At 72.4% G+C, this 57671-nt stretch carries 50 protein-coding genes, 1 pseudogene and 1 riboswitch (2 of these 52 cut by a window edge); of the genes and pseudogenes, 34 read left to right on the forward strand and 17 right to left on the reverse strand.

Annotation, left to right across the window (positions count from 1 at the left end; translation table 11 throughout):
- Positions 1-1080, forward strand: the 3' portion of a protein-coding gene (locus DI272_RS40835) for an ROK family transcriptional regulator (protein ID WP_109500195.1). The gene continues 108 nt to the left of window position 1, outside the view; the window shows 1080 of its 1188 coding nt (coding positions 109-1188); the start codon falls outside the window, past its left edge; the stop codon is at positions 1078-1080.
- A gap of 70 nt (positions 1081-1150) precedes the next feature.
- Here DI272_RS40835 and DI272_RS40840 read toward each other — a convergent pair whose 3' ends face one another.
- Complete coding sequence (locus DI272_RS40840) at positions 1151-1903, reverse strand: SDR family oxidoreductase (protein WP_109500196.1); 753 nt, start codon at positions 1901-1903, stop codon at positions 1151-1153.
- A gap of 284 nt (positions 1904-2187) precedes the next feature.
- Positions 2188-2318: riboswitch (FMN riboswitch) on the forward strand.
- Between the two features lie 146 nt (positions 2319-2464).
- On the opposite strand from DI272_RS40840, the gene DI272_RS40845 reads away from it, so the two are divergent.
- The 9 genes from DI272_RS40845 (at position 2465) to DI272_RS40885 (ending at position 9828) form a co-directional block, all read left to right on the forward strand.
- Positions 2465-3070 (forward strand): riboflavin synthase, encoded by a 606-nt coding sequence (locus tag DI272_RS40845; protein ID WP_109500197.1) that lies wholly within the window; start codon positions 2465-2467, stop codon positions 3068-3070.
- Positions 3067-3708, forward strand: a complete 642-nt coding sequence (locus DI272_RS40850) for a nicotinamide mononucleotide transporter family protein (RefSeq protein WP_109500198.1) — start codon at positions 3067-3069, stop codon at positions 3706-3708. The genes DI272_RS40845 and DI272_RS40850 overlap by 4 nt, the downstream gene beginning before the upstream one ends.
- Positions 3705-5030: a bifunctional 3,4-dihydroxy-2-butanone-4-phosphate synthase/GTP cyclohydrolase II gene (locus tag DI272_RS40855; protein ID WP_109500199.1), complete on the forward strand. Its 1326-nt coding sequence runs from the start codon at positions 3705-3707 to the stop codon at positions 5028-5030. Before DI272_RS40850 ends, DI272_RS40855 begins: the two co-directional genes overlap by 4 nt.
- Positions 5031-5084: 54 nt before the next feature.
- On the forward strand, positions 5085-5570 hold the full coding sequence (gene ribH / locus DI272_RS40860) for a 6,7-dimethyl-8-ribityllumazine synthase (RefSeq protein ID WP_109500200.1): 486 nt from the start codon (positions 5085-5087) through the stop codon (positions 5568-5570).
- 34 nt (positions 5571-5604) lie between these two features.
- Positions 5605-5877: a phosphoribosyl-ATP diphosphatase gene (locus tag DI272_RS40865; protein WP_030946750.1), complete on the forward strand. Its 273-nt coding sequence runs from the start codon at positions 5605-5607 to the stop codon at positions 5875-5877.
- A 46-nt stretch (positions 5878-5923) separates the two neighbouring features.
- Entirely contained in the window at positions 5924-6781 is an 858-nt protein-coding gene (gene hisG, locus DI272_RS40870) for an ATP phosphoribosyltransferase (RefSeq protein ID WP_109500201.1), read from the forward strand.
- Positions 6782-6795: 14 nt separating this feature from the next.
- Positions 6796-7239 carry a PH domain-containing protein gene (locus tag DI272_RS40875; protein WP_109500202.1) on the forward strand — a complete coding sequence of 148 codons (444 nt, stop codon included), beginning with the start codon at positions 6796-6798 and terminating at the stop codon, positions 7237-7239.
- A 181-nt stretch (positions 7240-7420) separates the two neighbouring features.
- A complete protein-coding gene (locus tag DI272_RS40880; protein WP_109500203.1) occupies positions 7421-8746 on the forward strand; it encodes a hemolysin family protein in 1326 nt (441 codons plus the stop codon).
- Positions 8743-9828 carry a hemolysin family protein gene (locus tag DI272_RS40885; RefSeq protein ID WP_109500204.1) on the forward strand — a complete coding sequence of 362 codons (1086 nt, stop codon included), beginning with the start codon at positions 8743-8745 and terminating at the stop codon, positions 9826-9828. Before DI272_RS40880 ends, DI272_RS40885 begins: the two co-directional genes overlap by 4 nt.
- Before the next feature lie 13 nt (positions 9829-9841).
- Here the strand turns inward: DI272_RS40885 and DI272_RS40890 are convergent, their stop codons facing one another.
- Together DI272_RS40890 and DI272_RS40895 are read right to left on the reverse strand one after the other, a co-directional pair.
- Entirely contained in the window at positions 9842-11698 is a 1857-nt protein-coding gene (locus DI272_RS40890) for an AAA family ATPase (RefSeq protein WP_109500205.1), read from the reverse strand.
- Positions 11699-12130: 432 nt separating this feature from the next.
- Complete coding sequence (locus tag DI272_RS40895; protein WP_375138126.1) at positions 12131-12781, reverse strand: uridine kinase; 651 nt, start codon at positions 12779-12781, stop codon at positions 12131-12133.
- Between the two features lie 171 nt (positions 12782-12952).
- On the opposite strand from DI272_RS40895, the gene DI272_RS40900 reads away from it, so the two are divergent.
- The 3 genes from DI272_RS40900 (at position 12953) to DI272_RS40910 (ending at position 15328) form a co-directional block, all read left to right on the forward strand.
- Positions 12953-14308 (forward strand): peptidase C39 family protein, encoded by a 1356-nt coding sequence (locus DI272_RS40900; protein WP_109500207.1) that lies wholly within the window; start codon positions 12953-12955, stop codon positions 14306-14308.
- A 148-nt stretch (positions 14309-14456) separates the two neighbouring features.
- The gene (locus tag DI272_RS40905; protein ID WP_109500208.1) at positions 14457-14603 is read left to right on the forward strand and encodes an SCO1431 family membrane protein; all 147 of its coding nucleotides are present in this window, start codon (positions 14457-14459) and stop codon (positions 14601-14603) included.
- Between the two features lie 65 nt (positions 14604-14668).
- Positions 14669-15328 carry a TetR/AcrR family transcriptional regulator gene (locus tag DI272_RS40910; protein WP_109500209.1) on the forward strand — a complete coding sequence of 220 codons (660 nt, stop codon included), beginning with the start codon at positions 14669-14671 and terminating at the stop codon, positions 15326-15328.
- A 66-nt stretch (positions 15329-15394) separates the two neighbouring features.
- Here DI272_RS40910 and DI272_RS40915 read toward each other — a convergent pair whose 3' ends face one another.
- Positions 15395-16633: a glycoside hydrolase family 18 protein gene (locus DI272_RS40915; protein WP_109500210.1), complete on the reverse strand. Its 1239-nt coding sequence runs from the start codon at positions 16631-16633 to the stop codon at positions 15395-15397.
- A gap of 336 nt (positions 16634-16969) precedes the next feature.
- Between DI272_RS40915 and DI272_RS40920 the strand changes: the two genes are divergently transcribed.
- The 3 genes from DI272_RS40920 (at position 16970) to DI272_RS40935 (ending at position 20897) form a co-directional block, all read left to right on the forward strand.
- Positions 16970-18142: an acyl-CoA dehydrogenase family protein gene (locus DI272_RS40920; RefSeq protein ID WP_109500211.1), complete on the forward strand. Its 1173-nt coding sequence runs from the start codon at positions 16970-16972 to the stop codon at positions 18140-18142.
- A gap of 511 nt (positions 18143-18653) precedes the next feature.
- A complete protein-coding gene (locus tag DI272_RS40930; protein ID WP_109500213.1) occupies positions 18654-19754 on the forward strand; it encodes a hypothetical protein in 1101 nt (366 codons plus the stop codon).
- Positions 19755-19802: 48 nt separating this feature from the next.
- Positions 19803-20897, forward strand: coding sequence for a phosphotransferase family protein (locus DI272_RS40935; protein ID WP_109500214.1), 1095 nt, complete (start codon positions 19803-19805; stop codon positions 20895-20897).
- A gap of 22 nt (positions 20898-20919) precedes the next feature.
- Here DI272_RS40935 and DI272_RS40940 read toward each other — a convergent pair whose 3' ends face one another.
- Positions 20920-21354, reverse strand: a complete 435-nt coding sequence (locus DI272_RS40940) for a hypothetical protein (protein WP_109500215.1) — start codon at positions 21352-21354, stop codon at positions 20920-20922.
- A gap of 268 nt (positions 21355-21622) precedes the next feature.
- Between DI272_RS40940 and DI272_RS40945 the strand changes: the two genes are divergently transcribed.
- The 4 genes from DI272_RS40945 to fxsA all read left to right on the forward strand — a co-directional run bounded on the left by DI272_RS40945 (position 21623) and on the right by fxsA (position 25677).
- Positions 21623-22063 (forward strand): Lrp/AsnC family transcriptional regulator, encoded by a 441-nt coding sequence (locus DI272_RS40945; RefSeq protein ID WP_004002750.1) that lies wholly within the window; start codon positions 21623-21625, stop codon positions 22061-22063.
- Between the two features lie 48 nt (positions 22064-22111).
- Positions 22112-23710 carry an amidohydrolase gene (locus tag DI272_RS40950; protein ID WP_109500216.1) on the forward strand — a complete coding sequence of 533 codons (1599 nt, stop codon included), beginning with the start codon at positions 22112-22114 and terminating at the stop codon, positions 23708-23710.
- Between the two features lie 536 nt (positions 23711-24246).
- A complete protein-coding gene (locus DI272_RS40955) occupies positions 24247-25041 on the forward strand; it encodes a polyprenol monophosphomannose synthase (RefSeq protein ID WP_109500217.1) in 795 nt (264 codons plus the stop codon).
- An 81-nt stretch (positions 25042-25122) separates the two neighbouring features.
- Entirely contained in the window at positions 25123-25677 is a 555-nt protein-coding gene (gene fxsA, locus DI272_RS40960; protein WP_109500218.1) for an FxsA family membrane protein, read from the forward strand.
- Positions 25678-25891: 214 nt separating this feature from the next.
- Here the strand turns inward: fxsA and DI272_RS40965 are convergent, their stop codons facing one another.
- The 4 genes from DI272_RS40965 to DI272_RS40980 all read right to left on the reverse strand — a co-directional run bounded on the left by DI272_RS40965 (position 25892) and on the right by DI272_RS40980 (position 29328).
- Positions 25892-26266, reverse strand: coding sequence for an RNA polymerase-binding protein RbpA (locus DI272_RS40965; RefSeq protein WP_003977404.1), 375 nt, complete (start codon positions 26264-26266; stop codon positions 25892-25894).
- Between the two features lie 255 nt (positions 26267-26521).
- Positions 26522-27856: an MFS transporter gene (locus tag DI272_RS40970; RefSeq protein ID WP_109500219.1), complete on the reverse strand. Its 1335-nt coding sequence runs from the start codon at positions 27854-27856 to the stop codon at positions 26522-26524.
- Positions 27857-27910: 54 nt separating this feature from the next.
- On the reverse strand, positions 27911-28678 hold the full coding sequence (locus DI272_RS40975) for a glycerophosphodiester phosphodiesterase (protein WP_109500220.1): 768 nt from the start codon (positions 28676-28678) through the stop codon (positions 27911-27913).
- On the reverse strand, positions 28675-29328 hold the full coding sequence (locus DI272_RS40980; protein ID WP_109500221.1) for a YitT family protein: 654 nt from the start codon (positions 29326-29328) through the stop codon (positions 28675-28677). Before DI272_RS40980 ends, DI272_RS40975 begins: the two co-directional genes overlap by 4 nt.
- Positions 29329-29427: 99 nt before the next feature.
- On the opposite strand from DI272_RS40980, the gene DI272_RS40985 reads away from it, so the two are divergent.
- A complete protein-coding gene (locus DI272_RS40985; RefSeq protein WP_109500222.1) occupies positions 29428-30927 on the forward strand; it encodes a PLP-dependent aminotransferase family protein in 1500 nt (499 codons plus the stop codon).
- An 82-nt stretch (positions 30928-31009) separates the two neighbouring features.
- On the opposite strand, the gene DI272_RS40990 is transcribed toward DI272_RS40985, so the two are convergent.
- Positions 31010-32578 (reverse strand): ABC transporter ATP-binding protein, encoded by a 1569-nt coding sequence (locus tag DI272_RS40990; RefSeq protein WP_109500223.1) that lies wholly within the window; start codon positions 32576-32578, stop codon positions 31010-31012.
- Between the two features lie 64 nt (positions 32579-32642).
- Positions 32643-32837: a hypothetical protein gene (locus tag DI272_RS40995; protein WP_059196315.1), complete on the reverse strand. Its 195-nt coding sequence runs from the start codon at positions 32835-32837 to the stop codon at positions 32643-32645.
- A 260-nt stretch (positions 32838-33097) separates the two neighbouring features.
- On the opposite strand from DI272_RS40995, the gene DI272_RS41000 reads away from it, so the two are divergent.
- The 5 genes and pseudogenes from DI272_RS41000 to DI272_RS45780 form a co-directional block, all read left to right on the forward strand.
- Complete coding sequence (locus DI272_RS41000; RefSeq protein ID WP_109500224.1) at positions 33098-33490, forward strand: ankyrin repeat domain-containing protein; 393 nt, start codon at positions 33098-33100, stop codon at positions 33488-33490.
- Positions 33491-33791: 301 nt separating this feature from the next.
- On the forward strand, positions 33792-35213 hold the full coding sequence (locus DI272_RS41010; RefSeq protein WP_109500225.1) for a hypothetical protein: 1422 nt from the start codon (positions 33792-33794) through the stop codon (positions 35211-35213).
- A 158-nt stretch (positions 35214-35371) separates the two neighbouring features.
- Positions 35372-36499, forward strand: a complete 1128-nt coding sequence (locus DI272_RS41015; protein ID WP_109500226.1) for a glycosyltransferase family 1 protein — start codon at positions 35372-35374, stop codon at positions 36497-36499.
- Positions 36500-36687: 188 nt separating this feature from the next.
- Positions 36688-37893 (forward strand): glycosyltransferase, encoded by a 1206-nt coding sequence (locus tag DI272_RS41020; protein WP_258314819.1) that lies wholly within the window; start codon positions 36688-36690, stop codon positions 37891-37893.
- A pseudogene (locus tag DI272_RS45780) lies at positions 37862-37957 on the forward strand (SGNH/GDSL hydrolase family protein); the annotation flags it as partial. The gene DI272_RS41020 and the pseudogene DI272_RS45780, both read left to right, overlap by 32 nt.
- Before the next feature lie 114 nt (positions 37958-38071).
- On the opposite strand, the gene DI272_RS41030 reads toward DI272_RS45780, so the two are convergent.
- The 5 genes from DI272_RS41030 to DI272_RS41050 all read right to left on the reverse strand — a co-directional run bounded on the left by DI272_RS41030 (position 38072) and on the right by DI272_RS41050 (position 42574).
- On the reverse strand, positions 38072-38941 hold the full coding sequence (locus DI272_RS41030; RefSeq protein WP_109500227.1) for a biotin-dependent carboxyltransferase family protein: 870 nt from the start codon (positions 38939-38941) through the stop codon (positions 38072-38074).
- Complete coding sequence (gene pxpB / locus DI272_RS41035; protein ID WP_109500228.1) at positions 38938-39570, reverse strand: 5-oxoprolinase subunit PxpB; 633 nt, start codon at positions 39568-39570, stop codon at positions 38938-38940. The genes DI272_RS41030 and pxpB overlap by 4 nt, the downstream gene beginning before the upstream one ends.
- Positions 39567-40325, reverse strand: a complete 759-nt coding sequence (locus tag DI272_RS41040) for a LamB/YcsF family protein (protein ID WP_109500229.1) — start codon at positions 40323-40325, stop codon at positions 39567-39569. The genes pxpB and DI272_RS41040 overlap by 4 nt, the downstream gene beginning before the upstream one ends.
- 135 nt (positions 40326-40460) lie before the next feature.
- Positions 40461-41282: a putative hydro-lyase gene (locus tag DI272_RS41045; protein ID WP_109500230.1), complete on the reverse strand. Its 822-nt coding sequence runs from the start codon at positions 41280-41282 to the stop codon at positions 40461-40463.
- Positions 41279-42574: an MFS transporter gene (locus DI272_RS41050; protein WP_109500231.1), complete on the reverse strand. Its 1296-nt coding sequence runs from the start codon at positions 42572-42574 to the stop codon at positions 41279-41281. Before DI272_RS41050 ends, DI272_RS41045 begins: the two co-directional genes overlap by 4 nt.
- 136 nt (positions 42575-42710) lie before the next feature.
- Between DI272_RS41050 and DI272_RS41055 the strand changes: the two genes are divergently transcribed.
- From DI272_RS41055 to DI272_RS41070, 4 genes are all read left to right on the forward strand, one after another.
- Positions 42711-43406 carry a GntR family transcriptional regulator gene (locus DI272_RS41055; RefSeq protein ID WP_109500232.1) on the forward strand — a complete coding sequence of 232 codons (696 nt, stop codon included), beginning with the start codon at positions 42711-42713 and terminating at the stop codon, positions 43404-43406.
- 81 nt (positions 43407-43487) lie between these two features.
- Positions 43488-45014 carry a hypothetical protein gene (locus tag DI272_RS41060; protein WP_109500233.1) on the forward strand — a complete coding sequence of 509 codons (1527 nt, stop codon included), beginning with the start codon at positions 43488-43490 and terminating at the stop codon, positions 45012-45014.
- Between the two features lie 82 nt (positions 45015-45096).
- A complete protein-coding gene (locus DI272_RS41065) occupies positions 45097-45987 on the forward strand; it encodes a hypothetical protein (protein WP_109500234.1) in 891 nt (296 codons plus the stop codon).
- A 37-nt stretch (positions 45988-46024) separates the two neighbouring features.
- A complete protein-coding gene (locus tag DI272_RS41070) occupies positions 46025-50680 on the forward strand; it encodes a hypothetical protein (protein ID WP_109500235.1) in 4656 nt (1551 codons plus the stop codon).
- Between the two features lie 147 nt (positions 50681-50827).
- On the opposite strand, the gene DI272_RS41075 is transcribed toward DI272_RS41070, so the two are convergent.
- On the reverse strand, positions 50828-51382 hold the full coding sequence (locus DI272_RS41075) for a hypothetical protein (protein WP_109500236.1): 555 nt from the start codon (positions 51380-51382) through the stop codon (positions 50828-50830).
- A gap of 420 nt (positions 51383-51802) precedes the next feature.
- Between DI272_RS41075 and DI272_RS41080 the strand changes: the two genes are divergently transcribed.
- The 4 genes from DI272_RS41080 to DI272_RS41095 all read left to right on the forward strand — a co-directional run.
- Positions 51803-54904, forward strand: coding sequence for a nitrate- and nitrite sensing domain-containing protein (locus tag DI272_RS41080; RefSeq protein ID WP_109501301.1), 3102 nt, complete (start codon positions 51803-51805; stop codon positions 54902-54904).
- A complete protein-coding gene (locus tag DI272_RS41085) occupies positions 54901-55338 on the forward strand; it encodes a roadblock/LC7 domain-containing protein (RefSeq protein WP_109500237.1) in 438 nt (145 codons plus the stop codon). The genes DI272_RS41080 and DI272_RS41085 overlap by 4 nt, the downstream gene beginning before the upstream one ends.
- A gap of 9 nt (positions 55339-55347) precedes the next feature.
- Positions 55348-55743, forward strand: a complete 396-nt coding sequence (locus tag DI272_RS41090) for a DUF742 domain-containing protein (RefSeq protein WP_109500238.1) — start codon at positions 55348-55350, stop codon at positions 55741-55743.
- 141 nt (positions 55744-55884) lie between these two features.
- Positions 55885-57671, forward strand: the beginning of a protein-coding gene (locus DI272_RS41095; protein WP_109501302.1) for a hydantoinase B/oxoprolinase family protein. The gene runs 1870 nt beyond the window's last position; 1787 of the gene's 3657 nt are visible here — the first part of the coding sequence; it begins with the start codon at positions 55885-55887; its stop codon lies off the right edge, out of view.

Consider the following 57671-nt stretch of genomic DNA (forward strand, 5'->3'; position numbering starts at 1 on the left):
CTGTCCCGGCCGACGGTCGCCGACCTCGTCGAGCGCCTCACCGCGGCCGGTCTGATCGAGGTCGCCGGGGAGTCGGGCGAGCAGCGCCGCGGGCCCAACGCGAAGCTGTACGGCATCGTCGCCCACCGGGCCCACCTGGCCGCCCTGGACGTCCGCACCGAGGGCGTCTCGGTCGTCGTCTCGGATCTGCTGGGCCGGGTCCTGGCCGAGTCGGCGGCCCCCATCGCGGGGGACATCGGCACCGGACCCGCGGTCGAGCAGGCGGTGGCCCTGGTGGAGCGGGCCGCCAAGGAGGCCGGGGCCGACCGCCTGCACACCGTCGGCATCGGCGCCCCCGGCCTCATCGACCCCGCCACCGGCGAACTCCGCAACTCCACGGGCCTGCCCGAGTGGCACCGCCGCCTGATCGCCGCGCTCCAGGAACGCCTCCCGGAGGCCCGGGTCCACGTCGAGAACGAGACGAACCTGGCGGCCCTGGCCGAACAACGGGACGGCGCGGCACAGGACCGGGACACCTTCGTCCTGCTCTGGCTCGGCCACGGCACGGGCGCGGCGGTGGTCCTGGACGGCGCCCTGCGCCGGGGCGCGTCCGGCGGCACGGGCGAGATCGGCTTCCTGCCGGTGCCGGGGACGGACGGGCTGCCCTCGGCGACGGGGTGCGAGGGCGGGTTCCACTCGCTGGCGGGGTCGGCGGCGATCGCGGAGTTGGCGGGGCAGTACGGCGTGGTGGCGGCGGCGATCGGGGACGAGCCGGTCGCCGCCGCGCTGGTGAGGGCGGCGGCGGCAGCCGCGGCCACACCCTTCCTGGACACCCTCGCCGACCGGCTCGCCGTGGGGGTCTCCTCGGTGGTGGCCGTCCTGGACCCCGGCTGCGTGGTGCTGGGCGGCGAGGTGGGTCAGGCGGGTGGGGCGGAACTGGCAGCGAGCGTCGAGGAACGGGTCCGCCGCATGTCGCCACTGCCGACGGAGGTGCGGTCAAGTGCCCTGGGCGGCGCGGCAGTACTGCGGGGCGCGCTGCTGACGGCACGGGAGCGCGCCCAGGAGGACCTGTTCAGCCCGCCAGGGCGCCAAGGCTCTTGAGGGGCGCGGGGCCGTATCGATGTGCGGCTCCGCCGCGTGGGCGCGACCAGCCCCCGCCGGCCCGCACCATTCACACCACCCGGCCGGCGAACCGCCGAGCCAGATACTCCTCGAACGTCCCCTTCCCGACAGCCCGCTCCGCCGCCAGATGCCCGCCCGCCCGGAACTCCCGATAAGCCTTCCCGGCCAGCCGCACGTTGATCACCCGCCGCCGACGCCCCGTCGCCTTCAGATAGGCCCGCGCCAACTCCTCGAACGACCGCACCTCGGGGCCGCCCATGTCGGCCACCCGCCCCGCGGGCTCCCCGGCCGCCAACTCGGCCAGCCGCCCCGCGACTTCGGCCACCTCGACCGGCTGGTCGGACACCCCGGCCGGCAACACCATCACGGGCACCCGGGACACCGCGTTGAAGAACATCACCAGCAGATCGTGGAACTGCGTCGCGCGCAGCACGGTCCACGGCAGCCCCGACTCCTCGATCTGCTTCTCCACGGCGAGCTTGGCCCGGTAGTAGGGGAACGGCACCCGGTCGACGCCGACGATCGAGATGTAGACGAGGTGGCCCACCCCCGCCCGTCGCGCCGCCGCGACGAGCTGGGCCGCCGCCTTCTCGTCCCCGCCCGTCTGCGTCGTCGCGCAGTGCACGATCGTGTCCACGCCGCTGACCGCCGCGTCCAGCGCTGCGCCCCCCTCGCGAAGATCGACGGCGTACGGCTGGGAGTGCCGGCTGAGCACCCGCACCTCGTGCCCGTCCGCCCGCAACCGCTCGGTGACGAGCCGGCCGAGGGTGCCGGTGCCGCCGGTCACCAGGATCGTGGTCATGCTGTTCAGCCCCTTTGTGCGACCTGGTCGCTCCCGGACGGAACGACCTCTGTCTGCTGGGACGCGGGCACCCCTCGGAAATGTGACATGTGAGGGCCCGGCGGCGGGCAAGGGCCGTCGTCACCGCCGCCGGGCCGGTCCGCGGTGATCCACAAAGGACTAGACCAGAGAGTCCTACAGTGGGGCCGAGTTGAGAAGTCCAGTCACGGCACCTGTGAGCCACTCCACACAGCTCACCCGTATGGACCACGATCGGCCGTGGCACACTGGCTCTGTACCAGAAGCAGCGCACTCCGGGGTCGGTGAAAGTCCGAACCGGCGGTTACAGTCCGCGACCCGACCGCTTCCAGCGGCCGGTTGACCAGGTGAAATTCCTGGACCGACGGTTAAAGTCCGGATGGGAGGCAGTGCGCGGCGGGCGGGCATTCGTGCGCGCCGCCGTAAGTGTTCGTCCTCGTGGACGACTCTGTCCGGCGTCGTTCCCGGTGTCCCTGCTCGCTCTTTCTGTCGTCATCGACAGCCCCGGAGTCCGTGCCCGAATGAGGCAGGAGGACCCGGGAAGTGTTCACCGGAATCGTCGAAGAGCTGGGTGAGGTCACCGCCGTCGAGAATCTCGGCGACGCCTCCCGCTTCCGGCTGCGCGGCCCCGTCGTCACCGACGGCGCGAAGCACGGCGACTCCATCGCCGTGAACGGGGTCTGTCTCACCGTCGTCGAGCACGAGGGCGACGAGTTCACCGCCGACGTCATGGCGGAGACCCTCAACCGTTCCAGCCTCGGCGCCCTCACCGTCGGCTCCCGCGTCAACCTGGAGCGCCCCACCGCCGTGGGCGCCCGGCTCGGCGGCCACATCGTGCAGGGCCACGTGGACGGCACGGGCCAGGTGCTGGAGCGCAAGCCCTCCGAGAACTGGGAGATCGTGAAGGTCTCCCTCCCCGCGGACCTCGCGCGCTATGTCGTGGAGAAGGGCTCCATCACCGTCGACGGCATCAGCCTCACCGTCGTCGACGCCGGCCCCGACTACTTCACGGTCAGCCTCATCCCCACCACCCTCGACCTGACCACGCTCGGCCACAAGCAGCCCGGCGACCCGGTCAACCTCGAGGTGGACGTCGTCGCCAAGTACGTCGAGCGGCTGCTCGCGAGCACGCAGGGAGCGGGGCAGTGAACTCGCTGAACACCGAGGCCTTCACCCTCTTCGACCAGCACATCCTCTGGTCGGACATGATCGGCAACATCTTCGGCCTCATCGCCCTTGCCCTCGGCTGGCGCCGCTCCATCTGGAGCTGGCCCGTCCAGTTCCTGGCCGGCCTGATCCTCTTCGGTGCCTTCTACGGCCATCTGACCGGCAGCGCCGGCAAGCAGGCGATCGTCATGGTCGTCGCGCTGTACGGCTGGTGGCAGTGGAACCGCGACAAGGCGCAGGGCGCCGACGGCCACATCGCCCCCCGCTTCGCCACCTGGCGCGAGCGCGGCGCGATGATCGCCGCCGCGGCCGTCGGCACGGTCGCCGTCGCCCTGCTTTTCAAGGCCTACCCCAGCCTGTCCTGGGACCCCTGGCCCGACGCCTACATCTTCGTCGGCACCGTCGTCGCGATGTACGCCCAGGCCCGCGGCATGGTCGAGTTCTGGATCGCCTGGCTCCTGGTCGACCTCGTCGGCGTCCCCCTCAACTTCGCCAACGGCTACGCCTTCTCCGGCTTCGTCTACGTCATCTACGGCGCGCTCGTCCTGTGGGGCATGCGCGACTGGTGGCTGCGCTCCCGCTCGGCCGCGCGGCCCGCTCTGGAAGGAGCGCCGGCATGAGTACGGCAACGATCCTCTACAGCACGGACGGCATCGAGGACTTCGCGCTCGACCCCGTCGAGCAGGCCATCGCCGACATCGCGGCCGGCCGCCCGATCGTCGTCGTCGACGACGAGGACCGCGAGAACGAGGGCGACCTCGTCGTCGCGGCCGAGAAGGTCACCCCCGAGATCGTGGCCTTCATGATGAGCGAGTGCCGCGGTCTGATCTGCGCCCCCATGGAGGGCGAGGAGCTGGACCGGCTCCGGCTCCCGCAGATGGTCGACGACAACACCGAGCAGATGAAGACGGCGTTCACCGTCTCCGTCGACGCCTCCGGCGCCCACGGCGTGACCACCGGCATCTCCGCCGCCGACCGCGCCACCACGCTCCAGCTGCTGGCGAGCGGCGACGCCGAGCCCACCGACTTCGTCCGCCCCGGCCATGTCTTCCCGCTGCGCGCCCAGCCCGGCGGCGTGCTGGTGCGCAACGGTCACACCGAGGCGGCCGTCGACCTCGCCCGCCTCGCGGGCCTGCGCCCGGCCGGAGCGATCGTCGAGATCGCCGGCGAGGACGGGCGGATGCTGCGCCTGCCCGAGCTGATCCCGTTCGCCCGCAAGCACGGCCTGACGATCATCTCCATCGAGGACCTGATCGCCTACCGCCGCTCCGCCGAGCCCACCGTCCGCCGCGAGGCCGAGGTCCAGCTCCCCACCTCGCACGGCGAGTTCACCGCGTACGGCTACCGCTCCACCGTCGACGGCGTCGAGCACGTCGCCCTCGTCCACGGCGAGATCGGCGACGGCGCGGACGTCCTGGTCCGCGTCCACTCCGAATGCCTCACCGGTGACGTCTTCGGCTCGGCCCGCTGCGACTGCGGCCCCCAGCTCGACGCCTCCCTGGACCGCATCCAGGCCGAGGGCCGGGGCGTGGTGGTCTACCTGCGCGGCCACGAGGGGCGCGGCATCGGCCTGCTGTCCAAGCTGCGGGCGTACGAGCTCCAGGAGCGCGGCCGTGACACCCTCGACGCCAACCTGGAGCTCGGCCTGCCCGCCGACGCCCGGGACTACGGGGCGGGCGCCCAGATCCTCAAGGACCTCGGCGTGCGCAGCGTCCGTCTCATGACCAACAACCCCGACAAGACCGACGCCCTCGTGCGCCACGGCATCGAGGTCACCGGCCGGGAGCCGATGCCCGTGCAGGCCGGCGAGCACAACCTCCGCTACCTGCGCACCAAGCGGGACCGGATGGGCCACGACCTGCCCTGGCTGGACCCGGCCCCCGAGGCCACCGAAGCCCCCGTGGCCCGGGTGTCGGCCGTCTCGGCCTGCAACAACCAGTAGCAGCGTCACCAGCACTTACAGCGTCAGAACACACTTACTAGGAGACCTGAGAACGTGAGCGGCAAGGGTGCACCGGAGCTGTCCGTACGCAATGTGGGTGACCTGCGGGTCGCCGTCATCGCGGCGCAGTGGCACGAGAAGGTGATGGACGGACTGGTCGACGGCGCCCTGCGCGCCCTGCACGACCTGGGCATCGACGAGCCGACCCTGCTCCGGGTCCCCGGCAGCTGGGAGCTCCCGGTCGTCGCCAAGGCGCTGGCCGGGCGGGGCTACGACGCGATCGTCGCCCTCGGTGTCGTGATCCGCGGCGGCACGCCCCACTTCGACTACGTGTGCCAGGGCGTCACCCAGGGCCTCACCCAGGTCTCGGTGGACACCGGCGTCCCCGTCGGCATGGGCGTGCTCACCTGCGACACCGAGGAGCAGGCCCTGGACCGGGCCGGCCTGGAGGGCTCCAACGAGGACAAGGGGCACGAGGCGGTGACGGCGGCGGTGGCGACCGCGGCCATCCTCCGCTCAGTATCTGAACCGTGGCGCTGAGCTGTGCGGGCTGTGGCATAGGCTGAGCGTCACCATGTCCAATAAGACGTTCGAGGAGCTCTTCACCGAGCTCCAGCACAAGGCCGCACACGGCGACCCCGCCACCTCCCGCACCGCGGAACTGGTCGGCAAGGGCGTCCATGCCATCGGCAAGAAGGTCGTCGAGGAAGCCGCCGAAGTCTGGATGGCCGCCGAGTACGAGGGCAAGGAGGCGGCTGCCGAGGAGATCTCGCAGCTGCTGTACCACGTCCAGGTGATGATGGTCGCCCGCGGCATCTCGCTGGACGACGTCTACGCCCACCTCTGAGCCGCACCAGCCCACCCCACACCTCTCACGTAAGGAAGCCGACCTCATGCTGCGCATCGCCGTCCCCAACAAGGGTTCCCTGTCAGGCCCTGCGGCGGAGATGCTGCATGAGGCCGGCTACCAGCAGCGCCGCGAGTCCAAGGAACTGCGGATCGTCGACCCGGAGAACGAGGTGGAGTTCTTCTACCTCCGCCCCCGCGACATCGCGATCTACGTCTCCTCCGGCCGCCTCGACATCGGCATCACCGGCCGCGACCTGCTCATCGACTCCGGCGCCAGGGCCGAGGAGATCCTCCCGCTCGGCTTCGCCCGCTCCACCTTCCGCTTCGCCGCCAAGCCCGGCACCGCGAACAGCGTCCAGGACCTCAAGGGCAAGACGGTCGCCACCTCCTACGAGGGCATCGTCGAGGGCCACCTCGCCGACAACGGCGTCGACGCCTCCGTCGTCCACCTCGACGGCGCCGTCGAGACCGCCATCGAGCTCGGCGTCGCCGAGGTCATCGCGGACGTCGTCGAGACCGGCACCTCGCTGCGCAACGCGGGCCTGGAGGTCTTCGGCGAGCCGATCATGAAGTCCGAGGCGGTCGTGATCCGCCGCACCGACGCGGACACCTCCGCCGAGAACGAGCCCAAGGTGCAGCAGTTCCTGCGCCGCCTCCAGGGCGTCCTCGTGGCCCGGACCTACGTGATGATGGACTACGACTGCCGCGTCGAGCAGCTGGAGAAGGCCGTCGCCCTCACCCCCGGCCTGGAGTCCCCGACCGTCTCCCCGCTGCACAACGAGGGCTGGGTCGCCGTCCGTGCGATGGTCCCCGCCAAGGAGGCGCAGCGGATCATGGACGACCTGTACGACATCGGTGCGCGGGCCATCCTGACGACGGCCATCCACGCCTGCCGCCTCTGAGGGACCGCCCAGCCATGTCCGACGTTCCCGCCCTCCCCGTCACCTTCCGCCCCGGCCGCACCCGGGCCGTGCTGCTCTCCGCAGGCGTCGCGATCTTCGCCACGATCACGGCGATCGCGCTGCTCCTGGAGAAGCTCGGCCCCGGTGAGCGGCTCAGCTTCATCCTCACCGCGGCCCTCATCTTCGGTGTGCTGGCCATGCTCGCCCGCGTGCGGGTGGTCGCCGACGACGCCGGTGTCACCGTGGTGAACATCGCCTCCCGGCGCCGCCTGGAGTGGGCCGAGATCATCCAGGTGAACCTCCGCCCCGGCGACCCGTGGGTGTTCCTCAACCTCAGCGACGGCACCAGCCTGCCCGCCCTGGGCATCCAGCCCGGCATCGCCAAGCAGCAGGCCATCGCCGACGCGCGGGCCCTGCGGGCGCTGGTGGAGGCCCGCGGCACAAGGGATCTGCCGTAGAGGCCCCTGTCTTGATTAATCTGGTGGCGGAGGCGTTTTCGTCGCGCCTCCGCCGCTGACGTCCGAACCGGCCCTCAGCGGCCCGACTGCTACCCGAGGAGTGATTCCCTCCAGCGATGGACGGATCGTCCTGTAGTACCTGCGCCGCCCCCTCCCGACATACCGGTGAGGCGGCGGCATCATGACCATCCCCCTGCTGCTCCTCGCAGCCGCGTTCCTGCTGATCCTCGCCAACGGCTTCTTCGTCGCGGCCGAGTTCGGCCTGGTGACGGTCGAGCGGCCGGACGCCGAGAAAGCCGCCGCCGACGGCGACAAACGTGCCCGTACGGTCGTGGAGTCGCTCAAGGAGCTCTCCTTCCAGCTCTCCGGCACCCAGCTCGGCATCACCATCACCTCCCTCGTCGTCGGCATGCTCGCCGAACCGGCGCTCGCGGAGCTGCTGAACGGCCCGATCACCGCGACCGGCATCCCCGAGGGCGCCGTCTCCGGTGTCGCCGTCGTGATCGGCATGCTGCTGGCGTCCGCCGTGCAGATGGTGATCGGTGAACTCGTGCCGAAGAACTGGGCGGTGTCCAAGCCCTTGCAGGTCGCCCGGTTCGTCGCGGGCCCGCAGCACGTCTTCGCGCGCCTGTTCCGCCCCGTCATCGCCGCGCTCAACGCGGTCGCCAACCGTCTCGTGCGCGCCCTCGGCGTCGAGCCCACCGAGGAGCTGGCCTCCGCCCGCACCCCCGGTGAGCTCGTCTCCCTGGCCCGCCACTCGGCCCAGGCCGGCGCCCTGGAGCAGGACACCGCCGACCTGTTCGTGCGGACCCTGTCGCTCGCCGAACTCACCGCGCAGCACGTCATGACCCCGCGCGTGAAGGTCAGCTCGCTCCAGTCGTCGGCGACCGCCGAGGACGTCGTCAACCTGACCCGCGCGACCGGGCTGTCCCGCTTCCCGGTCTACCGGGAGAAGATCGACGAGATCGTCGGCATGGTCCACCTCAAGGACGCGCTCGCCGTACCCACCCACGACCGGCTGCGCACCCCGGTGGGCAGGATCGCCCGCCCCGCGCTGCTCGTCCCGGAGACCCTTCCCGTCCAGCCGCTCCTCGCCCAGTTGCGCAGCGAGCAGCCCATCGCCGTCGTCGTCGACGAGTACGGCGGCACGGCCGGTGTGGTCACCCTGGAGGACATCGTCGAGGAGATCGTCGGCGAGGTCCGCGACGAGCACGACGGCCAGGACGTGCCCGAACTCGCCGCCGCCCCGCCGGAGGACGGCCGCCCCGCCTGGGACGCCGACGGCAGCTGCCGGGTCGACATCCTCCAGCGGATAGGTCTCGACGTGCCCGAGGGGCCCTACGAGACGGTCGCCGGTCTGGTCGCCGATCTGCTCGGCCGTATCCCGGCCGTCGGCGACCGCGCCGAACTCCCGGGCTGGCGGCTGTCGGTGCGCCGCGTCGGGCACTACCGCGCCGAGCGGGTCCGCCTCGTCAGGACGGGTGTCGTCGTGGAGGCTGCCCGATGAGCGTGCTCCAACTCCTGTTCGCCGGGCTGCTGGTCCTGGCCAACGGCTTCTTCGTGGGCGCCGAGTTCGCGCTCGTCTCCGTGCGCCGAAGCCAGATCGAACCCCTCGGCACGGCCAGGGCCCGGCAGGTCCTCTACGGCCTGGAGCGGCTTCCGCAGATGATGGCCGCGGCCCAGTTCGGCATCACCGTCTGCTCGCTGACGCTGGGCGCGGTCGCCGAACCGACCGTCGCGCATCTGCTGGAACCGGTCTTCGAGTGGATCCACCTGCCGCACGGCATGATCCACCCGCTGGGCTATGTGATCGCGCTCGCCGCTGTCGTCTTCTTCCACCTCGTCATCGGCGAGATGGTCCCGAAGAACCTCGCCATGGCGGCCCCCGAGAAGGCCGCGCTGTGGCTCAGCCCCGGCCTGGTCGCCTTCGCCCGCCTGTGCAAGCCGATCACGCTCGCGCTCGGCGCCTGCGCCCAGGGCATCCTGCGGCTCTTCCGCGTCGAGCCCAAGGACGAGGTCGAGGCGGTCTTCACCAGCGAGCAGCTCAACCGCCTGGTGGAGGACTCCGGTCAGGCCGGTCTCCTCGACCCCGAGGAGCAGGAACGCCTGGAGGACGCCCTGGAACTGGGGTCCCGCCCGGTCACGGACGTCCTGCTGCAACGCGACTCCCTGGTGACCGTCGGCCCGTCGGTCACCCCGGGCCAGGTCGTCGAACTGACCGCCCGCACCGGCTACTCCCGCTTCCCGGTCGTCGCCGACAACGGCGCCTTCATGGGCTACCTGCATGTGAAGGACGTACTGGACCTGGAGGAGTCCGAGCGTGCGGTGCCCCAGCACATCTGGCGCTCCATGACCACCCTCCGGTCCGAACTCCCGCTGGACGACGCCCTGACGGTGATGCGCCGTGCGGCGACGCATCTGGCGCAGGTGGCGGACGCGTCGGGCCGGGTGCTGGGGCTGGTCGCCCTGGAGGACGTACTCGAACTCCTGGTGGGCGAGGTGACGGATCCCGCACACCGAGAGGCCACCGAGGTGAAGGTGACGGAGCCGAGAGCCAGCGGAGAGCCGGAGGAGGCACTCGCCAAGTAGCCGCGGGCGGGGGCTACATCGCCGACGGGTCCTGCGGCCCCCGCCCCGACAGCACTTCTCCGTACGCCTGCATCAGATCCGGCAGCCGCAACGTCGACAGGTCGTCCCGCGTCAGCATCCCCGGGTACGTCGACAGCCGCAGATCCCGGTACGCGCAGCTCTTCTCGTACAGCGTCCGCAGGAACCGCCCGTTGCCGAGTTCGTCGATCCACCCCTGGTCCACCACGTGTCCGGCGATCGACCGCAGCTCGTCCAGCGCCTCCTCGTCCCACGCGTCACCGTTCTCGGCGGCGAGCACCTCCCCGATCGAGGTCAGCTCCAAGGGGCGGTACGACGGGAAGTCCACGCGCGTCGTGAAGCGCGACGACAGTCCGGGGTTGGCGGCGAGGAGCCGGTCCATGCCCTCCGGATAGCCGGCCAGGATCACCACCAGGTGGTCCCGGTTGTCCTCGGCCCGCTTCAGCAGCACCTGGAGCGCCTCGTCGCCGTAGGCGTCGCCCTTGCCGTAACCGGAGTTGGAGAGCGAGTACGCCTCGTCCACGAACAGCACCCCGCCGATCGCGGAGTCGATGAGTTCGTTGGCCTTCACGGCGGTCTGCCCGAGGTACTCGCCGACGAGATCGGCCCGTTGGGCCTCGACCAGGTGGTCGCCGCCGAGCAGGCCGAGCGCGTAGAAGACCCGGCCCAGGATGCGGGCGACGGTGGTCTTGCCGGTGCCGGAGGGGCCGGAGAAGACGAAGTGCCGCTTGGGCGGCTGGACCGGCAGCCCCTGCCCGGCCCGCAGCCGCGCCATGTTCAACTGCGCGGAGAGCGCCTTGACCTGACGTTTCACGGGTTCCAGGCCGACCATGCGCTCCAGTTCGTTGAGCGCTTCCTCCAGTAAGACGGGGTCGGTGGGGCCGGCGGGCAGCGGCGGCGAGGTGGCGAGCTTCTCGCGCACCGCGGGGTCGGTCACCGAAGGCAGCGGCCCGGTCGGCAGGTCGGGTTCGGGCAGCCTGAGGTCCCGCCCCTCGGTGCCGAAGAACGGATCGAGACCGTCCGGCCCCTCCAGCGCGTCCTGCGCGCCGGACAGCGTGATCGCCGCGAGGTCGGCCGCGTCGTCGTAGCCGTCGCCCTCGGCGATCGCCGCGAGCCGGGCGGAGGTGTCCATGAACGCCGGGTCGACGCGGTGCACGGCACGGTAGAGGGGGAGTGCGGCGGCGGAGCGTCCGGTGCCCTCGTGGGCGCGGGCGAGCCAGTAGCGCAGCTCCTTGCGCTGCGGCTGCTCGCTGCGGCAGCGCATCAGCGCCGCCGAGAGCAGCGGTTCGGCCTGCCCGTACATCTCCAGGCGCACCCGCGCCATGCCGCCGAACAGGCCCGCCTCGATCCCGAGCAGCGGGTCGTCGATCAACGGGTCGGTGTGCCGGACCAGTTGGTCCCAGTCCTTGACCAGATAGGCGCGGCAGGCGTGCAGGAAACGGACCTGCGGATCGGTGTCCACGGGGGGCAGGCCCGCCAGCGCCCGGTCCAGCTCCGGGACATGGCGCCCGTCAAGCCAGTGCGAGGCGTGCGCGAGCAGCAGATCACGCGGGCTCTCCAGCACCGGCTGCACCCACCAGCCCAGCCAGTACCAGGAGTTGAGCGTCCGGCGGTGCCGGGCGCGCTGCTCCCCGAAGCGCTCCCGGTGCCGGAACATCCGCAGCAGCGCGGTCGTCGTGTCGATGCGCAGCGCGTGCAGCCCGAGCCAGCCGTCGGCCATCCCCGGGTCCATCCGCACCGCGGCCCGGAACTCCTCCTCCGCCTGCGGATAGGCGCCCATCGTGTAGGCATCCACACCTCGCAGCCAGGCGAGGTCGGCCGGGGCCTGCGGGCCCTGCGTGCCGAAGTCCATCACGTCCCCCACAAACCGTGCCCCCGTTGGTTGGCCGCCGGGCCGTCGCCCGTCTGCCGCCTTGATCGAACCGCCTTGCTGCGGACCGGAGTTGCAACGGTGCGCAGAGCTGCCGTCCGTAGGTCGCACCGAGGGCATCGTACCTGCGGGGGTACGGCCCGCCGAAGGGTGCCGCACAGGCCGTTTGACGAGGTGGGAGCAGATGGGGCGCATTCCGGATGGTGACCGAGGGTGAGCGAATCGCGTCTCGGAGCGTCCGGAAAAGGAGTTGAGGGCAGAACGAAGCCCCCGATCACGGGGGAACAACCGGGGGCTTCGCGACTGCGGGCGGCTTCGAAAGGCCGCACATTGAGAACGTAAGTCCTGTACGGCCCCTCGGTCAAGCGGAGTTGGGGCACTCCGGGAAGTTCGACCGCAAGGGTCTTCACAAGTTCACCACACCGCGGGCGGTCCGTCACCCTGAGTGATCACCTGGTCCGGTCCAACGGTCCCGGCGGGCCCGGGAAGCATCTCGTACCCCTCTTCCCTCTGCCGCACCAGAAGATCGGCGAACGGCCGGGAGGGGTCGTCTGCGAAGTGCGCGCGTTCCGCCCGGACCCACCCGTCCCAGAACTCCCGCTGCTCCGCCCCGTCACGGGAGCGGCCCCGGTCCCAGGACTCCTCTCGGGGCAACTCCATCCACAGCAGCATCGCCAGATGCGGGCGCAGCGCGCGACGCCCGGCGCCGACGCCCTCGACGAGGACGACGGGAGCCGGCGGCAGGGCGCGCGGTGGTCCGAAGCGCCGAAGGCGCCAGTCGTAGGGGGCGTAGCGCGCGGTCTCGCCCCGGCGGAAGGGTTCGATCACCTGCTCCAGCAGCCGCCCGGTCCAGTCGAACAGCTCCTCGTGGCTGGCGATGTCGTCGAGATGCAGCACCGGGGCCTCCCCGAGTGCCGTCGCCAACTGCCCGGCGAACGTGGACTTCCCGGAACCGGCGTGCCCGTCGACACCGATCAGCCGGACCGGTCCGCAGGACGGCGCGAGACGGTGGAGGCGGGACGAGAGCTGCTGGATGGCTGTTCCTGGGGTGTGCGGGGGGCCGATGTCCGGGGCCGGAGTCTACTCACGCAGGTCATGCCAGTGGTCGAGGCCAATATTCGTGGGCGTGGCATGTCCCGAAGTGCTGGCAGGACCACGTCGTCTGTGGTCATAGTTGGCGCACAAACGTGCAGTGGACCTGCCCGAACTCGGACACACTTGGGGGTCGTTCCGCCCATGATCAGAGCCGAACAGCCGTCCCGCAGAACCGTTCTGACCGCCGCGGTCGCCGCCGCGGTGGCCGGCAGCGCGGGCCCGGCCGTCGCCGCGAGCGATGCCGGAGGGCCGGCGCAGGCGCCCGCCCGACTCGTCGACAACCGCTTCTGGACGTCGTACACCGACTGGCGCAGCGGCCTCGCGAAGGGGACGCGTGCCGTCGCGGGCGCCCGTCCGGGGCTGGTCATCGGCGCTGCCGCCGGTACCGTCGACTACACCGACCCGCACACCGGCACGACGGCCGGCTGGGAGTACGCGACCTGGACGTCCCCCGTCCACAAGCTCGCCGTCCCCTCGACCGAGGCGATCGCGTCCTGGAACGCGCACACGCCGGACGGCACCTGGCTCCAGGTGGAGCTGAAGGGCACGTACTCCGACGGCACCGACACCCCCTGGTACGTGATGGGCCGCTGGGCGGCCGGCGACCAGGACATCCGGCGGACCTCGGTGGACGACCAGACCGACGACAAGAGCAGCATCTGGACGGACACCTTCGCGATCGACGACCCGGCGACGGGCCTGCGCCTCACCTCGTACCGGCTCCGCCTGACCCTCTACCGCAAGCCCGGCACCAGGAAGACCCCGACCGTGTGGCGGCTCGGCGCGATGGGCTCCGACATCCCCGACCGCTTCACCGTCCCCGCCTCCACCCCGGGCCTCGCCCAGGAGCTGATCGTCCCGCGGTACTCGCAGGAGATCCACGCGGGCCAGTACCCCGAGTACGACAACGGCGGCGAGGCCTGGTGCAGTCCCACCTCCTCGCAGATGATCATCGAGTACTGGGGCGGCCGGCTCACCCCGGAGCAACTGGCCTGGGTGAACCCGACGTACGCCGATCCGCAGGTGTGCCACGCGGCCCGGTACACGTTCGACTACCAGTACGCGGGCTGCGGCAACTGGCCGTTCAACGCCGCCTACGCGGCCACCTTCGACGGCCTCCAGGGCGTGGTCACCCGGCTCGGCTCGCTCACCGACCTGGAGACGCTGATCGCGGCCGGCATCCCGGCCATAACGTCCCAGTCCTTCCTGAAGGAGGAGCTCACCGGCGCGGGATACGGCACCTCCGGGCACCTGATGACCGTCATCGGGTTCACCGCCGAGGGCGATGTGATCGCCAACGACCCCGCCTCGCCGAGCGACGAGGCGGTGCGGCGGGTCTACAAGCGGCGCGAGTGGGAGAACATCTGGCTCCGCACCAAGCGCTACAACGCCAGCGGCAAGGTGGTCTCCGGTACCGGCGGCGTCTGCTACCTGTACTTCCCCGCCCGGCCGACCCCGCGGCAGTGCAAGGCGCTCGCGGCGGTGGGAGTCCGCTGACGCGGCCCGGGCCCCGGTGCGCACCGGGGCCCTGTGACCAAGGTCTCGGTCGCAAAAGCCCCGGTCGGTGGCAAGGTGGACGGATCGGTGGGGGAGTCCACCCACCGGTGGGGGAGTCCACCCGCACATCCGAGATCAGCGAGACGCCATGACCGCACAAGCAGCCACCGCCGCCCGCGCCCGCAGCCGCACCGGCGGCCCCAAGGACGACGGCCCGAAGATCGTCGAGCACCTCGCGGGCTGGACTCTCGTCGTGGTGATCGCGATGCTCGTCACCCAGCTCGGCCTTCTGTGACCTGACGCGCCCATGACCTGACATACTGCGGATGTCCCGCCGCCAGCCCGAGACCAGGGTCGAAATTGAATATCAGTGATCAGCGCGCGGCCGCCCGGCCACGGGCGCGCGGCACCGAGCGTTCGGTCGCACGCCGCGCCGAACTCATCGCGATCGGGCGGCGGTTGTTCGCCGACACGTCGTACGACGCGCTCTCCATGGACGACATCGCCCGTCAGGCGCATGTCGCCAAGGGGCTGATCTACTACTACTTCCAGTCCAAGCGCGGCTACTACCTGGCGATCATCCAGGACTCCGTGGCCGACCTGGTCACGTTCGCGGCGAGTGGCGTCCAACTGCCCCAACTGGACCGGGTCCACCGCACGATCGACAGCTATCTGCGCTACGCCGAGCACAACCAGGCCGCCTACCGCACCGTCGTCAGCGGTGGTGTCGGCTTCGACACCGAGGTGCACGCCATCCGGGACGGGGTGCGCGAGGCGATCGTCGCGACCATCGCCGAAGGGGCGTACGGCCGTACCGACATCGCCCCGCTGGCCCGCATGGGCCTGCTGGCCTGGGTGTGCAGCGTCGAGGGCGCCACCCTCGACTGGATCGACCACCCCGAACTGCCCCGTGACACCATGCGCGAACTCCTGGTGAAGACCCTGGGCGGCGCGATGCGTGCCATCGAGGAGCTCGACCCGTCCTACCCGGCCCCGGAGCCGGCCCGCCGCGACGCCTGACGACCCTCGGCACACCCGAGGCGGAGGCTGCCGCGCGCCCCCGCCCCAAGTGCCCTGCCGCTCAGCTCAGTTGATCGCCTTGATCAGCTCGCCACCGGTGGTGTCACCGCTCAGCTCCCAGAAGAAGGTGCCCCCGAGCCCCTGCTGGTTCTTGTACGACATCTTCGTCGCGATGGTTGCGGGGGTGTCGTAACTCCACCAGTCGCTGCCGCACTTGGCGTACGCGGTACCGCCCACGGTGCCGGTGGCCGGGCACTTCGACTTCAGCACCTTGTAGTCCTCGATGCCCTGCTCGTACGTCCCCGCCGCCGGACCGGTCGCGGTGCCGCCGGGCGCCGACTGGGTCACGCCGGTCCAGCCGCGGCCGTAGAAGCCGATGCCGAGCAGCAGCTTCGAGGCCGGGATGCCGAGGCCCTTGAGCTTGGCGATGGTCGCCGAGGTGTAGTAGTTCGCCGTCGGGATGCCCGAGTAGGAGTTCAGCGGCGAGTGCGGTGCCGTCGGGCCGCTCGCGGCCCAGGCGCCGAAGTAGTCGTACGTCATCGGGTTGTACCAGTCGACGTACTGGGCCGCGCCCGCGTAGTTCGCCGCGTCGATCTTGCCGCCGGAGGTGGCGTCGGCGGTGATGGCCGCGGTGACCAGGTTGCCGCCGCCGAACTTCGAACGCAGCGCCGCCATCAGGTTCTTGAACGCCTCGCGCCCGCTGGTGTCACAGGTGTTGCCGCAGGCGTTCGGGTACTCCCAGTCGATGTCGATGCCGTCGAAGACATCGGCCCATTTGGAGTTCTCCACCAGGTCGTAGCAGGACTGCGCGAACGCGGCCGGGTTCTTCGCGGCCTCGCCGAAGCCGCTCGACCAGGTCCAGCCGCCGAAGGACCACAGGACCTTCAGACCCGGGTGCTTCTTCTTGAGCTCCCGCAGCTGGTTGAAGTTGCCGCGCAGCGGCTGGTCCCAGGTGTCGGCGACGCCGTCCACCGACTCGGCGGCGGTGTAGGCGCGGTCGGTCGCCGCGTAGGAGTCGCCCATCGCGCACTTGCCGCCGGTGACGTTGCCGAAGGCGTAGTTGATGTGCGTGAGCCGGGCCGCGGAGCCGGACGTCTCGATGTTCTTGACGTAGTACTTGCGGTCGTAGGTGCCCCATTCGGTGAAGTAGCCGACGACCTTGGACCCGGCTTTCACCGTGGGCTTCGCGGCGGGCTCCGCGGTCGCGGTACCCGCTCCGGCCAGCAGTCCGGCGCCGAGGACGGCGCAGCAGGCGGCCGACATGAGCGCCCGGAAGCGGGTGCGGGGACGTGGGGAGGTGTGCATCGGGTGTCTCCTCGTGGGGGAGAGGGGAACATGCGCCGATTGGCATGAACGCGGTAAGGCGTTGGTCCGCCACGCTAGGAGGACTAGACCAGTACGTCAATGGTTCGGACCAATTTCGCGCTCCGCGAGCCTCGCTCCAGGTATCCTGAAGTAAGCGGTCGTTAACTGGTGACTCGGTGCCGCCGATCGGGCATACTCACAGCGCAGAGCCGCTGGTCAGCAGCTTCCGAGACCCGGGGGTGCGAGCATCGGCCAAGCCCTCATCAAGACCCGGCGGCGCCGCCCCACCCAAGGTGCGCACCCGCCGACGTGCCCGACAGGGAGGAGAGCGTCGTCATGTCCGAGCGCGCCCCGCAGCCGGTGGACCGTCAACTGCCCACGGACGAGGCCCGGGATCTGATCTCGCTCGTCCGCGACATCGCGCAGCGAGAGATCGCCCCGAAGGCGGCCGAGGAAGAGGACGCCGGACACTTCCCCCGCGAGGTCTTCACCCTGCTCTCGCAGTCCGGACTGCTCGGACTGCCCTACGACTCCGAGTACGGCGGCGGCGACCAGCCGTACGAGGTGTACCTCCAGGTCCTCGAAGAGCTCGCCGCGGCCCGCCTCACCGTCGGCCTCGGGGTCAGCGTGCACACCCTGGCCTCCTACGCCCTCGCCGCCTACGGCACCAAGGAGCAGCAGGTCGAGCACCTGCCCGCGATGCTCGGCGGCGGCCTCCTCGGCGCGTACTGCCTCTCCGAGCCCGCCTCCGGCTCGGACGCCGCGTCGCTGCGCACCAAGGCGGTGCGGGAGGGTGACGACTGGGTCATCACCGGCACCAAGGCCTGGATCACGCACGGCGGCATCGCCGACTTCTACACCGTGATGGCCCGCACCGGTGAGGAGGGCGCCCGCGGGATCACCGCCTTCCTGGTGCCCGGTGACGCGGCCGGCCTGAGCGGCGCGATGCCGGAGAAGAAGATGGGCATGAAGGGCTCGCCCACCGCCCAGGTCCACCTCGACGGCGTGCGCGTCGGTGACGACCGGCGCATCGGTGACGAGGGCCAGGGCTTCGCGATCGCCCTGTCCGCGCTCGACTCCGGGCGCCTCGGCATCGCGGCCTGTGCGATCGGCGTGGCCCAGGCGGCGCTGGACGCGGCCGTGGGGTACGCGACCGAGCGGCGGCAGTTCGGCAAGCCCATCGCCGACTTCCAGGGACTGCGCTTCATGCTCGCCGACATGGCGACCCAGGTCGAGGCGGGCCGTGCCCTGTATCTGTCGGCGGCGCGGCTGCGGGACGCGGGCCGGCCGTTCGCCAAGCAGGCCGCCATGGCCAAGCTGCTGTGCACCGACGCCGCGATGAAGGTCACGACGGACGCGGTCCAGGTGCTCGGCGGGTACGGCTACACCGCGGACTTCCCGGTCGAGCGCTACATGCGCGAGGCCAAGGTCCTGCAGATCGTCGAGGGCACCAACCAGATCCAGCGGATGGTCATCGCCCGTCACCTGGCGGGACCGGAGTCCCGCTGAACTGACCCGTCCTGACCTGCGGCGCCGCGAGCCGGACCCACTCGGGGTCGTGGCGCCCGGGCAGGGTGCGGCCCCGGTCGGCCCAGGCCCGCATCAGGTCGCGGTAGATCGGCGGATCCTGCTGCTGCGGCAGCGGAACCGATCCTGCGGGCGGCGGCACGAACACCCGGCGCTGACGCCCGGTCGCTGAATAGGTGGGGGTCATACCAGGGCAACGCGGTGGTGGTCGGACAGGTCACCCGCCGGTGGATTCGACCGTGAGTTCGCAACCACCTCCGCATCCGGCACCTGCCGCGCGTCTGCGGGTTGTGCCCGTGCCCGGCGTGTGCCCCGCGCGTCTGTCGGGGTGACCCGCGCGTCTGCCAGGCATGTCCGTGTCCGGCGTCCGTCGCGCGTCTGCCAGGCCTGTCCGTGTCCGGAATCGGTCGCGCGTCTGCGGGCCGTCCCCGTGTCTGGCCTCCGTCGCGTATCTGACGTACCGTCAGCCCAGCCGCCTCCAGGGAGGTCTGCCGTGGCCGACGACCGCCCCGTACCGCTCGACGAGTACCCGGTGCACCAGGTGCCCCTCTCCATGAAGCACGTGGCGACCGGCGACCGGAACGCCTACGACCGCTGCATCTTCCACGTCCTGGACCACGAGGGCCGTGCCCTGCTGATCGTCGGGCTCGGGGTGTATCCGAACCTCGGGGTGATCGACGCGTACGCCACCCTCCGCACCGGCCAGATCCTGCACGCGGTCCGCGCCTCCGACGCCCTCGGCGAGGACCGGATGCGGCTCACCGTCGGCCCGCTCCGGATCGAGGTCGAGGAACCGCTGCGCCGGCTGCGCCTGGTCTGCGACGACGACGCGCTGTCGTACGACCTCGTCTGGACCGCCGGCTTCCCGGCCCTCTCGGAACCCCACCACGTCCAGCGCCGCGGCGGCCGGCTCACCCTGGAGGGGCGGCGGTTCGTGCAGGCGGGGAGCGTGGCGGGTGTCCTGCGCGCGGCCGGTGAGGAGTTCCGCGTCACGCCGGGGGAGTGGACCGGCACCCGGGACCGCAGCTGGGGTGTGCGGCCGATGCCCGGCGAGGACGGCGGCAGGCTCGCGGCGGAGCACCCCACCGAGGGCTTCCACTGGATCTGGTGCCCCGTCCGCTTCGCCGACCGGTTCCTCATGGTGATCGTCCAGGAGGACGCCGACGGCTACCGCACGCTGAACGACGCCACGCTCGTCCGCCCCGGCCACCCCGACCGCCAACTCGGCTGGCCCCAGCCGGAGATCACCTACCGCCCCGGCACCCGCCACCCCGAACGCGCCGTCGTCCACCTCGGCGACGTCCGCAAGCCCCAGGAGCTGGAGGTCGAGATCCTCACCTCCTCCCCGCTGGCGCTCGGTGCCGGCTACCCACCGGCCGACGACTGGCAGCACGGCACCTGGCGCGGCCACGGCTGGACGGACCGCCGCACCTACGGCCTCACCGAGCGGCACCCGCTCGCCGCGTACGGGGTCACCGACCACGCCGCCCGCTTCCGCCTCGACGGACAGGTCGGCCACGGCATCTTCGAGCACGGCTCGTTCGGACGGCACGACCCGAGCGGGTTCACCGGCTTCGACTCCACTGCCAGATGAGGGAGTTGACTCACATCCACGTCCGCCGCCAGCCAAGGAGGTTGCCTCGTGGCCACGGCACCTCGGCCCCGTACGACCACGCGTGACCCGGAGGACCTCGCCCGCCGTCTCACGGCCTGGCTCGACACCCGGCTGCCGGGCGCGAAAGCCGTCGGCGCGACCGTCCCGGCCTCCAACGGCATGTCCAGCGAGACGCTCCTCTTCGACATCGAGCACCCCGAACCACCCGTGCGCGCCTGCGCGTTGCGGCTGGCGGCGGACCCGGCGGCGTACACCGTCTTCCCGGTCTACGACATGGTCCGCCAGTACCGGACGATGCGTGTGGTGGGGGAGCACTCCGACCTGCCCGTGCCGAAGGTGCTCTGGCTGGAGGAGGACCCCGGGCCGCTCGGCGCGCCCTTCTTCGTCATGCAGCGTGTGGAGGGGCGCGTTCCACCGGACGTCATGCCGTACACCTACGAGGGCAACTGGCTGCACGCGGCGAGCGAGGAGGAACGGGAAGACCTGGAGGCTTGCACGGTCGGTCTGTTGGCCCGACTGCACGACCAAGTACCGGCGGAAGAAGCCGAGTTCCTCGCGCTGCCCGGCGAGGGCGACGCACTGCGCCGCCACTTCCTGGCCCAACGCGCCTACTACGACTGGGTCGTCGACGGCGTCGCCCGCTCACCGCTCATCGAGGCGGCCTTCGACCGGCTGGAGGAGTTGTGGCCCCGGGAACCGGGCCCACCGGTCCTCAACTGGGGCGACGCGCGCATCGGAAACGTCGTCTACGACGGCTTCGCGCCCGCCGCGGTCCTCGACTGGGAGATGGCGGCCCTCGCTCCACGCGAAGTCGACCTCGGCTGGACGGTCTATCTGCACCGCTTCTTCCAGGACCTGACCGAAGCCTTCGGCCAGCGCGGGCTGCCGGACTTCCTGCGCCGCGACCGCGTCGAGGCGCGCTATGCCGAACTCACCGGCCACACCCCGCGCGACATGGACTTCTACACGCTCTACGCCGCCTTGCGGCAGGCCGTCGTCATGCTGCGCGTCGCCTACCGGCAGGTGCACTTCGGTGAAGCCGTCGTCCCGGCCGACCCGGACGCACTGATCCTGCACCACGGCAGCCTGCGAGCCATGGTGCAGGGCAGCTACTGGGATTGAGCGGTGCCTCTCGGGTACGCGCTCAGGCGGCGTGGTGCCGCATCGCGGGGACCCTGATGGGGCGCGAGCCCGGTCCGCCGACGTGCGAGAAGGGCTGGGTCCGCCAGTCGAGTCCCTGAGGGAGCGTCAACAGCAGGGCGGTGTCCTGCTCCTGGGGCTTGACGTCCGCGTCCGCCGGACGTGCTTCGGCGGCACGGCGGCCGGTACCGGCGCAGACCGTGAGACCGAAGGGGTTCCAGGGCGAGGCGCACAGCGCGTGCTCCGGCAGGACCTCCTCGTCGGCCAGCAGGGCGATGGGCTGCGCGCAGTCCGGGCAGATCACCCGGAACATCTCGAAGGTGTCGTACGCGTCGAACTCGTCGTCGAGGGCGTCGGGTTCGACGCCCTCCGGCTCGGGCTCGGCGACCGCGTGGAGTCGCTTGGGTGCGGTACGACCAGGGCGCTTAAGACTCTGCATGGGATTCTCCCCCTCGGGCTGGGCCGTGAAGGCGCTGCGGCCTCGACCACAGCAAGCACTTCCCGCCCGGTCTCGGCGGTAATCACGAGAACATCACGGAGACCGTTCGGGCGCTGTGGCGTTCGTCACATGCCGCACGCAGGTGCCCGGCGCGGCCGTTTTGTCCCCCAGCCGACGCACAGGCCGCTCCCGGCCACATCACGAACCGGGCATGACCTGGGCCGCTGAGGTATCCGAGGAGATCACGCGCGCTGTAAGTTCTTGCGTCATGGAGGAGCTGGACCGTCAAATCGTGCAGCTGCTCGTCAAGGACGGGCGGATGAGCTACACAGACCTCGGCAAGGCCACGGGCCTGTCCACGTCGGCCGTGCACCAGCGGGTGCGCCGGCTGGAGCAGCGTGGCGTCATCCGCGGGTACGCGGCCGTCGTCGACCCCGAGGCCGTCGGGCTGCCCATGACCGCCTTCATCTCGGTGAAACCGTTCGACCCCAGCGCCCCCGACGACATCGCCGACCGCCTGGCCGGGGTGCCCGAGATCGAGGCCTGCCACAGCGTCGCGGGCGACGAGAACTACATCCTCAAGGTCCGGGTGGCGACCCCGCACGAGCTGGAGGAACTGCTGGCGCGGCTGCGCTCGCTGGCCGGGGTCTCCACCCGGACCACGGTGGTGCTCTCCACCCCCTACGAGGCCCGGCCGCCGCGCATCTGAGCCGCCCTGCGTGCGGAGCGCTCCCCACCAGGCGCGAGACTGTTCCCCATGAGTGAGTCCAGCGCCGTACCCAAGACCGTCCTGCTCCGCCGGGGGGAGGTCCACAGCCCCGCAGACCCCTTCGCCACCGCGATGGTCGTGGAGCGCGGTCAGGTCGCCTGGGTCGGCTCCGAGGGAGCCGCCGACGCCTTCGCCGACGGGGTCGACGAAGTGATCGACCTGGACGGCGCGCTGGTCACACCCGCGTTCACCGACGCCCACGTCCACACCACCGCCACCGGCCTCGCCCTCACCGGCCTCGACCTGTCCGACGCGCCCTCCCTGGAGGCGGCCCTCGCGCGCGTACGGGACTTCGCAGCGGCCCGCCCGGACGACCGCGTCCTGCTCGGTCACGGCTGGGACGCCGCCCGCTGGCCCGGCGGCCGTCCGCCCACGCGCGAGGAGCTCGACACGGCCACCGGAGGCCGCCCGCTCTACCTCTCCCGCATCGACGTCCACTCGGCGGTCGTGACGACGGCCCTGCTCGACATGACGTCCCTGGGACGCGTGGACGGGCCGCTCACCGCCGACGCCCACCACGCCGTACGCGCCACCGCGCTCGGCGCCATCACCCCGGCCCAGCGCGCCGAGGCCCAGCGCACCGCCCTCGCCCACGCCGCCTCCCTCGGCATCGGCTCCGTGCACGAGTGCGCCGGGCCGGACATCTCCTCCGAGGACGACTTCACCGGGCTGCTGCGGCTCGCCGCCGAGGAGGCCGGGCCGCGGGTCGTCGGCTACTGGGCCGAGCGGGACCTCGCCAAGGCGCGTGAGCTCGGCGCCCTCGGCGCCGCCGGAGACCTGTTCGTCGACGGCGCCCTCGGCTCCCACACCGCCTGTCTGCACCGGTCGTACACGGACGCCGGGCACACCGGCACCGCCTATCTGGACGCGGCCGCCGTGGCCGCCCATGTCGCCGAATGCACCGAGGCGGGCCTCCAGGCGGGCTTCCACGCCATCGGCGACGCCGCCGTGGCCGCCGTCGTCGAGGGCATCCGCACGGCCGCCGAGAAGGTCGGCCTGGCCCGCGTCCGCGCCGCCCGGCACCGCGTCGAGCACGCCGAAATGCTCACGCCCGAGACGATCGCCGCCTTCGCCGAGCTGGGCCTCACCGCCTCCGTGCAGCCCGCGTTCGACGCGCTCTGGGGCGGCGAGGAGGGCATGTACGCCCAGCGGCTGGGCGCGGAGCGGGCCCGCACCCTGAACCCCTTCGCGGCCCTGCTGCGCGCCGGTGTCCCGCTCGCCTTCGGCTCCGACAGCCCGGTCACCCCGCTCGACCCGTGGGGCACGGTCCGCGCCGCCGCCTTCCACCGCACGCCCGAGCACCGGATCTCGGTCCGTGCCGCGTTCACGGCCCACACGCGGGGCGGCTGGCGGGCGATCGGCCGGGACGACGCGGGCGTCCTGGTGCCGGGCGCACCCGCCGACTACGCGGTCTGGCGCACCGACGAGCTGATCGTCCAGGCGCCCGACGACCGTGTCGCCCGCTGGTCCACCGACCCCCGTTCCGGCACCCCCGGCCTGCCCGACCTCTCCCCGGGCGCCGACCTGCCGGTCTGCCTGCGCACGGTGGTGGGCGGGCGGACGGTGTTCGTGCGGCCGAGCGAGTGATCTCCGGGGGTGGCGCGGCTCCGAACGGCTGTCGTCACCCCGTCTCGCGACCTGCGCGTCCTCCGCACTGACCAGCGGTTTACGTAAAGAACCGCAGGTCGAACGGCTGTTGACAGCCGACGGCAGGGGGCCGGTAGGTTCGGCCCAGTCCACCACCGGACGCCCTACCGGGGAACGTCCGTGAACTCGTCGCCGCGCCGCTGGGTCAGGGACGGTGTGCCGCACCGGGGCACCGCCACTGGGAGCCAGGCTCAGTGCCCGCGCCGCTGCGAGGGAACGTTCCGGCCGGTCGGGGAGGTGTGACCCGGGTGGGGCCCGGGCGCTCAGTAGACAACGGCTTTCGGTCGACCCGCAGCCAGCGGGCCCCAGGTCGGCCCGAAGGGCGCCGGGCCCCCATCCGCAGCACCCACAGGCGCCGAAAGGGTCGTCCTTACCCAGCTCTTGTTAAAACGACACCACCATACGAACGTCCTGTCACGTCGTCGCACCCGTCGCCCACTATGGTGGACGCCTGCGTACAGACTGAAGGGGCAGTAGTGAACGACGGCGACGGGACCTTCGCGGGACAGGGCCAGGGGAGGCAGTTCGGCCCGCTCGGGACGGCCTTGGTGATCATCCCGACCTACAACGAGGCGGAGAACATCAAGAAGATCGTCGGCCGGGTCCGCAAGGCGGTCCCCGACGCGCACATCCTCGTCGCCGACGACAACAGCCCGGACGGCACCGGCAAGCTCGCCGACGAGCTGGCCGCCTCCGACGACCATGTGCAGGTCCTGCACCGCAAGGGCAAGGAGGGCCTCGGCGCCGCCTACCTCGCGGGCTTCCGCTGGGGCCTGGACAACGGCTACGGCGTCCTGGTCGAGATGGACGCCGACGGTTCTCACCAGCCCGAGGAACTGCCCCGGCTGCTGACCGCCCTCAAGGGCGCCGACCTGGTCCTGGGCTCGCGCTGGGTGCCCGGCGGGCGGGTCGTGAACTGGCCCAAGTCCCGCGAGTTCATCTCCCGCGGCGGCAGCCTCTACTCGCGCGTCCTGCTCGACGTCCCGATCCGCGACGTCACCGGCGGCTACCGGGCCTTCCGCCGCGAGACCCTGGAGGGCCTCGGCCTCGACGAGGTCGCCTCCCAGGGCTACTGCTTCCAGGTCGACCTGGCCCGCCGCGCGGTCAAGGCCGGCTACCACGTGGTCGAGGTGCCCATCACCTTCGTCGAGCGCGAACTCGGCGACTCCAAGATGAGCCGCGACATCCTCGTGGAAGCTCTGTGGCGGGTCACGACGTGGGGTGTGGGGGAGCGGGCCGACAAGGTGCTGGGCCGCCACAAGAAGCCCTGACCGCTGACGCCGTACGGGCTCACGGGCCCCGTTGATCGTCCCCTTATCCCGTGCTGAGCCCGGCCCAGGCACACTGGACGCATGACGACTGGCGCCCCGCCCCCCATGCATCCGTCCCGGCCCCGGCGCTCCCGGCTGCGCACCTTCCTGCCGCTGGGGATCGCGGCGTGGCTGGTGCTGGAGATCTGGCTGCTGACCGTGGTCGCCGGCGCCGCCGGCGGGTTCACGGTGTTCCTGTTGCTGCTCGCCGGGTTCGTGCTCGGCGGGGTGGTCATCAAGCGGGCGGGCCGCCGCGCCTTCCAGAACCTCAACCAGGCGCTCCAGCGCGGCACGGCCCCGTCCGGGGGCGGGGGCAACGGCCTGATGATGCTGGGCGGCCTGCTCCTCATGATCCCGGGCCTGGTCTCGGACGTGATCGGCCTGGCGCTGCTGATCCCGCCGGTCCAGAAGGCCCTCAGCCGCTTCACGGAGCGCACGGTCGAGCGCAGGCTGCGCGAGGCCGCCCCGGGCACCCTGGGCGACGCCTTCCAGCAGGCCCGGATGCACCGCCCCGACGGCAAGGTGGTCCAGGGCGAGGTCATCCGCGACGAACCGGCGGACACGCCGCAGGAGCCGCGGCGCCCTCTGACGGGCTGAGGTGTCCGGTGTCGCTGCCCGGCCCGTCCGGCGTCCGAGGACGGGGCCTTTCGGGCCGATGGCGATGGGGGCTGGGGCGCAGCCCCCGGGGGTACAGGGCCGCCGCCCGGAAGTCGGCCGCAACGCAAACGACCGCGGGCGCCGTACGCACACTTCACGTACGGCGCCCGCGGTTTTTTACGTGCGCTGTGTTCCCGCTCAGGCCCCGAAGGGACTACGCGGACTTACGGCTGTCCCGGGGGTGAACCGCGATGTTCATCGCCCCCGAACGGAGAACCGCCAGACGCTCCTCGAGGACCTCTTCGAGTTCCTCGCGGGTGCGCCGCTCCATCAGCATGTCCCAATGCGTACGCGCGGGCTTGGCCTTCTTCTCTTCAGGGCCGTCGCCGTCAACGAGGAGTGCCTGGGCCCCGCAGACCTTGCACTCCCACTCCGGCGGGATCTCCGCCTCGACCGAGAAGGGCATCTCAAAACGATGTCCCTTCTCGCATGCGTACTCCACGGCCTGGCGCGGGGCCAGGTCGATGCCGCGGTCCGTCTCGTAGCTGGTCACCACGAGGCGCGTGCCGCGAAGAGCTCGCTCACTCATGAATCGTGCCTCCCGGGCTTGTCGCCCACAGGACAGGTGTCGCTGTCGTCGTCATCCGGTCAACGTCCGGTCGGCGGTAAAGATTCCCGTTCCGGGTCATGCGTCGCCGTCGTAGCCGCCCCTTGTTGTACCCACCGGCGCCCGGTTTGTCACATCTGCTAGCAGATGTCACCCAGCGTTTCGGCATCTTTGACGCGCAGTAACGGTACGCCAGGCAGGCCAAACGCGTACACTACCGCCCTTTCGCGTCGAACGCTAAATCTTCCCCGGAACGGGATTGCCCGCGTCGCGGATCGCCTGCCGTACCGGAACCCGGGCGAGCAGGACGAACCCGAGCGCGAAGAAGACCACCAGGGAGATGATCGCGTCCCGGTAGCTCCCGGTCAGCTGGTACGTGATCCCGAACAGCAGCGGGCCCAGCCAGCTCATGCCCCGGTCGCTCATCTCGTACGCCGAGAAGTATTCGGCCTCCTTGCCGGGCGGCACGAGATGGGAGAACAGGGAGCGCGACAGGGCCTGGCTGCCGCCGAGGACCAGGCCGATCCCGGCGGCCAGCACGAAGAACCACACCGGCGCCCCGGCGGGCAGGAAGTACCCGGCCGCCAGGGTCGCCGTCCACGCCACCAGCGAGCCGAGGATCGTCCGCTTGGCGCCGTAGATCCGGGCCAGCCGGCCCATGCCGAGCGCGCCCGCCACCGCCAGCACCTGGACCAGCAGTACCGCCCCGATGAGCGTCGACTGACCGAGGTCCAGCTCCTCGGAGCCGTAGACGGACGCCTGCGAGATGACGGTCTGGATGCCGTCGTTGTAGACGAGGTACGCCAGCAGGAAGGCGAGCGTCAGCGGGTGGCGGCGCATGTCGCGGACGGTGGCCGCCAGCTGCCCGAAGCCCGGGGCCGTCGCCTCCTTCGCGGGGGCCCGGCGGTCGCGCAGCCGTCGGAGCGGTACGAGGGTGAAGGCGCCCCACCACAGGCCCGCGGAGGCCAGACAGATCCGGACGGCCATGCCCTCCGACAGGCCGAAGGAGTCGTGGGCGGTGTAGAGGACCAGGTTGACGACCAGGACGAGGGAGCCCGCCATGTAGCCGAAGGCCCACCCGCGGGAGGAGACCGCGTCGCGCTCCTCGGGCGGGGCGATCTGCGGGAGGTAGGAGTTGTAGAGCATCGTCCCGACGGCCGACGCCGCGTTCGCGACGATCAGCAGGAGGCCGCCGAGGAGATAGCGGTCGCCGCCGAGGAAGAACATCGCCGTCGTCGCCGCGGCCCCGGTGTAGGCGGCCGCCGCCAGCAGGGGCTTCTTGCGGCCCGTGCGGTCGGCCGCGGCACCCACGAGCGGCATCACCAGCACCGCCACGATCACCGACAGGGACACCGAGTACGCGAAGAAGGACCCGGCGCGCACCGGGATGCCCAGCGGGTGGACGAAGCCGTCCGCGTCGGCGGCGTCCTCCGCCACCGAGGTCAGATAGGGGCCGAGGAACACGGTGAGCACGCTCGTCGAGTAGACGGAGCACGCCCAGTCGTAGAAGTACCAGCCGCGCTGCTCGCGCCGCCGGTCGGCGGCCTCCGCCACCAAGGTGTCCGCGCCCATCCCGCCCCTTGTTGATCCCGCGCGCGGGTGGCGGTCCAGGGCGGGGAAGGTCGCTCAGACCCAGACGCCGCGGTCCTCCATGACCTTGCGCAACGTGTCGATGTGATCGGTCATGATGCCATCGACGCCCAGGTCCAGAAGACGGTGCATGCGATCGGGATCGTTGATGGTCCACACGTGCACCTGAAGCCCGCGCGCGTGGGCGGCGCGCACGAAGCGGTGGTCGACGACCTGGATGCCCGACTGGGCCTCCGGCACCTGGGCGGCGACCGCGGATCGGCGCAGCGCGGCCGGTACGCCCCAGGAGCGCAGCCGCAGGTTGAGGACGCCCCGTGTGCCGTACGAGGTGGCCAGGCGCGGGCCGGCCAGCCGCTGGGCGCGCACGACCCGGGCCTCGGAGAACGAGCCGACGCAGATCCGGTCCCAGGTGTCGGTCCGCTCGACCAGGTCGAGGAAGGGGTGCAGCGCCGACTCCGCCTTCAGGTCCACGTTCCAGCGCGCGTCCGGGAAGGTCTCCAGGAGCTCCTCGAACAGCGGCACCGGCTCCCTGCCCGCCACGCGCGCGTGGCTCACGTCCGCCCAGGGCTGGTCGGCGATCCGGCCCTGGCCGTCCGTGACCCGGTCCAGGGTCGCGTCGTGGAAGGCGACGAGCTTGCCGTCGGCGGTGGCGTGGACGTCGGTCTCCAGATACCGGTAGCCCGTCTCCACCGCCCGCCGGAACTGCGGCAGCGTGTTCTCCAGACCGTCCGCCGCTCCGCCCCGGTGGGCGAAGGGGATCGGGCCGGGATGGTCGAGGTAGGGGTGGCGTATCCGGGTGCTCACCGACGCAGTATCGCCCGCCGGGGTTGCCCGGCGGCAACGACCGTGCTGCCGTCCGATGCCGAAGGGGCGTCGAACACCCGCAGGAAGAGCTGGGCCAGCGGGCCGATGGACAGCGCGTAGAGCACGGTCCCGACGCCGATCGTGCCGCCGAGCAGGAAGCCGGTCACGACGACGGTGATCTCGACGGCCGTGCGCATGAGGCGGATCGAGCGGCCCGTGCGCCGGTGGAGACCGGTCATCAGGCCGTCCCTGGGACCGGGGCCGAAGCGGGCGGCGATGTACAGGCCCGTGGCCGCGCCGTTGAGCACGATGCCGAGCGCGAGGAGAGGGACGCGCACGGCCAGGGTGTGCGCCGCGGGCACCACGGCGAGCGTGCCGTCCATCGCGAGGCCGACCACGAAGACATTGGAGACGGTGCCGAGGCCGGGGCGCTGGCGCAGCGGGATCCACAGGAGCAGCACGGCTGCGCCCACGATGATCGACACGACACCGATCGTCAGGCCGGTCAGCTCGGCGAGGCCCTGGTGCAGCACGTTCCACGGCTCCAGGCCGAGGCCCGCCTGGACGAGCAGCCCGGAACTCGCCCCGTACAGCGCGAGACCGACATAGAGCTGGATCAGCCGTCGCCCGAGACGGCGATTCGTGGTCAAAGGGTCCCCCCGATGGTGGTTGTGGCCTGCTTCGTGTCACTCTGTGGCTTGGGTGGAAACATCATCCATGGCCAATTCGGGGAAGGTGGACTGATTTCCATGGCGCAGTGGACCTCGGCGGTGGGGCCGGCGCAGCTCGCCCGGCTGCTCAACTCCCAGCAGGACCGTCCGGCCGGCCCGGGGACGCGCCGCCCGCCCGCCTATCGCGCGCTCGCCGACGGCATCCGGCTGCTGGTCCTGGAAGGCCGTGTCCCGGTGGCCGCCCGGCTGCCCGCCGAACGCGAACTGGCGCTGTCCCTGTCCGTCAGTCGTACGACGGTGGCGGCGGCCTACGAGGCGCTGCGCACCGAGGGATTCCTGGAGTCGCGGCGCGGCGCGGGGAGCTGGACGGCGGTTCCGGCCGGGAACCCGCTCCCCGCGCGCGGCCTCGAACCGCTGCCGCCCGAGGCCCTGGGCTCGATGATCGACCTCGGCTGCGCGGCCCTGCCCGCCCCCGAGCCGTGGCTGACCCGCGCGGTGCAGGGCGCCCTGGAGGAGCTGCCGCCGTACGCCCACACGCACGGCGACTATCCCGCCGGGCTGCCCGCGCTGCGCTCGATGATCGCCGAGCGGTACACCGTGCGGGGCATCCCGACCATGCCCGAGCAGATCATGGTGACGACCGGCGCGATGGGCGCCATCGACGCCATCTGCCACCTCTTCGGGGGGCGGGGCGAACGCATCGCCGTCGAGTCGCCGTCGTACGCCAACATCCTGCAGCTGATGCGCGAGGCGGGGGCGCGGCTGGTGCCGGTCGCGATGGCCGACGGGCTGAGCGGCTGGGACATGGACCGGTGGCGGCAGGTGCTGCGGGACGCGGCGCCCCGGATCGCCTACGTCGTCGCCGACTTCCACAACCCCACCGGCGCGCTCGCCGCCGACGACCAGCGGCGGCAGCTGGTGGAGGCGGCGCGGTCGGCGGGCACCGTCCTGGTGGCCGACGAGACGATGTCGGAGCTGTGGCTGGACGAGGACGTGGAGATGCCGCGGCCCGTCTGCGGATTCGACCCCGCCGGGTCCACGGTGATCACCGTCGGCTCGGCCAGCAAGGCGTTCTGGGCGGGGATGCGGATCGGGTGGGTACGGGCGGCGCCGGACGTCATCCGCAGTCTCGTCGCCGCACGGGCCTACGCCGATCTGGGGACCCCTGTGCTGGAGCAGCTGGCCGTGAACTGGCTGTTCAGCACGGGAGGGTGGGAGCAGGCCGTGGACATGCGGCGGGTGCAGGGGCGGGAGAACCGGGACGCCCTGGTGGCGGCGGTGCGTCGGGAGCTGCCGACATGGGAGTTCGAGGTGCCGCGGGGTGGGCTGACGCTGTGGGTGAAGGCGGGCGGCTTGTCCGGCTCGCGGCTGGCCGAGGCGGGGGAGCGGGTCGGGGTACGGGTCCCGTCCGGGCCGCGCTTCGGCGTCGACGGGGCCTTCGAGGGGTATGTGCGGCTGCCGTTCACCGTGGGGGGTGCGGTGGCGGACGAGGCCGCGGCGAGGCTGGCGGCGGCGGCGCGGATTGTGGAAAGCGGCGGGACAGGGGGAGGAGAAGCGCCGCGTACGTTTGTCGCGTAACGGCGCCGGTAGCTCCCTGGGGGCGCGGGGAACTGCGCGACCGGCCACCACTGGCCCGCAGCCGCACGACCGCCCGCGCCACCTACGGCGCCTCTGCGACCACAACCTCCGCTTCCGTCGGAATCTGCTCTGCTTCCACGGGAGTGGTCCGCGGCGGCAGCAGCGCCAGCACCGCCTGCCGGTCCGCGTCGCTCGTCGCGTCGTCGTACGGATCCGGCGTCGACGGCACCTGAAGGCGATGGACCGGACCCGCGCCCAGGCGGGCGTACCCGCGGCCCGGCGGGACGTCCGCGACCGGAGTGGTGTGCGGCGGAGTGCCCAGGACCGCCTCCAATTGACCCGGCGTCGCCGGGCCGAGGACGACACGCGCGCGCGTGTGCTGCCGTACCGCGTCGCTCAGCGCGTCCGCGCTGTCGAACTGATCGGTCACGACCACCGTGACGTTCGCCGCACGGCCGTGCCGCAGCGGGACCTGGAGGAGGGACTGCGGGTCGCGGTGGCCGTCGGCCGCGGCCAGGTGGGTGAAGGCGCTCGGGCGGTCCAGGAGGATCCACAGGGGGCGCCGGGTGTCGTCCGGCGGCGGGTGGCCCGCCTGGCGGGCCCGGTTCATGGCGATCAGGCGCCGCTCCGTCTCGGTGGCGGCCCATTCGAGGCTCGCCAGGGCGCCGGTGAGCCCGCACTCGACGGCCAGGACGCCGTCCCGGCCGGTGAGACAGGCGTACTCGCCGGTGCCGCCGCCGTCGACGATGACGACGTCGCCTTGGGGGAGCGCCTGGAGGGCGATGGAGCGCAGCAGCGTCGAGGTGCCGCTGCCCGGCTGGCCCATGACCAGCAGGTGGGGTTCGGTGGAGCGGACGCCGGTGCGCCAGACGACGGGGGGTACGTCGCGCTGTTCCGCCCCGTGGGTGAGGGGCAGGGTGCGCTGGACCTCGGTGGGGTCGGTGAAGCCGAGGACCGTTTCGCCCGGAGCCGTGACGAATCGCTGGGCGGCGATGTCGGTGGGCAGCGGGGGCAGGACGGTGACGGAGAGCTGGTTGCCCTCCTCGTCCCAGGCGAAGCGGTATTCACGGCCGCGGCCCGACTTGGCGTGCAGCAACTGCTCGATCCGCGCGCGTGAGTCGGCCTCGCCGTCCGTGAAGTAGGCGGGGTAGCGGATCACGAGCTGGGTGACGCGGCTCGTCTCGTCGAACTCGTACTGCGGGAAGGCCTTCTCCCATTCCCCGCCGTGGGCGTAGAGCGGAGCCGGGTCCTCGGCGGTGGAGAAGTACGGCACCAGCGCCTCGTAGAGGGACTTCAGCCGCTGGGTCTGCGACTCGTCCGGGCCTTCCGGCGCGGGCGGGGTGCGGTCCCTGCCCTGCCATGCTGCCGCCGCCATCAGGATGATGACGGCGAGCAGCGGACCGTACGGCACGAGGGCCACGACCAGGACCACCGACGCCACCAGGAAAAGCAGCGGCCCGCGCTTGTCCTTGGGGGTGTCGGCCCACTTGCGCCGCCCGGCCGAGGCCAGCCGGCGCAGTCCGCGGGTGATCGTGATCAGCGGGTGGAGGACGTCGGTGGCGCTGTCGGCCGCCGTCCGGGCCAGCTCCCGGCTCCGGGCGATCTGCGCGCTGCCTGTGCTCAGGATGCGGGGGAGGGGGCGCCGGGCCACTGCAGTCTCCTGAAAGTGCGTACGGAAGGGAGGGACGCCTGGGGATGGGGCGTCGGGTGGAGCGTCAGAACTTGATGCCGCCGAGCAGGCTCGCCAGGCTCTCTCCGCCGGCTCTGATGCTCGGAGCGATGGCGGTGCTCGCGAGGTAGAAGCCGAAGAGGGCGGCGACGAAGGCGTGCGACGCCTTGAGTCCGTCCTTGCGGAAGAAGAGGAAGACGATGATGCCGAGCAGGACCACGCCTGAGATGGACAGGATCATTTGAGGTCTCCTGGTTCGGGGGGACAGTCACCATGAGTACTTCCAGGCTCACAGGATGTATCCATACGATAAAAGGTGCAACTGGGTGAATTTCTGGATGTTTCACCCGTCTGACGGGGGTGGCTTGGGCCGGATGAGCAGGGGACTTGCGTCCGACCGGGTCAGTGGTGATCTTTACCTCCGGCACATCGGGTCATGTGCCGCGCGAGCCAGTACCCTGGCGATTCACCTGAACGGTTGTATGAGAGGCGGTCCAACCGATGACTGAAGCCCCCGACCCCGAGGTCGTGGAGCTGGCGACCAAGATCTTCGATCTGGCCCGCAGGGGGCAGACCGAGGCGCTGGTGTCGTACGTCGACGCGGGTGTTCCGGCCAACCTCACCAACGACCGCGGTGACTCCCTCGTGATGCTCGCCGCCTATCACGGCCATGCCGACGCGGTGCGCGCGCTGCTCGCGCGCGGGGCCGCGGCCGACGAGGTCAACGACCGAGGCCAGACCCCGCTCGCCGGGGCGGTCTTCAAGGGGGAGACGGAAGTGATCAAGGCACTTCTGGAGGGTGGTGCCGATCCGGCCGCGGGGACCCCGTCGGCCGTCGACACCGCTCGGATGTTCGGCAAGGCCGAACTCCTCGAATTGTTCGGCGCACACTGATCCGAACGTTCTGACCAGCGAAAACACGGAAAACGGGGGAGGCGGTACAGGGCCGCCGAAATTTCGGTCGCGGCAGATGGAAGTGCCGAGTCATCATGACGTCGTGATTCACGGACGCGATGGCTGGGCAGGTGTTGCCGCACCGCGCGGGCCGTGATGCGGTCCGCATGGGCCACCGACGAGAGGCAGAGGAAAATGGTCTACAGCAAGCAGGAAACGGCGGGCGCCCCGACGTGTTGTCACGCGGCCAGGTGAAGCAAGAACCCCGGTTGCGTCGACGCTTGATGTGAGGCTGTTTCCCATGTTCGAACCGGTCATAGCGCCCAGCGGTACGTTGCTCGGCCTGCTCCAGCGGGGTCGCGGCGACGGCACACTGCACGCGCTCACCGCCCCGCGCGCCGAGGCGCTCGCGGCCCTGAACCACTGTGTGCTGCGGGATCCCCGCCACGACTGGCAGGTGGAGAACCGCTCCCTCTACTACGCCCGGCTCTACCTCGACCTCAACGGCGAGCTGGACCGCATCGAGGCCCACCTCTTCGACGTCGAGGACCACCTCGACGAGGAGGAGTCCCGGACCGGCCTGGCCCTTGCCGTCCTCGGGCACCTCGCCTCCTACGGCAGGCGGGACGCGCTCGAACTGCTGCGCAGGTACGCCGCCACGGGCTCCAACTGGGCCTGGGCCCTGGACGAGCTGGCCCTGCGGGACGACGACGCCGGGCTGCGCGCCCTCGCCGCCCCCGTACTGGCCCGTTTCGCCACCGACGCCGAGGGCGAGGCCGAGCTGGCCGCCACCGTGCGCGACGCCTTCGAACCCCGGCCCTGGCGGCTGTGGGCCGAGGATCCGCGCGAATCGATCGCCACGCGCGTGCGTGCCGCTCAGGAGGCGGGCTGTTTCGACCGCTGGCAGCGGCAGATGCGACCTACCGGGCCCCGTCCGGGGTGGAGCGTGCGGGCGGTCTTCGAATGGGCCGAGCAGGGCGTCGAACGCGGTGCCGCGCTCCATGTGCCCGCCGCCCGCTGCCTCATGGCGGTCGCCGGACCCGAGGACCGGGCCGAGATCGTCGCCGCGGCCAAGGACGGCACCGAGGGAGCCCGCTGCACCGCGCTGCGCTACCTCGCCGACGGCAATGATCCCGACGCCCTCGATCTGATCGAGCGGGCCGTGGTCACCGGAACGGCGCCGGTCGTCGAGGCCGCCGTCGACGCCTTCGAACGCATGCGCAGCATCGCCGCCGTGGACCGTGCCCGCGGCTGGGCCCACCGGCCCGATCCGCTGGGCGCCGCCGCCGGACGCATGCTCGCCTGCCGCGGCGGGATCGAGGACAAGGACTTGGTCCTCGCCGCCCTGCGCGAGGCCGTACGGGGCGAGGGGCCGGACGCACCGACCCTGTGGACCCTCGTGGACGGCACCGGACGGCTCGGCATCGCCTGCGCCGCCCCCGTCCTGCGCCACATCTACCGCGAGACGGCCTCGTCCCATCTGCGCGGCCGGGCCGCCCGGGCCCTCGCCGCCACCGACCCCTCCTTCGCCACCGGATTCGCCGTCGAGTGCCTCTGGGACTGCGAGGAGACCACCCGCGAGATCGCCGCCCGGCACGCCGAGACCGGCGATGCCCGCGTCGTCGAACAGCTCCGCCGCCTCGCCGCCGACCCGGCCGAGGAAGCCGAGGTCCAGACCGCCGTACGCAGCCGTATCGGCCCCCCGGAAGCCACCGCCATGTGAGGGCGCGCCCTCAGGGTGAACTCGGGACGACCCGCGGGTCAGGCGCGGATGGACGCGGCCTGACCTGCGCGGGTGTGCGACGGAACGCTCACGCGACGTTCCTCGTCCGGAAAGATCGACGTTGACGCGTTCACGTCCGGTGCGGCGACAACACCGGTATGCGTGTCGTCATCGTGACCGAATCCTTTCCCCCCGATGTGAACGGCGTGGCTCACTGCGCGCTCCAGACCGCCCGGCACCTCGTGGATCGCGGTCATTCCCCGCTCGTCGTCGCGCCGGCCACCGCGGCCGGCACCGGGCCCGACGCCCTCGCGCCGTGCCCCGTCGTCCGTGTCCCCTCCCTCCCCCTCCCGGGCTACCCCCAGGTCAGGGTCGCCCTCCCCAGCCGGCGCGTCGCCGCGGCCATCGCCGCGCACCGCGCCGACCTCGTCCACCTGGCCAGCCCCTTCGTCCTCGGCGTCCGCGGCATGGCCGCCGCCGCCCGGCTCGGCATCCCCGCCGTCGCCGTCTACCAGACCGACCTCGCCGGATACGCCCGCACCTACGTCCACGCGGGCGAGGCCGCCGCGTGGCGCCGCATACGCTCCGTCCACGCCGCCGCCGACCTCACCCTCGCCCCGTCCAGCGCCGCCCTGCACGACCTGGAGTCCCATGGCGTGCCCCGGGTGCGGCTGTGGCCGCGCGGCGTGGACACGGCCCGCTTCCGCCCTTCGCTGCGCGACGAGGCACTGCGCCGCGAAATCGCCCCCGACGGCGAGCTGATCGTCGGCTACGTCGGGCGGCTCGCACCCGAGAAGCAGGTCGAGCTGCTGGCGGGCGTGTGCGGCCTCGAGGGCGTCCGCGTGGTCGTGGTGGGCGACGGTCCGAGCCGGCCCGCGCTGACCGAGACCCTGCCGGGCGCGGTCTTCCTGGGACCTCGTACGGGCGACGAACTGGCACGGATCTTCGCCTCCTTCGACGTCTTCGCGCACACCGGCCCCTTCGAGACCTTCTGCCAGACCGTGCAGGAGGCCATGGCCAGCGGGGTGCCCGTGGTCGCGCCCGCCGCGGGCGGCCCGCTGGACCTCGTCGCCCACGGACGCACCGGCCTGCTGGTGCCTCCGCGCGACGCGGCGGCCGTACGGGACGCCGTGTGGACCCTGGCCGCCGATCCCGGGCTGCGGGCCGCGTACGGCGCCGCGGGCCGGTCGACGGTCGAGGGACGCACCTGGACCGCCGTTGGCGACCAGCTGCTCGGTCATTACGCGGGTGTACTGGCCGCGCGGAGGCCGGCGGTGGCGGCGTGAGCGGGGCGCGGGCCGAGGGGGCGGCTGGGGTGCGGTCGCCGCGGGGTGAGGGGGCGGCTGGGGTGTGGCCGCCGCCGGGGGAGGGCGATGGCGTGCGGCCGTTGCCGGTCGATGGCGGTGGTGGTGTGCGGTCGCTGGGATGCGATGGCGGTGATGGTGTGCGTTCGTCGAATTTGGGTGGTGACGGTGTGCGGTCGCTGCGGATTGTTCGGCTTGCGAACTTCGTCGCGCCCGCCTCGGGTGGTCTGCGGACCGCGCTGCGCGAGCTCGGCAAGGGATACAGGACCGCCGGGCACGAGCCCGTGCTCATCGTGCCCGGTGAGCGGGTGACGGACGCGGAGACGGAGCAGGGCCGGGTGATCACCCTGCCCGGGCCGCTGCTGCCGGGCACCGGCGGCTACCGCGTGCTCGCCGACCGACGGCGGGTGGCCCGGCTCCTGGAGGCCCTCGCCCCCGACCGGCTGGAGGTCTCCGACCGTACGACGCTCCGGTGGACCGGCAGGTGGGCACGACGGGCGCGGGTGCCCGCCGTGATGGTCTCCCACGAGACCGCCGACGGTGTCCTGCGCACCTGGGGCGTGCCGGAGGGCGCGGCCCGGCGCGCCGCGGACGCGCTCAACATCCGTACGGCGCACACCTACGCGCGCGTGGTGTGCACCACCGAGTTCGCCGAGCGGGAGTTCGTACGGATCGGCGCGCGCAATGTCGTACGGGCGCCCCTCGGCGTCGATCTGTCCGAACGGCACCCCGCCCTGCGCGACGCGCGGCTGCGCGGCGTCTACGCGCGCGTGGACGAGACGCTGCTGGTGGCATGCACCCGGCTGTCGGTGGAGAAGCGGCCCGGCACCGCGCTGGACGCCCTGGAGGCGCTCGTACGGCGTGGCCGGCGGACGGTGCTGGTGGTCGCCGGGGACGGACCGTTGCGGCCGCGGCTCGAACAGCGCGCGCGGGAGAGCGGGTTGCCGGTCGTCTTCCTCGGCCACGTCACCGACCGCGGGCTGCTGGGCGCCCTCCAGGCGTCCGCCGACGTGTGCCTGGCCCCCGGGCCCGCCGAGACGTTCGGTCTTGCCGCGCTGGAGGCGATGGCCTGCGGCACGCCCGTCGTGGTCAGCGCCTCGTCCGCGCTGCCCGAGGTGATCGGGGCGGCGGGAGCGGTCGCGGCGGATCACGGGGAAGCTTTTGCGGATGCCGTGGAGATGCTGCTGGAGCGTCCCTTCGACGAGCGTCGGGGCGCCGCACGCGCGCGTGCGGAGTGTTTCGGGTGGGGGGCGGCTGTCGAGGCGTTCCTTGCCGCGCATGACGCCACGCCGGTGGGGGTGCGGGGAGGGCGTGAGGCGGCAGTCCACCTCACGGCGGTCCGCGATGAGACCTCTGCGGTTCGTCGCCCTCGGTGACTCGCGGACCGAGGGCGTGGGCGACCCCGTCGGGGACGGTGGGCGGGGGTGGGCCGCGCTGCTCCAACGACACTGCGTTGGCCGCGTTGTCGGCGGACGTCGCTTGAGGCACCGACGAGTCCGGACGTCGGCTGCGGGCGCGGGGCTGGTCCGACAGTGCCCCGCGCCCGTGCGCGGGTCAGCGCCGGCGTACCTCCAGGAAGCGCACCGGGGTGCCTGGTGCCGCTTGGGCGGCCGCGGGGAGGTCCGCCGGGCGGACCACCGCTATCACCGGGTACCCGCCCGTGGTCGGATGGTCGGCCAGGAACACCACCGGGCGGCCGTCCGGCGGCACCTGAACGGCGCCCAGCACCATGCCCTCGCTGGGGAGTTCGCCGGGGACGGCCCGGTCGAGGGCCGGGCCCTCCGTGCGGAGCCCGATGCGGTTGCTCGAGGGCGACACCCGGTAGCTGCGGGACGTGAAGGCCCGTACCGCCTCCGGCGTGAACCAGTCGTCGCGCGGGCCGAGCGTCACGCGCAGGACGAGTTCCGCCGGGGGCGCGGGCTGCGGGGCGACGTCCACGCGCGCGTGCAGGTCCGTCGGGCTGCCCAGGGGCAGGACGGCGCCGTCCGTGAGCGGGGCCGGGCCCAGGCCGGAGAGCAGGTCCGTGGAGCGGCTGCCGAGCACCGGCTCGACGGCGATGCCGCCGGACACCGCCACATAGGAGCGCAGTCCGGACGTGGCCGGGCCGACGTCCAGGAGGGCGCCCGCCGGTACCCGCACCGGCGCGCCCCAGGCGACCGGGCGCCCGTCCACGCGGACCGGACAGGGGGCGCCGCCGACGGCCATGGTGACCGTCGAACGCGGCCGTACGGCACAGCCGTTGAGAGTGGTCTCCAGAACGGCCGCCTCGGCCGGATTGCCGGCCAGCCGGTTGACGAGGGCCGCCGCGGGACCGTCCAGCGCCCCCGAGCGGGGTACGCCCAGGTGGGCGTGGCCGGGACGGCCCAGGTCCTGCACGGTGGTGAGCGCTCCGGCGCGTACGACGGCGAGCGCGCGGTCCGTCACGCCTCCACCACCCCTGGCGGCCCCACCGGTACGAACCTCACGCGCGTGCCCGGCGACAGCAGTGCGGCCGGAACGCGCGCGTGGTCCCACAGGACGGCCTCCGTGGTGCCGATCAGCTGCCAGCCGCCGGGCGAGGAGCGCGGGTACACGCCCGTGTAGGAGCCCGCCAGCGCCACCGCCCCGGCGGGCACGGTCGTGCGCGGAGTCGCCCGGCGTGGGACGTCGTACCGCTCCGGCAGGCCGGTCAGGTAGCCGAAGCCGGGGGCGAACCCGCAGAAGGCGACGGTGAACTCGGTGGCCGCGTGGACGCGGGCCACCTCGTGCGGGGCGACGCCCCAGTGCGCGGCCACGTCGGCCAGATCCGGGCCGTCGTAGCGCACGGGGAGTTCGACGACGGCACGCGCGGGTGAGCGAGCGGGCGGTACGTCGGCGGCGGTCAGCTCGGCGGCGAGGCGGGCCGGGTCGGTGAGGCCGTCGAGCAGGACCGTGCGGGCCGCGGGGACGATCTCGCGGACGGCCAGGGAGCCCTCCGTGCGGCGGCGCAGCAGCTCCGCGTGCAGCGCCTGGGCCTCCTCGCCCGAGCCGACCTCCACCAGGAGTGCCCCGTCGCCGACGGGCAGCGCCCTCATGCGAAGGCCTCCACGCGGACCCCCGACGCGGTCAGCCGCTCCCGCACCCGGCGGGCCAGCTCCACCGCGCCCGGCGTGTCGCCGTGCAGGCACAGCGAGCGCGCCCGGACCTCGACGCGGGCACCGGAGTGCGAGGTGACCGCGCCGTCACGGGCCAGGCCCACCGAGCGCGCCACCACCGCCTCCGGATCGGTCACCACCGCGCCCTGCTCACCGCGCGGCACCAGCGTGCCCTCCGCGGTGTACGCGCGGTCCGCGAAGGCCTCCGCGACGGTCGGCAGGCCGGCCTTGCCCGCCAGCTCCAGCAGGCGGGAGCCGGGCAGGCCGAGCACGGGCAGGGAGCCGTCCGCGAGGAGCACACCGTCGACGACCGCGGCGGCCTGCTCCTCGTCGTGCACGACGCGGTTGTAGAGCGCGCCGTGCGGCTTGACGTACGACACGCGCGTGCCGGCCGCCCGCGCGAAGACCTCCAGGGCGCCGATCTGGTAGGCCACCTCGGCCGCCAGCTCGGCGGACGGCACGTCCATCGCGCGCCGCCCGAACCCGGCCAGGTCCCGGTAGGAGACCTGCGCCCCGATCCGTACGCCGCGCTCGGCCGCCTGCTCGCACACCCGCCGCATGGTGGCCGCGTCGCCGGCGTGGAAGCCGCAGGCCACGTTGGCACTGGTGACGACGGACAGCAGCTCTTCGTCGTCGGTCAGCCGCCAGCGGCCGAAGCCCTCGCCGAGGTCGGCGTTCAGATCGATCGAGGTCATGGAACTTCCGGATCTCCTTCTGGGCTCTGTTCCTGCTGTGGTCACTGCTCTCACTGCTCTTGCTGCTCTGACCGGTCTTGCCGCTCTGACTGTTCTTGCTGCTCTGACCGTTCTTGCTGTTCTGGACGTCGTTGCTCACGCCACGCGGTACTGCTGGTCGCGGGCGTCGGTGAGGAACATCTGTCCGGGCGCGTGCGTGATGGCGAAGGGCGGGCGCGAGGCTGTCACCGCCGCCTGCGGGGTCACTCCGCACGCCCAGAACACCGGGATGTCGTCCGGCTCGACGTCCATCGGGTCCCCGAAGTCGGGGCGTGCGAGGTCGCCGATGCCGAGGGCCGACGGGTCCCCGCAGTGCACGGGGCCGCCGTGCACGCCCGGGAGCAGACTGCTCTCCCGGATCGCGGCGGACAGGTGCCGCGGCGGTACCGGTCGCATCGACACCACCATGGGGCCGCGCAGCCGTCCCGCCGGCCGGCACTGCCAACTGGTCTCGTACATCGGGACGTTGCGCCCCTGCTCCAGGTGCCGCAACGGCACGCCCGCCTCGGTGAGTGCCCACTCGAAGGTGAAGCTGCATCCGATCAGGAACGACACCAGATCGTCGCGCCAGTGCGCCCGCACGTCCGTCGGCTCGGCCACGAGTTCGCCGTCCTGCCACACCCGGTAGCGCGGCAGGTCGGTGCGCAGGTCGGCGCCGGGCGCGAGGACCGTCGTGGGGGAACCCGCGTCGGTGACGTCGAGCACCGGGCACGGCTTCGGGTTGCGCTGGCAGAACAGGAGCATGTCGTACGCCCAGTCCACGGGCACCGAGATCAGGTTGGTCTGGGTGTGGCCCGCGGCGACCCCGGCGGTGGGGCCCGTGAGGCCGGCCCGGAAGCGGGTGCGGGCCGCGGCCGGGCTCCACGCGTGCGCGTGCTCGTCGACAAGGGGCACAGGGCGGTCTTGTGTACGGTTCACGCGAGTTCCTTCCCGCGGGTCTCCGGCAGCCCGAGCAGCGCCAGTGCGGCGAGCGCGTAGCCGAGGGCGCCGAAGACCAGCGCGCCGCCCACACCCCAGCCGTCGGCCAGGAAACCGACCGTGGTGGGGAAGACGGCGCCCACGGCCCGCCCGGCGTTGTACGTGAAGCCCTGTCCCGTGCCGCGCACCGCCGTCGGGTACAGCTCGGCCAGGAAGGACCCGAAGCCGCTGAAGATGGCCGACATGCAGAAGCCGAGCGGGAAGCCGAGCACGAGGAGCAGGGTGTCGGCGCCGCTGGGGATGTTGGCGTACGCCAGGATGCAGACCGCCGACAGCAGGGCGAAGAGCCAGATGTTGCGTCGGCGGCCCAACCGGTCGGTGAGGTAACCGCCGGTCAGGTAGCCGAGGAACGCGCCGGAGATCAGGAAGGTCAGATAGCCGCCGGTGCCGACGACCGACAGCCCGCGGTCGCTCTTCAGATACGTCGGGACCCAGGTGGCGAGCGTGTAGTAGCCGCCCTGGACGCCGGTCGACAGCAGCCCCGCGAAGATCGTCGTACGCAGCAGTCCCGGCTTGAAGATCGCCGTGAACGGGGTCCGGCCGCCGCTCTTCTCCCGTGCCGCCACCGCCTCGGGCGCGTCCTGCACCCTGCGGCGCAACCAAACGACGAGCAGCGCGGGCAGCGCGCCTGTCCAGAACATCACGCGCCAGGCCAGGTCGTCGTCGAGGAACGAGAAGACCAGCGTGTAGACGACCGCCGCCAGCGCCCAGCCCACGGCCCACGAGCTCTGGATCGCGCCGAGGGTGCGGCCCCGGTGCCTGGCGCTCGCGTACTCGGCTACCAGGATCGCCCCAACCGCCCACTCACCGCCGAAGCCGAGCCCCTGGAGGGCACGGAAGACCAGCAGCGACTCGAAGTTGGGCGCGAAGCCGCAGGCCACGGTGAAGACCGCGTAGGTGACCACCGTGATCATCAGGGCCCGGACCCGCCCGGCCCGGTCGGCCAGCACCCCCGCGAGGGCGCCGCCGACTCCGGAGGCGAGCAGCGTGACGGTGGTGAACAGCCCGGTCTGGCCGCTGTCCAGGCCGAAGTACGCGGCCAGCGCGACCATGCTCAGCGGGAGCGTGAAGTAGTCGTACGAGTCGAGGGCATAGCCGCCGAACGCGCCGGCGAAGGCGCGCCGACCCCGCGGCCCGAGAGCGCGGAACCAGCCCAACGCCCCGTCTTCGGCGGGGCGTTGGGTCGTGGTGGGGTGAGCGGCCAGGGTCCGTGGGGGAGGAGTCGTGCTCATGTGCACCTCGCAGTGGGAGGACGAAGGGTGCGGGAGTGAGCCGTGCGGTGTGATGTCGTAGCAAGGTAGAGGATCGTTGAACGATCCTTCAATACCCCCGTTGTTTCGTTCTCGTGTCTGCGATTGAATTCCGGGCATGGCAGAGCAGCTGAGCGGACTGGCCGACGATCGCGCCCTCCTGGGGCGCACCAGCACGGCGGAGCGGGTCTCGGACATCCTCAGAAGCCGCATCGCCGAGGGGTTCTTCCCGCCCGGTACCCGGTTGTCGGAGGACAGCATCGGCGGCGCCCTGGGCGTGTCCCGCAACACCCTGCGCGAGTCGTTCCGCCTGCTCACCCACGAACGCCTGCTCGTCCACGAGCTGAACCGGGGGGTGTTCGTGCGCGTCCTGACGGTGGAGGACGTGGAGGACATCTACCGCACCCGGCACCTCGTGGAGTGCGCCGTCGTACGCGGGCTCGGCGAGCCGCCGTACGCCCTCGACGGTCCCGCGGAAGCCGTCGAGGAGGGCCTGCGGGCGGTGCGCGAAGGTGACTGGAAAGGGCTGGGTACTGCCAACATCCACTTCCACCGGGAACTGGTCGCGCTGGCGGGCAGTGAGCGCACCGACGAACTCATGCGCAGCGTCTTCGCCGAGCTGCGGCTCGCTTTCCACGTCGTGGACGACCCTCGACGGCTGCACGAGCCGTACCTCGCCCGCAACCAGGAGATCCTGCGGGCCCTGGAGGCGGGCGACAAGGCCGCGGCCGAGAAGGTGCTCGCGGTCTATCTGGAGGACTCGCTGAAGCGGGTGGTGGAGGTGTACCGGCGCAGGGTGGGCGAGGACGGATAGCGTCCTGATCGGGCCGGTGGCCCCGGGGTCTGTTCTGCGTCGTTTTAGTCGTTGTCAGACCGAGGACCTAGTCTGTGCACCGTGACTTCGCCTGCAACGACGGACAGCGTTCCGCCCCAGCTCAGCGCAGCGTCCCGCCCCGCTCCGGGGCCGGCCGCCGACGAGGGACTGGCGCGGCGGCTGCGCGCGCTCGCGTGCACCGCGCCGCTGCACGACCTGGATGCGCGCAAGGCGAATCTCGCCGGTGAGTACTCGGTGTACGGCATGGCGGAGGTCGCCCTCGCCGCCATCGACCTCGTCACGCTGAACATGGACTTCGACACGGGCGCCGACCACGACCAGATCGTCGCCCGCCTCATCCCGCGCATCGCCGCCCAGGCCCCTCAGCGTCCCGTCGCCGAGCACGAGCGGGTGGCCCGCTGGGTCCTGGAGAACCTGATCAACGTCGGCAGCGTCGACCGCGGCTTCCGGGCGGTGTACGGCACGTTCGCGCCGGACGGCACCTATGTGCGCCGCGACTACGACTTCAAGCTGATCGAGGAGGTCCCCGGCCCCGGCGGCTCGGTGTACCTCCGTACGACGGACGAGGCGGTCAACGTCCTCGTGGGTGCCCTCGACACCGACGTCACCAGCGCCCAGATCGCCGCCGAGGTCAAGCTGGAGGTGCTGATCAGCCGCGGTCGCCTCGCCGACGCGCAGCTCGCCGCCGAGCAGGCTCGGTACCGGACCGTGCAGTACTCGGAGACGCTGCGCCGGGCCCTCGACGCCACGCGGCGCAATGTCCGCGCGGTGGACTGGCTGAACGCCGTCCCGGACATGATCACCGAGGCGCTCGACCACGTGGCGGACCGCTACCGCCACGAGAACGCGATCCTCACCAACATCCGCAAGGCCCGCGACGAGTCCGAGGACCCGGAGCAGAAGCGGCGGGCCGCCGAGCTGGTCGACATCGTCAAGGACTGCATCCGGCGCCACACCCAGCTCCAGTCCCGCCTGCTGGAGGCCGGCCCGCTGTTCCGCGCGGAGCAGGACCGGCAGGCCTTCGCGGCGCCGCTGACGACGTCGGGGACAGACCTCTACGGGCACCTGGTCTCGCCCCTGCTGCCGCTACCCATGGAGCAGGCGGTCAAGGTGACCGACGCGTTCTTCGCGCGCGGGACCGGCCTGCGCACCCCGGTGGCCGTGCGGGTGGGCGACCTCGTCGACATACTGCTGACCCCGCCGGTGGAGCGGGAGCACCTCGGCGCGGAGATGCCGGAGCCGGACCTCATCGCCACGCCGGACGACAGCCGGTTCAGCGAGGAGCAGCTGGCGGCGGCCATGGAGCTGCTGGACCTGCCGGCCGACGCGCCCCGCCGGCTGTCCGGGCTGCTCGCCGAGGCCCGGCGACAGGACCCCGAGCTGCCGTACCTCGTCGCCTTGTTGGCCGTGCACGCGGCCAGCCCGGCGGTGGGCACCGCCTACCGGCAGGGCGAGGAGAAGCTGCTGTTCGCCGTGGACGACGGCACCGAGCTGGACGATCCCGAGTTCGGCGGCGCCGACCTGATCGTGGGGACGGCGCTGCTGGACGCGGCCGGGATGGCGGCGGACCGGACGGAGGCGGCATGAGCCGAGGAACCGTCGAGCAAGGTGCTGCGGCCCGCGAACAGGGGACCGCGGCGCGAGGAATCGTGGAACAAGGAGTCCGACCGTGACCGAGCACGTCGAGTGGAGTGAGCCGGAAGCCGGGCCCGCGCCGGCCTCCGCCGCCGTCACCCCCGCCGACGCCGCCGACGCGGCGCGGCTCGTCGCCTTCGGACTCCAGCCCAAACTGCAGCCCGCGCGCGACCAGGAGTACACCGAACTGCTGCGGCGCTACCGGGAGGACGGCGCGTTCGCGCGGCTCGCCGACGCCGTGGCCGCCGGGCTCGGCCTGGTCGTGCTGGAGGTGTCCCCGCGCGCGGGCATGGCCGTGACCGCCGCCGAGGACTCCGTGTTCGCCGTGCGGATGGGCGACTACGCGCGCCGGACGTCGGCCGACGGCAGCGACCGGTTCCTGCACGGCCTGGCCCATCTCGCCGTCGCCGCCCTGGCGTTCCCGCGGCCCGAGGACCTCGCCGACGACGGCTACATCGGACGCGTCAGCGTCAACGGCGTCGACGCCTTCGTCCGGCAGGCCTGCCGGCGCCTGGAGGAGCGCGCCGAGGAGATCGGCGAGAACACCGACCCCGCCACCGAGGCACCCGGCCTGGAGGCCGCCTGGCGGATCTGGACGAGACGCAGCGCCACCGGCGCCACCAAGGACGCGCGCCGCCTCGCCGGGTCGACCACCGGCATCGTCGGCAAGGCCGTCGCCTTCCTCACCGACTCCGGGTTCCTCCAGCGCACCGGCGACGACAACGGCGGTACGTACCGCACCACGGCCCGCTACCAGCTCCAGGTGCGCGACATGGCCGGCAGCGCGGCGATGGCCGAGCTGCTGGAGCTGGGCGTCGTCCCGGTCACCGACGGCACACCGACCCTGCTGCCCGCCGAGAACAGCGAGGACCTGGAGCTGGTGGCCGACGCCGGACTGCCGTTCCACGCTCCTGCCCAGTCCTGAACTCCCCCCACCTGTCGAAGACTTACGAGAGTCCGCCATGTACGAGCTGTCCCGGGTCCGCCTCTACTCCATCGGTCCCGCCGGTGCGCGCTACGCCGACACCGTGCTTGACCTGCGGGGCGTGGGCGACGTCGTGCCCGACCCTGCGCCCACCCAGGCGGAGTTCTTCGAGGAGGAGCCGGCCGGCCCGCCGCGCCGCCCGGCACCCGCCGGTGTGCTCTTCCTGGAGAACGGCGGCGGCAAGTCCGTGCTGCTGAAGCTGATCTTCTCGGTGATGCTGCCGGGCCACCGCAACACCCTGGGTGGCGCCAGCTCCGGCGTGCTGCGGAAATTCCTCCTCGCCGACGACTGCGGCCATGTCGCCCTGGAGTGGCAGCACACGCTGACCGGCGAGTGCGTCGTGGTCGGCAAGGTCAGCGAGTGGCGCGGACGGCAGGTCTCCAACGACCCGCGGAAGTTCGCCGAGGCCTGGTACTCCTTCCGGCCCGGCCCCGGGCTGTCGCTGGACAACCTGCCCGTCGCCGAGTCCACGGCCGTACGCCCGCCCGTCGAGGGCGCGTCCGGCGCGCAGGGCCGCCGGCGCACCATGAAGGGCTTCCGGGACGCCATCACCGAGGCGGGCAAGGCGTATCCGCACCTGGAAGTGCACTGGGAGGAGATCCACGACCGCTGGATCGAACACCTCGGTGACCTCGGACTCGACCCCGAACTCTTCCGTTACCAGCGGGAGATGAACGCCGACGAGGGTGAGGCCGCCGGCCTCTTCGCGGTCAAGAAGGACTCCGACTTCACCGACCTGCTGCTGCGGGCCGTCACCGACACCCGGGACACCGACGGGCTCGCCGACCTGGTCAGCGGCTTCGGCAACAAGCTGGGCCGCCGCGCCGAGCTGATCGCCGAACGGGACTTCACCGCCGGGTCGGTCGACCTGCTCGGCCGGATCGTCGAGGCCGCCGAAACGCGCGCACGCGCGCGTGACATCCACGCCGGAGCCGAACGCCGTACGCGCACGCTCGCGCGCCGGCTCTCCGCGCGCGGCGCCCAGGAGCGGGTGCGAGCCGCCGACCTCGCCCAGCGGGTCACCGCAGCTGCCTACGCCGTCACGCACTCCGAGGACGCCCGTGAGCGCAGCGCACTCATCGCCGCCGAACTCGCCTATCGGCACGCTTCGTTGGCGCTCGCCGGAGCCGAGAAGTCCGCCGCCGCGCAGAAGCGCGAGCTCGCCGACGCCCGCACCCTGCACTCCGCCTGGCAGGCCGCGGAGGCGGTACTGCGCCACCGCGCCGCCGCCGACCGCGTCGCGCGGGTGTCCGCCGCGATCCAGGAGGCCGAGCGGGACGCGGCCCCCGCACTGGCCGCCCGCGCCAAGGCCGCCGTCGACCTCGTACGGGCTCTGCACGCGGCAGCGGAGAGCGCCGAGACCCTCGCCAACGAGGAGGAGGAGCGCTCCGCCGCCCTCCAGGAGGTCGGCGAGTCCGCGCACCGGGACTCCACCGCCGCCGCCACCGAGGCTCAGCGTGCCCGCAGTGAGGCCGGTCACCTGCGGCAACGCCTCAGCGAGGTCGAGCAGGAGACCGCCGAGGCCGTCCGCGCCGGCTGGCTGGACGACAGCGCGCCCGACGCCGACCCCGCCCGCGCGGCCCTCGCGGCCAGCGACGCGGAGAAAACGGCGGTGGCCGCGTGGGACACCGCGCGGGAGGCGGCTCGCCGGGCCACCGAGCACGCGCGCGAGGCGGGCGCCGCGGAGTCGCGGGCCGAGCTGACGGCAGCCCGCGCGGCCGACGCCGCTGCCGCGGCCGAGCGCTCCTACGACGCGGAGCGACGCCTCGCCGAGGCCCTGGCGGCCGAGCCGCGACTGGCCGAACTGCTGGGCCTGACAGGTGCGTCCGGCGCGGGGCGCGCGGGAGTGCCGGTGCCCAGGGCGGGCACCGACGGCCCCCCGAAGGGCGGCTCGGCGGAACCGGGCGACGCCGAGGACACGCTGACCCCCGAGGACCTGGATCGCTTCGCCGACGAACTGCGCGAGCTGCTCGACGACGCCGTCTCCTCCGCCGAACGCCAGCTCTTCGAACTGCGCACCGCCGCCGCCGACGACTCGCGCATCCTCGGCGCCCTTGGTGACGGCGGGCTGCTGCCGCCCGGTCCGGACGTTCTGGCGACCGTGGAGTTCCTCGGTGAGCACGGCATCCCGGCGCTGCCCGGTTGGCGCTATCTCGCCCAGGCCGTCGACCCCGCCGACCACGCGCGCGTGCTGGCCGCACGGCCCGAGCTGGTCGACGGCGTGATCATCACCGACCCGGACACCCACGCGCGGGCCCGCGAGGCGCTGAGCGAGGCGGCCCTCCTGCCACGGTCCGCGGTCGCCGTCGGCACGGCCGCCGCCCTCCTCGCCCCGACCCCGGCCGCCGACGCGGGAGACCAGGGCGTCTTCCTCGTCCCGCCGAACCCCGCCATGCACGACGAGCACGCCGCCGACGAGGAGCGGCAGGCCCTGCGCGCGCGGGCCACCGAGCGCGACGAGGAGATCCGATCCCTCGCGGCCCGGCTCGGCAAGGACCGTGAGCTGGCGGCGCGGCTCGCCTCCTGGCGCACCGGCTGCCCGGCGGGCCGGCTCGTCGAACTCGCGCAGGCCGCCCAGGAGGCACGCGCGTTCGCCGAGGAGTCCGAGGCCGAACTGGCCGAGGCGCGGACCGTGCGGGCCGAGGCCGACGAGGCCGCCGCCGAGGCCACGCAGGTGCGCGACGAACGGCAGGAGGCCGCGCAGAAGGCGCGGCGGGCCGCCGACGCCCTCGCCGGGCTCGCCTTCCGGCTGCGCGAGCGCGCCGGCTGGCAGGCCAAGCTCCGTGAACTGGCCGACGAGGCCGCCGAGTCGGAAGCCCGCGCCCAGGCCTGTCTGGAGCGGGCCCGCGCCGCCGACGAGGACCGCCGTGCCGCCCAGCGGGCCGCCGACGACGCCCGCCGCACCGCGCGTGCGCTGCGCGCCGAGCGCTCCGAGATCGCCGGCGCCCCCGACGACGTACCGGACGGCGACCCTGAGGCGCCGAAGGCGTCCCTGCCCGCGCTCCGTGAGGCCTACCGGGCCGCCTCCCAGGTGTACGAGAAGGTCGGCGTCGGCGCCGATCTGCGTGCCGAGCAGGCCCGGGCGGAGAGCGACGAGAGCGCGGCCCTGGCCGAACTGGACCGGCTGAGCAACAAGGTCCGCACGCGCGCGGAAACGCTGCTCCAGTCGCCCGACGGCTCCGACGGGCCGTCCCGGCAGGCCGCGGCGGCCCGGGCGGAGGAGTTGGTACAGCTCCTGGAGACGCGGATGTCCAGCGCGAGCGAACAACTCGGCCGACTGCGCGGTGAGGCCGAGCGACACGCCCCCGAGGACGGCACGGCCCACACCGAGCTGGCCGAGGAGCTCCAGCCGCGCGACGCCGAGCACGCGCAGGCGCTGCTGCGCACGGCGACCGCCGAGCTGGCCTCCCGCACCGAGTCGCTGACGCAGGCCCGGGAGGCGCACGCCGAGCTGCTGGAAGCCCACCGGGCGGCCGAGGACGCGGCCGGCGGCTTCGACGAGATCGCCGCGATGCTCCGCGATCTGCTGCGCGAACACGTCTCGGAGGACGAGCAGGAGGACACCGAGGCCTACCCGGGCAGCCCCGAGGAGGCCCGGCAGTCCGCCGCCGAGGCCCGCCGGTCGCTGCGCGGCTGCGCCGCCGACCTGTCCGCCGCCGAGGCGGCCGTGCGCGAGGCGAGCGACGTCCTCGTCCGGCACGCCAACTCCACCCGCTACGAGCAGGTCCGCACCCCCGCCCGTCAGCAGATCCGCGAGCTGCCCGCCTCCGCGCTGCCGGAGCACGCGCAGAAGTGGGCCGACGCCTTCGCGCCACGACTCCGCGTCCTCACGGACGAGTTGGCGCAGCTGGAGCGGAACCGGGACTCGATCGTGGACCGGCTGCGCGGGCTCGTGGAGTCGGCGCTCGCCACCCTGAGGTCCGCCCAGCGGCTGTCCCGGCTGCCCGAGGGGCTCGGCGAGTGGTCCGGGCAGGAGTTCCTGCGCATCCGCTTCGAGGAGCCCGACCAGGCGACGCTGACCGAGCGGCTGGGCGAGGTCATCGACGAGGCGACGCGTGCGGCGGTGAAGAAGAACTCCGACCTGCGGCGGGACGGCATGTCCCTGCTGCTGAGGGGCGTCGCCGCAGCACTCCAGCCCAAGGGTGTCGCCGTGGAGATCCTCAAGCCGGACGCGGTGCTGCGCGCCGAGCGGGTGCCGGTCGGGCAGATGGGCGACGTCTTCTCGGGCGGGCAGCTGCTCACCGCGGCCATCGCCCTGTACTGCACGATGGCCGCGCTGCGCTCCAACGACCGGGGCCGCGACAAACACCGGCATGCGGGCACGCTGTTCCTCGACAACCCCATCGGGCGCGCCAACGCCACGTACCTGCTCGAACTCCAGCGGGCCGTCTCGGACGCCCTGGGTGTCCAACTCCTTTACACCACGGGCCTGTTCGACACGACGGCCCTCGCGGAGTTTCCCCTGGTCATCCGGCTGCGCAACGACGCTGACCTGAGGGCCGGCCTGAAGTACATCAGCGTGGAGGAACACCTTCGTCCGGGGCTCCCGCAGCAGCCGCAGGCGCAGGAGGCGGTGCACAGTGAGATCACGGCGACGCGGATGTTCAAACGGCCGGCGCCGAGCGCGTCGTAACAGCGGCTCGGGCGGCGCCTCGGCAGGGCTCGGTGCTGCCTGGGCCGACTCGGTGGACCCCAACTCGGTGGACCCTGGCTCGGTGGAGCCCGGCGGGACTCAGCGACGGTGCGGGGGCAGGGCGCGAGGGCGGGACATGGGCAGGGTTCATGGGTGGGACAGCTGTCCCGCCCCACCGCGCCGGCGTATCCGCTCCTGAGTCCGCTCGGCCGTCCTGGCCTGTCGCCGCGCCCGGCGCCGCTCGCGCCGCAGGGCACGCGCGGTGCTGCTCGGCGCCGACACCACGCCGTTGCGCTGGTTCCAGACCTGGCGGGTCACCCAGACATCGAGGGCGCCCCACGTCGCCGCCACGGTGCTCGCCACGCTGCTGAGGACCATCGGGAACGCCAGCCACGATCCGGCCAGCGTGCACAGGAATGCCACCATCGCCTGGACCAGGGTCACGGCGATGATCAGCACCGCTCGCACCGCCGCCGTACGCACCGGATCGGGCATCCGGCGCCGCCGCGCCGGCTCCTCGATCCACAACGGCCGGTAGCGCGGCTGATCCTGTGCCTGCTCGCGCACCGCGGCCTGTTCACCGGCTCCGGCCGCGTCGCCGTACGCCGGAATGTCGCGATCCGGTGCCTCGGGGCCGCGCCGCGCCGTCGGCTGCGTCTCATCGCCGTCCGTAGGCGCCTCGTGCCGCTCCACCGTGCCCATCAAGGTGTCACTCTCCCCACCGCCAGCAGACCGCTCGCCCGTGCTCGAACACACGCCTCTCCAGTGGCTGCCCGGCTTGCGCTGTTTTACGCCGCCCGGTTGCAGGATGCGGCTCGTGTGGCCGATTCCGCCCCCATTTCCTGAAGAGAAGGACGAACGACACGCCCCGAAGATTCCCAGGAAACGAAAAATTCTGGCCAACTGCCCACCTGTGTAGGCCGGATCGGCGTGGGCGGCCGTCGCGCAAATGCGGGAGGCAATCTCCCGCAATGCCCGGACAACTCCCCATCTCGCGCCGCCGGTGCGGAAGTTCGCACTCCGGAAGGGTCTTCGAGTTCACTGTGCGTCGGTAGTAGGCTCGCGGCGTTTGTTGACGCACATGTGTACCCCCGGCCGGCGGGGGACCAGCTGGGGGAGGCCATGCGCTTTCGCGGGAAGTCGATCCGCCGGAAGATCGTGGCGCTGCTTCTCGTGCCGCTGGTGTCCCTGGCCGCGGTCTGGGGCTTCGCCACGGTGCTCACGGGGCGGGCGGTCACCCAGCTGTTCCAGGTGTCGGCGGCCGTGGAGGACATCGGGTACCCCACCGAGGACACCGTCCGCATCCTCCAGCAGGAACGCCGCCAGACCCTCGTCTATCTCGCCGATCCACGGGCGTCCGACGCCCTCTCGGCGCTGCGCAAGGCCCGCAGCGCCTCCGACGACGCCATCGCCGAGCTCCGCAGGAAGGCGCAGGACCCCGACGTCCGTGACGGACTGGACGCGGACGACGACGAGCGCCTGACCACCGTCCTGGACGCCTTCGACAGCGTCGACTCCCTGCGCCGCAGCGTCGAGGAGGGCACCGTGACCCGGTCCCAGGCCCTCGGTCGCTACAACCGCCTCGTGGACCCCTGTTACACCCTGCTGGCCTCCCTCGACGGGGTGGACAGCGTGGAGATGGACAAGCAGGCGCGCGCCCTCGTCAACATCACCCGCGCCCGGGAACTCCTCTCCCGCGAGGACGCCCTGCTCGGCTCCGCCCTGGTGGTCGGCCGGCTCACCCCCGAGGAGATCCGGGAGGTCTCCGACCTCATCGCGCAGCGCGACCTGATGTACGAGATCAGCCTGCCGGTGCTGCCCGCGACGGAACGCGAGCGGTACGACAGATTCTGGAAGAACGCCTCCACCGCGTCCCTGCGCTCCGCCGAGCAGACCGTCGTCGACTCCGAACCCGGCCCGCCCGGTGCGCTCACCGCCAAGAGCTGGGACGCCGCCGCGGGGGGCGTGCTCGAAGGCCTCGCCACCCTCAACGACCAGGCGGGCGACCGCTATCAGGACCGCGTCGAGCCGGTCGCGATGGGCGTCATCGTCAAGGCCGCCGTCGCGGGTGTGCTCGGCCTGCTGGCCCTGCTCTTCTCCCTCGTGCTGTCGGTACGTGTCGGCCGCGGCCTCATCCGCGACCTGCGCCAACTGCGACTGGAGGCCCACGAGGCGTCCGGCGTACGACTGCCCAGCGTCATGCGTCGGCTCTCGGCCGGCGAACAGGTCGACGTGGAGACCGAGGTCCCGCGCCTGGAGTACGACAAGAACGAGATCGGCGAGGTCGGCCAGGCCCTCAACACCCTCCAGCGCGCGGCCGTCGAAGCCGCCGTCAAACAGGCCGAACTGCGCGCCGGTGTCGCCGAGGTCTTCGTCAACCTCGCCCGCCGCAGCCAGGTGCTGCTGCACAAGCAGCTCACCCTGCTCGACACCATGGAACGCCGGACCGAGGACACCGACGAACTCGCCGATCTGTTCCGCCTCGACCACCTCACCACCCGTATGCGCCGGCACGCCGAGGGCCTGGTGATCCTCTCCGGCGCCGCCCCTTCCCGGCAGTGGCGCAAGCCCGTCCAGCTCATGGACGTCGTCCGGGCCGCCGTCGCCGAGGTCGAGGACTACGAACGCATCGAGGTCCGCCGCCTGCCCAGGGTCGCCGTCACCGGCCCGGCCGTCGCCGACCTCACGCATCTCGTCGCCGAACTCCTGGAGAACGCCACGGTGTTCTCCCCACCGCACACCGCCGTCCAGGTCCTGGGCGAGCGCGTCGCCAACGGTTTCACCCTGGAGATCCACGACCGCGGTCTCGGCATGGCGGCCGACGCCCTGCTGGACGCCAACCTCCGGCTCGCCGAGACACCGGAGTTCGAACTGTCCGACACCGACCGGCTCGGTCTGTTCGTGGTCAGCCGGCTCGCCCAGCGGCAGAACGTCCGGGTCTCCCTGCAACCGTCGCCGTACGGTGGCACGACGGCCGTGGTGTTCATCCCCAACACCCTGCTGACGGACGACGTCCCGGACACCAACGGCATCGGCTTCCGCCTCGACCGCCCCCAGCCCTCCAAGGAGGCCGAACTGGAGGAGGCCCGCCGGGCCGAACTCGCCCACGTGCCCGTGCAGGTGCCGGGGCTGCCGACGACGATCCTGGACGGACCGGTCGAGTTGGAGGCCCCGGTCGACCTGGACGCCATCGACGACTTCCCGGGCGCCCTCGACGACGAGGACAGCGAGCGCGGGGGCCTGTTCCGCCCCCGCCGCGGCCCCGTCCGCGCCGAGGCCACCACGGGCGGGGAATCCCACGAAACCCCGGACATCGGCACCTTCGGGCGGGACGGCGACCGCGACGACGACCTGAACGCCCCGGTGCCGCTGCCCCAGCGGCGCACGCCCAAGCTGGTCAGCTCGCACGGCCGCCCGGTGACCGAGCCACCGGCGCGGCGCAAGGACCCGGACGAGGAGCCCGTACGCGGCGCGAACCGGTCACTCTCGGCCACGCCACCCCCGCTGCCGGCCCGCAGGCGCACCACGGGCCCGCAGCGCCGTACCACGGGCGTTGCCGACCGCTCCGACGAGCAGCGCACCGACGCCTCGGCACCGGTCGGCCGCTCCCACGACACCTCGATGTCCACGAGCCCGGAACACGGCACCCCGGCGTCGCGGGGCCGCGCCTTCGAAGCACCCACCCCCGTGGGCCGCACCCTCGACGCCCAGCACCGCGGCGCCCCGGCCACCGGACGCCGTGACCTGGACCCGGCCCCCGGCGCCCCCGCCCTGCCCCGCCGGACCCGGCGCGCCGAGATCGCGTCCAGCGGCGGTTCGGGCGACCACCCCCGCCCCGCCGATTTGACCACCGACTCCGCGGCACCCCACGGGAGCGGGCGCTTCGAGAGCGGTCCCGAAGGCCGGCTCCCGGCCGACACCGGCCCGGCGCCCGCCGACGCGCCCGACGCACGCCTCTCCCGCAACGCCCCCGCACCGGGCGCCCCCGGCACGGCCCCGTTGCCCCGCCGCGTCCGGCAGGCCAACCTGGCCCCGCAGCTCAAGCAGAGCCCCGAGCGCCGGACCGACCAGGAGGCCGGGGGCGAGGAGCGGGACGCCGACCAAGTACGCAGCCGCATGGCTTCGCTCCAGCGTGGCTGGCAGCGCGGACGCGCGGAGAACGCCGCGGGCGAGGACGCCCACAGCGGCACAGCACCACGAGGAACTAAGGGGGACGGTCGATGACCGCACCGAAGACGACCGGCCACACCGCGACGACCAAGTCCGGCGAGCTCAACTGGCTCCTGGACGAACTGGTGGACCGCGTCGCCAGCATCCGCAAGGCCGTCGTGCTCTCCGGCGACGGACTGCCGACGGGGGTCTCCAAGGACCTGACCCGGGAGGACAGCGAGCATCTGGCCGCCGTCGCCTCCGGATTCCACAGCCTCGCCAAGGGGGTGGGCCGGCATTTCGAGGCGGGCAGCGTCCGGCAGACGGTCGTCGAACTCGACGACGCCTTCCTGTTCGTGACCGCCGCGGGCGACGGCAGCTGCCTCGCCGTCCTCTCCGACGCGGACTCCGACGTCGGCCTGGTCGCCTACGAAATGACGCTCCTGGTCAAGCGAGTCGGAGTACATCTCGCCGCCGCTCCACGCACCGATCTGCCTCAGGGCGGGTAGTGGGATGACATGAGCACTGACGGTCAGGGAAGAAGTCACTGGTTCGACGACGAGGCCGGACCGGTCGTCCGTCCGTACGCCATGACGCGAGGCCGCACCACGAGTGCGGCCCAGCACCGCCTGGACCTCATCGCGGTGGTCGTCACGGAGCCCCAGGCGGACGACCCGGAACGCGACCACTGGCTGTCCCCGGAGCACGTGGACATCGTCGACCTGTGCCGCGAGACCCCGCAGTCGGTCGCCGAGCTGTCCTCCGAACTCGACCTGCCCATCGGCGTGGTGCGGGTTCTCATCGGTGATCTCGTGGACGCGGAGTTCGTCCATGTCAACCGGCCGGTGCCGCCCGCCGAGCTGCCGGACGAGAGCATTCTGCGGGACGTGATCAACGGCCTCAGGGCGCTGTGAGGCAGCGGCCTGCCCGTGCGGAGCGGGCGGGCGGCGGCACGCCCCTCCCGTTATGATCCGACTGATCGTCGACGACCTCCGCGGGCGGTCGGCCACCGACCCGCGGACACGGTGCCGAACAGCACGATCGGGGAGACGGACGTGACGACAGGCTGGCAGTTCTGGGTGGACCGGGGCGGCACCTTCACCGACATCGTCGCGCGCCGCCCGGACGGCCGGCTGCTCACGCGCAAGCTGCTCTCCGACAACTCCTCCCCACCCCACTCCCGGCTCGGCCCACGCGCGGGGACCCCCGTCGCCGACGCGGCCGTCACCGGCGTGACCCAACTCCTGGACGGCTCCCAGGACCCGGTGGAGGCCGTCCGCATGGGCACCACCGTCGCCACCAACGCCCTGCTGGAGCGCCGTGGCGAGCGCACCCTCCTCATCGTCACCCGCGGCTTCCGCGACGCGCTGCGCATCGCCTACCAGAACCGGCCCCGCATCTTCGCCCGCCGCATCGAACTCCCCGAACTGCTCCACGAGCGGGTGCTCGAGGTCGACGAACGCATCGCCGCCGACGGCACCGTACTGCGAGCCCCCGACCTCGACGCCCTCGCCAGCCCCCTGCAACAGGCCTACGACGACGGGATCCGCGCGGTAGCCGTCGTCTGCATGCACAGCCACCTCCACCCCGCCCACGAACAGGCCGTCGGTGAACTCGCCGCCCGCATCGGCTTCCCGCAGATCTCGCTGTCCAGCGAGGTCAGCCCCCTGATGAAGCTCGTCCCGCGCGGCGACACCGCCGTCGTCGACGCCTACCTGTCGCCGGTGCTGCGCCGGTACGTCGAGCGGGTCGCCGGTGAACTCGACGGTGTGCGGCTGATGTTCATGCAGTCCAACGGCGGTCTCACCGAGGCAGGTCAGTTCCGCGGCAAGGACGCCATCCTGTCGGGGCCGGCCGGCGGCATCGTCGGCATGGCCCGGATGTCGCAGCTCGCCGGCTTCGACCGGGTCATCGGCTTCGACATGGGCGGCACCTCCACGGACGTGTCCCACTACGCCGGTGAGTACGAACGCGTCTTCACCACGCAGATCGCCGGGGTCCGGCTGCGCGCACCCATGCTCGACATCCACACCGTCGCCGCCGGCGGCGGTTCGGTCCTCCACTTCGACGGCTCCCGCTACCGCGTGGGGCCGGACTCGGCGGGCGCGGACCCCGGCCCCGCCTGCTACCGCGGCGGCGGCCCGCTCGCCGTCACCGACGCCAACGTCATGCTCGGCCGCATCCAACCCGCCCATTTCCCGAAGGTGTTCGGCCCCGAGGGCGACCAGCCCCTGGACGCGGAACTCGTCCGCGACCGCTTCGCCGCCCTCGCGCGCGAGATCCGCGAGCGGACCGGCGACGACCGCACCCCCGAACAGGTCGCCGAGGGCTACCTCCAGATCGCGGTGGCCAACATCGCCAACGCCGTCAAGCGGATCTCCGTCCAGAAGGGCCACGACGTCACCCGCTACGCGCTCACCACCTTCGGCGGCGCCGGCGGCCAGCACGCGTGCATGGTCGCCGACTCGCTGGGTATGCGCACCGTCCTCGTTCCCCCCATGGCAGGCGTCCTGTCCGCGCTCGGCATCGGCCTCGCCGACACCACCGCGATGCGCGAGCAGTCCGTCGAAGCACCTCTGGAGCCCGCAGCTATGCCGGGCGTCCTCAAGACCGCCGACGACCTGGAGAGCGCCGCCCGCGCCGAACTCCTCGCCGAGGACGTCCCCGCGGACCGCGTCCGGATCACCCGCCGCGCCCAACTCCGCTACGACGGCACCGACACCGCCCTCACCGTCGAGCTGACCGAGCCCGACGCGATGCGCGAGGCCTTCGAAGCACGTCATCGCGCCACGTACTCCTTCACCCTCGACCGTCCGATCGTCGTCGAAGCCCTCTCCGTAGA

It is taken from the genome of Streptomyces sp. Act143 (assembly GCF_003143935.1).
In the GTDB taxonomy this organism is placed as follows: Bacteria; Actinomycetota; Actinomycetes; order Streptomycetales; family Streptomycetaceae; genus Streptomyces.

Coding starts and splice junctions, on each gene's coding strand:
- DI272_RS41085 (WP_109500237.1), top strand. CDS start 54,901: ATGACCGCACCGAAGACGACCGGCCACACCGCGACGACCAAGTCCGGC.
- DI272_RS40880 (WP_109500203.1), top strand. CDS start 7,421: ATGACCATCCCCCTGCTGCTCCTCGCAGCCGCGTTCCTGCTGATCCTC.
- DI272_RS40905 (WP_109500208.1), top strand. CDS start 14,457: ATGACCGCACAAGCAGCCACCGCCGCCCGCGCCCGCAGCCGCACCGGC.
- DI272_RS40900 (WP_109500207.1), top strand. CDS start 12,953: ATGATCAGAGCCGAACAGCCGTCCCGCAGAACCGTTCTGACCGCCGCG.
- DI272_RS40855 (WP_109500199.1), top strand. CDS start 3,705: ATGAGTACGGCAACGATCCTCTACAGCACGGACGGCATCGAGGACTTC.
- DI272_RS41000 (WP_109500224.1), top strand. CDS start 33,098: ATGACTGAAGCCCCCGACCCCGAGGTCGTGGAGCTGGCGACCAAGATC.
- DI272_RS41040 (WP_109500229.1), bottom strand. CDS start 40,325: ATGACCTCGATCGATCTGAACGCCGACCTCGGCGAGGGCTTCGGCCGC.
- DI272_RS41050 (WP_109500231.1), bottom strand. CDS start 42,574: ATGAGCACGACTCCTCCCCCACGGACCCTGGCCGCTCACCCCACCACG.
- DI272_RS41090 (WP_109500238.1), top strand. CDS start 55,348: ATGAGCACTGACGGTCAGGGAAGAAGTCACTGGTTCGACGACGAGGCC.
- fxsA (WP_109500218.1), top strand. CDS start 25,123: ATGACGACTGGCGCCCCGCCCCCCATGCATCCGTCCCGGCCCCGGCGC.
- DI272_RS41055 (WP_109500232.1), top strand. CDS start 42,711: ATGGCAGAGCAGCTGAGCGGACTGGCCGACGATCGCGCCCTCCTGGGG.
- DI272_RS41070 (WP_109500235.1), top strand. CDS start 46,025: ATGTACGAGCTGTCCCGGGTCCGCCTCTACTCCATCGGTCCCGCCGGT.
- DI272_RS40840 (WP_109500196.1), bottom strand. CDS start 1,903: ATGACCACGATCCTGGTGACCGGCGGCACCGGCACCCTCGGCCGGCTC.
- DI272_RS40920 (WP_109500211.1), top strand. CDS start 16,970: ATGTCCGAGCGCGCCCCGCAGCCGGTGGACCGTCAACTGCCCACGGAC.
- DI272_RS40995 (WP_059196315.1), bottom strand. CDS start 32,837: ATGATCCTGTCCATCTCAGGCGTGGTCCTGCTCGGCATCATCGTCTTC.
- DI272_RS41010 (WP_109500225.1), top strand. CDS start 33,792: ATGTTCGAACCGGTCATAGCGCCCAGCGGTACGTTGCTCGGCCTGCTC.
- DI272_RS41015 (WP_109500226.1), top strand. CDS start 35,372: ATGCGTGTCGTCATCGTGACCGAATCCTTTCCCCCCGATGTGAACGGC.
- DI272_RS41075 (WP_109500236.1), bottom strand. CDS start 51,382: ATGGGCACGGTGGAGCGGCACGAGGCGCCTACGGACGGCGATGAGACG.
- DI272_RS40985 (WP_109500222.1), top strand. CDS start 29,428: ATGGCGCAGTGGACCTCGGCGGTGGGGCCGGCGCAGCTCGCCCGGCTG.
- pxpB (WP_109500228.1), bottom strand. CDS start 39,570: ATGAGGGCGCTGCCCGTCGGCGACGGGGCACTCCTGGTGGAGGTCGGC.
- DI272_RS40950 (WP_109500216.1), top strand. CDS start 22,112: ATGAGTGAGTCCAGCGCCGTACCCAAGACCGTCCTGCTCCGCCGGGGG.
- DI272_RS40890 (WP_109500205.1), bottom strand. CDS start 11,698: ATGGACTTCGGCACGCAGGGCCCGCAGGCCCCGGCCGACCTCGCCTGG.
- DI272_RS40885 (WP_109500204.1), top strand. CDS start 8,743: ATGAGCGTGCTCCAACTCCTGTTCGCCGGGCTGCTGGTCCTGGCCAAC.
- DI272_RS40915 (WP_109500210.1), bottom strand. CDS start 16,633: ATGCACACCTCCCCACGTCCCCGCACCCGCTTCCGGGCGCTCATGTCG.
- DI272_RS40865 (WP_030946750.1), top strand. CDS start 5,605: ATGTCCAATAAGACGTTCGAGGAGCTCTTCACCGAGCTCCAGCACAAG.
- hisG (WP_109500201.1), top strand. CDS start 5,924: ATGCTGCGCATCGCCGTCCCCAACAAGGGTTCCCTGTCAGGCCCTGCG.
- DI272_RS41080 (WP_109501301.1), top strand. CDS start 51,803: ATGCGCTTTCGCGGGAAGTCGATCCGCCGGAAGATCGTGGCGCTGCTT.
- DI272_RS40945 (WP_004002750.1), top strand. CDS start 21,623: ATGGAGGAGCTGGACCGTCAAATCGTGCAGCTGCTCGTCAAGGACGGG.
- DI272_RS40970 (WP_109500219.1), bottom strand. CDS start 27,856: ATGGGCGCGGACACCTTGGTGGCGGAGGCCGCCGACCGGCGGCGCGAG.
- DI272_RS40940 (WP_109500215.1), bottom strand. CDS start 21,354: ATGCAGAGTCTTAAGCGCCCTGGTCGTACCGCACCCAAGCGACTCCAC.
- DI272_RS40965 (WP_003977404.1), bottom strand. CDS start 26,266: ATGAGTGAGCGAGCTCTTCGCGGCACGCGCCTCGTGGTGACCAGCTAC.
- DI272_RS40875 (WP_109500202.1), top strand. CDS start 6,796: ATGTCCGACGTTCCCGCCCTCCCCGTCACCTTCCGCCCCGGCCGCACC.